The organism is Pseudomonas sp. XS1P51 (assembly GCF_054897845.1).
Genome location: NZ_CM142707.1, coordinates 3,986,726 through 4,043,465 on the forward strand (window position 1 = coordinate 3,986,726; position 56,740 = coordinate 4,043,465).

Annotated in this window: 55 protein-coding genes (1 of these 55 only partly in view); 32 read left to right on the forward strand and 23 right to left on the reverse strand. The window is 58.8% G+C overall.

Features of this window, described 5'->3' with window-relative positions; translation table 11 throughout:
• Positions 1-672 carry the start of a penicillin-binding protein 1B gene (gene mrcB / locus ACYZUD_RS18565; protein ID WP_462019594.1) on the reverse strand. Its footprint begins 1,653 nt before the window's first position, so the window shows 672 of its 2,325 coding nt (coding positions 1-672); the start codon lies at positions 670-672; its stop codon lies off the left edge, out of view.
• 117 nt (positions 673-789) lie between these two features.
• On the opposite strand from mrcB, the gene ACYZUD_RS18570 reads away from it, so the two are divergent.
• The 4 genes from ACYZUD_RS18570 (at position 790) to ACYZUD_RS18585 (ending at position 4,114) form a co-directional block, all read left to right on the forward strand.
• On the forward strand, positions 790-2,346 hold the full coding sequence (locus tag ACYZUD_RS18570; protein WP_462019595.1) for a bifunctional aminoglycoside phosphotransferase/ATP-binding protein: 1,557 nt from the start codon (positions 790-792) through the stop codon (positions 2,344-2,346).
• A gap of 90 nt (positions 2,347-2,436) precedes the next feature.
• Positions 2,437-2,781 carry a pentapeptide repeat-containing protein gene (locus tag ACYZUD_RS18575; RefSeq protein WP_462019596.1) on the forward strand — a complete coding sequence of 115 codons (345 nt, stop codon included), beginning with the start codon at positions 2,437-2,439 and terminating at the stop codon, positions 2,779-2,781.
• A gap of 244 nt (positions 2,782-3,025) precedes the next feature.
• Positions 3,026-3,298: a TfoX/Sxy family protein gene (locus ACYZUD_RS18580; protein ID WP_007971093.1), complete on the forward strand. Its 273-nt coding sequence runs from the start codon at positions 3,026-3,028 to the stop codon at positions 3,296-3,298.
• Positions 3,299-3,313: 15 nt separating this feature from the next.
• Positions 3,314-4,114, forward strand: a complete 801-nt coding sequence (locus ACYZUD_RS18585) for a Crp/Fnr family transcriptional regulator (protein WP_462019597.1) — start codon at positions 3,314-3,316, stop codon at positions 4,112-4,114.
• A gap of 233 nt (positions 4,115-4,347) precedes the next feature.
• Here ACYZUD_RS18585 and ACYZUD_RS18590 read toward each other — a convergent pair whose 3' ends face one another.
• The 4 genes from ACYZUD_RS18590 to ACYZUD_RS18605 are packed head-to-tail and all read right to left on the reverse strand — an operon-like array spanning position 4,348 to position 7,894.
• On the reverse strand, positions 4,348-5,199 hold the full coding sequence (locus ACYZUD_RS18590) for a ChaN family lipoprotein (protein ID WP_462019598.1): 852 nt from the start codon (positions 5,197-5,199) through the stop codon (positions 4,348-4,350).
• A gap of 21 nt (positions 5,200-5,220) precedes the next feature.
• Positions 5,221-5,988 (reverse strand): heme ABC transporter ATP-binding protein, encoded by a 768-nt coding sequence (locus ACYZUD_RS18595; RefSeq protein ID WP_462019599.1) that lies wholly within the window; start codon positions 5,986-5,988, stop codon positions 5,221-5,223.
• Positions 5,988-6,971 (reverse strand): FecCD family ABC transporter permease, encoded by a 984-nt coding sequence (locus ACYZUD_RS18600; protein WP_462025071.1) that lies wholly within the window; start codon positions 6,969-6,971, stop codon positions 5,988-5,990. Before ACYZUD_RS18600 ends, ACYZUD_RS18595 begins: the two co-directional genes overlap by 1 nt.
• Before the next feature lie 50 nt (positions 6,972-7,021).
• Positions 7,022-7,894, reverse strand: coding sequence for a heme/hemin ABC transporter substrate-binding protein (locus ACYZUD_RS18605; protein WP_462019600.1), 873 nt, complete (start codon positions 7,892-7,894; stop codon positions 7,022-7,024).
• A 165-nt stretch (positions 7,895-8,059) separates the two neighbouring features.
• On the opposite strand from ACYZUD_RS18605, the gene ACYZUD_RS18610 reads away from it, so the two are divergent.
• Positions 8,060-8,377, forward strand: coding sequence for a Rieske (2Fe-2S) protein (locus ACYZUD_RS18610; RefSeq protein ID WP_462019601.1), 318 nt, complete (start codon positions 8,060-8,062; stop codon positions 8,375-8,377).
• Here ACYZUD_RS18610 and sfsA read toward each other — a convergent pair.
• Both sfsA and ACYZUD_RS18620 read right to left on the reverse strand, forming a co-directional pair.
• A complete protein-coding gene (gene sfsA / locus ACYZUD_RS18615; protein ID WP_462019602.1) occupies positions 8,374-9,087 on the reverse strand; it encodes a DNA/RNA nuclease SfsA in 714 nt (237 codons plus the stop codon). The genes ACYZUD_RS18610 and sfsA overlap by 4 nt on opposite strands.
• The gene (locus ACYZUD_RS18620) at positions 9,087-10,259 is read right to left on the reverse strand and encodes a pyridoxal phosphate-dependent aminotransferase (RefSeq protein WP_462019603.1); all 1,173 of its coding nucleotides are present in this window, start codon (positions 10,257-10,259) and stop codon (positions 9,087-9,089) included. The genes sfsA and ACYZUD_RS18620 overlap by 1 nt, the downstream gene beginning before the upstream one ends.
• A gap of 333 nt (positions 10,260-10,592) precedes the next feature.
• On the opposite strand from ACYZUD_RS18620, the gene dksA reads away from it, so the two are divergent.
• From dksA to ACYZUD_RS18700, 16 genes are all read left to right on the forward strand, one after another.
• Entirely contained in the window at positions 10,593-11,033 is a 441-nt protein-coding gene (dksA, locus tag ACYZUD_RS18625) for an RNA polymerase-binding protein DksA (protein ID WP_007902025.1), read from the forward strand.
• A 201-nt stretch (positions 11,034-11,234) separates the two neighbouring features.
• The gene (gene gluQRS / locus ACYZUD_RS18630) at positions 11,235-12,122 is read left to right on the forward strand and encodes a tRNA glutamyl-Q(34) synthetase GluQRS (protein WP_462019604.1); all 888 of its coding nucleotides are present in this window, start codon (positions 11,235-11,237) and stop codon (positions 12,120-12,122) included.
• 77 nt (positions 12,123-12,199) lie between these two features.
• A complete protein-coding gene (locus tag ACYZUD_RS18635; protein WP_003176118.1) occupies positions 12,200-12,376 on the forward strand; it encodes a hypothetical protein in 177 nt (58 codons plus the stop codon).
• Positions 12,360-15,314 carry a sensor histidine kinase gene (locus ACYZUD_RS18640; RefSeq protein WP_462019605.1) on the forward strand — a complete coding sequence of 985 codons (2,955 nt, stop codon included), beginning with the start codon at positions 12,360-12,362 and terminating at the stop codon, positions 15,312-15,314. Before ACYZUD_RS18635 ends, ACYZUD_RS18640 begins: the two co-directional genes overlap by 17 nt.
• Before the next feature lie 22 nt (positions 15,315-15,336).
• Complete coding sequence (locus ACYZUD_RS18645) at positions 15,337-16,773, forward strand: sigma-54-dependent transcriptional regulator (protein WP_462019606.1); 1,437 nt, start codon at positions 15,337-15,339, stop codon at positions 16,771-16,773.
• 818 nt (positions 16,774-17,591) lie between these two features.
• The gene (locus ACYZUD_RS18650; protein WP_462019607.1) at positions 17,592-18,995 is read left to right on the forward strand and encodes a polynucleotide adenylyltransferase PcnB; all 1,404 of its coding nucleotides are present in this window, start codon (positions 17,592-17,594) and stop codon (positions 18,993-18,995) included.
• Between the two features lie 2 nt (positions 18,996-18,997).
• On the forward strand, positions 18,998-19,483 hold the full coding sequence (gene folK / locus ACYZUD_RS18655) for a 2-amino-4-hydroxy-6-hydroxymethyldihydropteridine diphosphokinase (RefSeq protein ID WP_462019608.1): 486 nt from the start codon (positions 18,998-19,000) through the stop codon (positions 19,481-19,483).
• Between the two features lie 375 nt (positions 19,484-19,858).
• Positions 19,859-20,659 (forward strand): 3-methyl-2-oxobutanoate hydroxymethyltransferase, encoded by an 801-nt coding sequence (gene panB, locus ACYZUD_RS18660; RefSeq protein ID WP_462019609.1) that lies wholly within the window; start codon positions 19,859-19,861, stop codon positions 20,657-20,659.
• Complete coding sequence (panC, locus tag ACYZUD_RS18665) at positions 20,656-21,516, forward strand: pantoate--beta-alanine ligase (RefSeq protein ID WP_462019610.1); 861 nt, start codon at positions 20,656-20,658, stop codon at positions 21,514-21,516. The genes panB and panC overlap by 4 nt, the downstream gene beginning before the upstream one ends.
• A 129-nt stretch (positions 21,517-21,645) precedes the next feature.
• Positions 21,646-22,026, forward strand: a complete 381-nt coding sequence (gene panD / locus ACYZUD_RS18670; protein ID WP_003228271.1) for an aspartate 1-decarboxylase — start codon at positions 21,646-21,648, stop codon at positions 22,024-22,026.
• Positions 22,027-22,255: 229 nt separating this feature from the next.
• Positions 22,256-23,920, forward strand: a complete 1,665-nt coding sequence (gene pgi, locus ACYZUD_RS18675; RefSeq protein ID WP_462019611.1) for a glucose-6-phosphate isomerase — start codon at positions 22,256-22,258, stop codon at positions 23,918-23,920.
• A 227-nt stretch (positions 23,921-24,147) separates the two neighbouring features.
• Complete coding sequence (gene acs / locus ACYZUD_RS18680) at positions 24,148-26,085, forward strand: acetate--CoA ligase (protein ID WP_462019612.1); 1,938 nt, start codon at positions 24,148-24,150, stop codon at positions 26,083-26,085.
• A 174-nt stretch (positions 26,086-26,259) separates the two neighbouring features.
• Entirely contained in the window at positions 26,260-27,132 is an 873-nt protein-coding gene (locus tag ACYZUD_RS18685) for an oxygenase MpaB family protein (protein WP_462019613.1), read from the forward strand.
• 149 nt (positions 27,133-27,281) lie between these two features.
• Complete coding sequence (locus tag ACYZUD_RS18690) at positions 27,282-28,298, forward strand: class I SAM-dependent rRNA methyltransferase (protein ID WP_462019614.1); 1,017 nt, start codon at positions 27,282-27,284, stop codon at positions 28,296-28,298.
• Positions 28,299-28,391: 93 nt separating this feature from the next.
• Positions 28,392-31,346 (forward strand): DUF748 domain-containing protein, encoded by a 2,955-nt coding sequence (locus ACYZUD_RS18695; RefSeq protein WP_462019615.1) that lies wholly within the window; start codon positions 28,392-28,394, stop codon positions 31,344-31,346.
• The gene (locus ACYZUD_RS18700) at positions 31,346-31,642 is read left to right on the forward strand and encodes a DUF2845 domain-containing protein (protein ID WP_462019616.1); all 297 of its coding nucleotides are present in this window, start codon (positions 31,346-31,348) and stop codon (positions 31,640-31,642) included. Before ACYZUD_RS18695 ends, ACYZUD_RS18700 begins: the two co-directional genes overlap by 1 nt.
• Before the next feature lie 268 nt (positions 31,643-31,910).
• Here ACYZUD_RS18700 and ACYZUD_RS18705 read toward each other — a convergent pair whose 3' ends face one another.
• Complete coding sequence (locus ACYZUD_RS18705) at positions 31,911-32,264, reverse strand: BON domain-containing protein (protein WP_008042835.1); 354 nt, start codon at positions 32,262-32,264, stop codon at positions 31,911-31,913.
• A gap of 312 nt (positions 32,265-32,576) precedes the next feature.
• Positions 32,577-32,996, reverse strand: coding sequence for a pilin (locus ACYZUD_RS18710; RefSeq protein ID WP_462019617.1), 420 nt, complete (start codon positions 32,994-32,996; stop codon positions 32,577-32,579).
• A 226-nt stretch (positions 32,997-33,222) separates the two neighbouring features.
• Between ACYZUD_RS18710 and ACYZUD_RS18715 the strand changes: the two genes are divergently transcribed.
• The 5 genes from ACYZUD_RS18715 to yacG are packed head-to-tail and all read left to right on the forward strand — an operon-like array spanning position 33,223 to position 36,274.
• On the forward strand, positions 33,223-33,363 hold the full coding sequence (locus ACYZUD_RS18715; protein ID WP_462025211.1) for a hypothetical protein: 141 nt from the start codon (positions 33,223-33,225) through the stop codon (positions 33,361-33,363).
• A gap of 2 nt (positions 33,364-33,365) precedes the next feature.
• A complete protein-coding gene (locus ACYZUD_RS18720) occupies positions 33,366-34,583 on the forward strand; it encodes a type II secretion system F family protein (protein WP_462019618.1) in 1,218 nt (405 codons plus the stop codon).
• 1 nt (position 34,584) lies between these two features.
• Positions 34,585-35,457 carry a prepilin peptidase gene (locus ACYZUD_RS18725; protein WP_462019619.1) on the forward strand — a complete coding sequence of 291 codons (873 nt, stop codon included), beginning with the start codon at positions 34,585-34,587 and terminating at the stop codon, positions 35,455-35,457.
• The gene (coaE, locus tag ACYZUD_RS18730; RefSeq protein WP_462019620.1) at positions 35,454-36,077 is read left to right on the forward strand and encodes a dephospho-CoA kinase; all 624 of its coding nucleotides are present in this window, start codon (positions 35,454-35,456) and stop codon (positions 36,075-36,077) included. Before ACYZUD_RS18725 ends, coaE begins: the two co-directional genes overlap by 4 nt.
• Positions 36,074-36,274, forward strand: a complete 201-nt coding sequence (gene yacG / locus ACYZUD_RS18735; RefSeq protein ID WP_253418608.1) for a DNA gyrase inhibitor YacG — start codon at positions 36,074-36,076, stop codon at positions 36,272-36,274. Before coaE ends, yacG begins: the two co-directional genes overlap by 4 nt.
• Before the next feature lie 9 nt (positions 36,275-36,283).
• Here the strand turns inward: yacG and ACYZUD_RS18740 are convergent, their stop codons facing one another.
• Together ACYZUD_RS18740 and ACYZUD_RS18745 are read right to left on the reverse strand one after the other, a co-directional pair.
• On the reverse strand, positions 36,284-36,499 hold the full coding sequence (locus tag ACYZUD_RS18740) for a hypothetical protein (protein WP_017340822.1): 216 nt from the start codon (positions 36,497-36,499) through the stop codon (positions 36,284-36,286).
• A 63-nt stretch (positions 36,500-36,562) separates the two neighbouring features.
• Complete coding sequence (locus ACYZUD_RS18745; protein WP_462019621.1) at positions 36,563-37,252, reverse strand: energy-coupling factor ABC transporter permease; 690 nt, start codon at positions 37,250-37,252, stop codon at positions 36,563-36,565.
• A 543-nt stretch (positions 37,253-37,795) separates the two neighbouring features.
• On the opposite strand from ACYZUD_RS18745, the gene ACYZUD_RS18750 reads away from it, so the two are divergent.
• The gene (locus tag ACYZUD_RS18750) at positions 37,796-38,035 is read left to right on the forward strand and encodes a DUF2790 domain-containing protein (RefSeq protein ID WP_462019622.1); all 240 of its coding nucleotides are present in this window, start codon (positions 37,796-37,798) and stop codon (positions 38,033-38,035) included.
• 6 nt (positions 38,036-38,041) lie between these two features.
• Here the strand turns inward: ACYZUD_RS18750 and ACYZUD_RS18755 are convergent, their stop codons facing one another.
• The 4 genes from ACYZUD_RS18755 to ACYZUD_RS18770 all read right to left on the reverse strand — a co-directional run bounded on the left by ACYZUD_RS18755 (position 38,042) and on the right by ACYZUD_RS18770 (position 42,642).
• Positions 38,042-38,701 (reverse strand): methyl-accepting chemotaxis protein, encoded by a 660-nt coding sequence (locus tag ACYZUD_RS18755; RefSeq protein ID WP_462019623.1) that lies wholly within the window; start codon positions 38,699-38,701, stop codon positions 38,042-38,044.
• Positions 38,686-39,954, reverse strand: a complete 1,269-nt coding sequence (locus tag ACYZUD_RS18760; protein WP_462019624.1) for an OprD family porin — start codon at positions 39,952-39,954, stop codon at positions 38,686-38,688. The genes ACYZUD_RS18755 and ACYZUD_RS18760 overlap by 16 nt, the downstream gene beginning before the upstream one ends.
• Positions 39,955-39,971: 17 nt before the next feature.
• A complete protein-coding gene (locus ACYZUD_RS18765) occupies positions 39,972-41,177 on the reverse strand; it encodes a benzoate/H(+) symporter BenE family transporter (RefSeq protein WP_462019625.1) in 1,206 nt (401 codons plus the stop codon).
• 121 nt (positions 41,178-41,298) lie between these two features.
• Positions 41,299-42,642 carry an aromatic acid/H+ symport family MFS transporter gene (locus ACYZUD_RS18770; protein ID WP_462019626.1) on the reverse strand — a complete coding sequence of 448 codons (1,344 nt, stop codon included), beginning with the start codon at positions 42,640-42,642 and terminating at the stop codon, positions 41,299-41,301.
• 244 nt (positions 42,643-42,886) lie between these two features.
• On the opposite strand from ACYZUD_RS18770, the gene ACYZUD_RS18775 reads away from it, so the two are divergent.
• From ACYZUD_RS18775 to ACYZUD_RS18795, 5 genes are all read left to right on the forward strand, one after another.
• Entirely contained in the window at positions 42,887-43,513 is a 627-nt protein-coding gene (locus ACYZUD_RS18775; protein WP_007970534.1) for a DUF1780 domain-containing protein, read from the forward strand.
• The gene (locus ACYZUD_RS18780; protein WP_462019627.1) at positions 43,510-44,037 is read left to right on the forward strand and encodes an MOSC domain-containing protein; all 528 of its coding nucleotides are present in this window, start codon (positions 43,510-43,512) and stop codon (positions 44,035-44,037) included. The genes ACYZUD_RS18775 and ACYZUD_RS18780 overlap by 4 nt, the downstream gene beginning before the upstream one ends.
• A 68-nt stretch (positions 44,038-44,105) precedes the next feature.
• Positions 44,106-44,279, forward strand: a complete 174-nt coding sequence (locus ACYZUD_RS18785) for a DUF3094 domain-containing protein (protein WP_096820886.1) — start codon at positions 44,106-44,108, stop codon at positions 44,277-44,279.
• Between the two features lie 60 nt (positions 44,280-44,339).
• Positions 44,340-45,638, forward strand: a complete 1,299-nt coding sequence (locus tag ACYZUD_RS18790) for an NAD(P)/FAD-dependent oxidoreductase (RefSeq protein WP_462019628.1) — start codon at positions 44,340-44,342, stop codon at positions 45,636-45,638.
• A 320-nt stretch (positions 45,639-45,958) separates the two neighbouring features.
• Positions 45,959-46,360, forward strand: coding sequence for an HvfA family oxazolone/thioamide-modified RiPP metallophore (locus ACYZUD_RS18795; protein ID WP_462019629.1), 402 nt, complete (start codon positions 45,959-45,961; stop codon positions 46,358-46,360).
• Positions 46,361-46,475: 115 nt separating this feature from the next.
• Here ACYZUD_RS18795 and ACYZUD_RS18800 read toward each other — a convergent pair whose 3' ends face one another.
• The 8 genes from ACYZUD_RS18800 to wecB (ACYZUD_RS18835) form a co-directional block, all read right to left on the reverse strand.
• Positions 46,476-48,473 carry a polysaccharide biosynthesis protein gene (locus ACYZUD_RS18800; protein WP_462019630.1) on the reverse strand — a complete coding sequence of 666 codons (1,998 nt, stop codon included), beginning with the start codon at positions 48,471-48,473 and terminating at the stop codon, positions 46,476-46,478.
• Between the two features lie 51 nt (positions 48,474-48,524).
• Positions 48,525-49,487 carry a UDP-glucose 4-epimerase family protein gene (locus ACYZUD_RS18805; RefSeq protein ID WP_462019631.1) on the reverse strand — a complete coding sequence of 321 codons (963 nt, stop codon included), beginning with the start codon at positions 49,485-49,487 and terminating at the stop codon, positions 48,525-48,527.
• A 7-nt stretch (positions 49,488-49,494) separates the two neighbouring features.
• The gene (gene wecB, locus ACYZUD_RS18810) at positions 49,495-50,622 is read right to left on the reverse strand and encodes a non-hydrolyzing UDP-N-acetylglucosamine 2-epimerase (RefSeq protein WP_462019632.1); all 1,128 of its coding nucleotides are present in this window, start codon (positions 50,620-50,622) and stop codon (positions 49,495-49,497) included.
• Complete coding sequence (locus tag ACYZUD_RS18815) at positions 50,615-51,625, reverse strand: polysaccharide biosynthesis protein (RefSeq protein WP_462019633.1); 1,011 nt, start codon at positions 51,623-51,625, stop codon at positions 50,615-50,617. The genes wecB (ACYZUD_RS18810) and ACYZUD_RS18815 overlap by 8 nt, the downstream gene beginning before the upstream one ends.
• An 18-nt stretch (positions 51,626-51,643) precedes the next feature.
• Positions 51,644-52,501: a dTDP-4-dehydrorhamnose reductase family protein gene (locus ACYZUD_RS18820; RefSeq protein ID WP_462025072.1), complete on the reverse strand. Its 858-nt coding sequence runs from the start codon at positions 52,499-52,501 to the stop codon at positions 51,644-51,646.
• Between the two features lie 283 nt (positions 52,502-52,784).
• Positions 52,785-53,993, reverse strand: a complete 1,209-nt coding sequence (locus tag ACYZUD_RS18825) for a glycosyltransferase family 4 protein (protein ID WP_462019634.1) — start codon at positions 53,991-53,993, stop codon at positions 52,785-52,787.
• A 254-nt stretch (positions 53,994-54,247) separates the two neighbouring features.
• A complete protein-coding gene (locus ACYZUD_RS18830; RefSeq protein ID WP_462019635.1) occupies positions 54,248-55,531 on the reverse strand; it encodes a glycosyltransferase in 1,284 nt (427 codons plus the stop codon).
• Positions 55,532-55,634: 103 nt separating this feature from the next.
• Positions 55,635-56,711 (reverse strand): non-hydrolyzing UDP-N-acetylglucosamine 2-epimerase, encoded by a 1,077-nt coding sequence (gene wecB / locus ACYZUD_RS18835; protein WP_462019636.1) that lies wholly within the window; start codon positions 56,709-56,711, stop codon positions 55,635-55,637.
• Positions 56,712-56,740: the final 29 nt, after the last annotated feature.

Below are 56,740 nucleotides of genomic sequence, written 5' to 3' on the forward strand. Positions count from 1 at the left end.
TGTCAGCGTACTACCGCCCTGGGTCATCTTGCCGCCAGAGGTGTTGACCCAGATGGCTCGGGCTATCGACTTGGGCGACACGCCCCAATGGCTATAGAAGTCCCGGTCTTCCACGGCAACCAGGGTTTCCAGCAGATAAGGCGGGACCTGATCAATTTTGATCAGAATGCGGTCTTCGAGATTTTTGGGGTAAATCCCACCGATCAGGAGCGGCTCCAGCCGCACCACAGAAAGCTTCGAACCGTTGGTCGCGGAAAGCTCCGCCACATAGTCGCCGGAGAATCGCACACGCACGGGTTGGGCGCTCTCCAGTCCTTCATAGAACTGGAAGCCACGGGTATTCAGGTCGACGGTGTTGCCATTGACCGCTGCGGCGCCGGGGCCGTTGCTCACGCTTTCGCGACGATAGCCCAGGGCATCGAGCTCGGTCAGAAAGTCGTCCTTGCTGAGCTTTTGTCCGACGAACAGCTCGAGCGGGCGCGCGTACACCTTGGCCGGGATGGTCCAGCGCTTGCCGGAGAACTTCTCCTGGACCACCGCATCGAGGTAAACCGCGAATCCGGCGAGCACCACGAGGCCCACCAGACTGAGTTTAAGGGCCCAGCCCAGCCAAGGGCTCAGGCCCCTGGAAGGTGGTTTTTTTGGGGTGCGGGGGGATCGAGTACGAGTCATGGCGGCGGATTATACGCACTTTATTCATACTCAACAGGAGCCCTCCGAGGTTTGCGTCAGGCGGACTTGCGGCCATAATGGCGGCCGTGAATTTTCCCAGACTCTGAAGGATCGCTCGTGAGCCAGTCCCTGATCGCCGCCCTGCAAAACCCGGCCCTCTACCCGCACCCCGTCGACGGATTCCAGGTCATCGAGACCCATATTTCCTGGGTCATCCTGACGGGCCCCTTTGCTTATAAAGTGAAGAAACCGGTGAATTTCGGCTTCCTCGACTTCACCAGCCTCGACGCTCGCGAGCATTTCTGCGCTGAAGAGCTGCGACTTAACCAGCGTCTGACCAACGATTTGTATCTGGAAGTGTTGCCGATCACCGGCAGCGCCGAAGCACCGCAATTGGGCGGCGAGGGCCCGGTCGTCGATTTCGCCCTGAAAATGCGTCAATTCCCACAGAGCCAGTTGCTCAGCACGCTGCAGGCCAACGGTGAATTGACCACCGCGCACATCGACGAGATGGCCGCACAAATCGCCCAATTCCACCTCTCCGCGCCGAAAGTACCCGCCGAACACGAAGCCGGCACCCCGGACAGCGTCATGGCGCCGGTACGCCAGAACTTCGAACAGATCCGCCCGTTTCTCAGCGACAAGGTCGACCTGCTGCAACTTGACGCCCTGCAAGCCTGGGCCGAAAGCAGCTTCGAACGCCTCAAGCCGCTGTTTGCCCAGCGCAAGGCCGACGGTTTCATCCGCGAATGCCACGGCGACATTCATTTGGGCAACGCCACCGTGATCGACGGCAAGGTCGTGATCTTCGACTGCATCGAATTCAACGAGCCGTTCCGCTTCACCGACGTTTATGCCGACACCGGCTTCCTGGCGATGGACCTGGAAGACCGTGGCCTGAAGAGTCTGGCACGTCGTTTCATCAGCCAATACCTGGAACTGACCGGCGATTACCAGGGCCTCGAGCTGCTGAACTTCTATAAAGCCTACCGCGCACTGGTGCGCGCCAAGGTCAGCCTGTTCAGCATGCCGGCCGAGGCCGACCCGGTGCAGCGCGCCACTACCCTGCGTCAGTACCGCAACTACGCCAACCTGGCAGAAAGCTACAGCACCATTCCTTCGCGCTTCATGGCCATTACCCATGGCGTTTCCGCCGTCGGCAAGAGCCACGTGGCCATGCGCCTGGTGGAAGCGCTGGGTGCCATTCGCTTGCGCTCCGATGTAGAGCGCAAACGTCTGTTCGGTGAGCAAACCGTACCGAACGACCCGCAAGCCGGCATTTACAGCGCCGACGCCAGCGCCGCGACCTACACCCGCCTGCATGAAATTGCCGCCGTGATCCTGCGTGCCGGCTTCCCGGTGGTGGTCGATGCCACCTACCTCAAGCGCGACCAACGTGACGGTGCGGCGAAAATCGCCGAAGCCACCGGCGCGCCGTTCCTGATCCTTGATTGCAATGCGCCGCAAGCGGTCATCGAGAGTTGGCTGGCGCTGCGTCAGACGGACAAAAAGGACCCGTCCGACGCCAACCTGGCCGTTATCGAAGCCCAGCAAGCCACTCGTGAGGCCCTGACGCCAGCAGAGATTCTCTGCAGCAAACGCGTCCAGACCAATGAAAGCGGGACACTCGACACCGTTGTTGCGCAAATTCGCCAACGCCTGCCGGGTCTGTAAAAAGTATTTCAGCCGTGAAGCCTTCGCCCGCTTCACGGCTGTCAGATAGTGGCACTATACTGGCGTCATAAAACCAACAGGTGATGCGACATGAGCCAGCCGAAACTTCTCGACACCCCGCTTTTTGCTTTGCTGCACAAAGACGACATCACAGGTTTCAACAACGAACGCCCAGCGGTCGGACCTATCGATATGGTCGGTGGCGATTTCCGAGGCCTGGACCTGCGCGAGCTGAATGCTGACGGCGTCGACTTTACCGATGCCTATTTCCGCTCCGCCGACTTGCGAGGCATCGACTTCAGCAATTCAATCCTGGAAGGAGCAAGCCTGGCCCACGCGCAGATTTCCGGCGCCTACTTCCCCCCGGAGCTGAGTGCAGATGAGATTCTGATGTCGATGAATTTCGGTACACGCCTGCGTTATCGCACCCGCTAAAAGCGACCTTTAACTGACCAGTCCGGCGCCCCCGCTTCGCGCTGGACTCCGGGCATTTTTTGTCTGGAAACCTGTTCCCATCCCGCCTCTTCCTACCGCGTTCGCGGACTTTCACGCACCTGCACGAACCTGTCTCTTAGAAGCATTTGCGTCGAAACCGACCAAACAATCACGCTTTTCCTACTGATGGCTACACTCCTGAGAGGCTCGCCCACGCACCGTTCGGCCGTCGCAAGGAGGCTTGATGAATGATGAACTGCAACACCTGAAGAATCTTGGCAAGACGTCGGCGCAGTGGCTGCATGCCGTGGGCATCCACAGCGCCTCGGACTTGCGTCGCCTGGGGGCGGTGGACGCTTATCGGGCCGTGCGCACGCGCGGGTTTCGGGCGTCCAAGGTGTTGTTGTATGCGATCGAAGGTGCCCTGATGGATGTGCATTGGAACGACATTCCCGCCGAGCGCAAGGAAGCCCTCAACAAACAGCTGGAAGCGATCTCCTCACGCCACAAGAATTGAACAGGCACAGCCGCCATGTACTTACTGGGGGAACAACCGGCTTACGCCGACGCACTGATCAACCGACTGCAAAACATACCCGCCCGACTGTTGGAGGGGTTATCGCCTTGCGGACCACCCCTGGAGTTTTCAGATGCAGACGATCTGATGACCTTACTCCCCGGCAATCAACTGTTTGTGCTGGAAAACGGACTGCTGCATGGGTGTGTTGACGAACGCGCACTGTTTTATCTGCATGAGGGCGATCTGGTCGGCTTACGTCAGGATATGGAATTGCCGCGTTATCGCTTGTGCAGCGATAGCCCGCTGACACTGACGGCCTATCTGCGATCCGAAGTTTTCCAGCATATCTATGCCGACCCGGCGCGCTCGGAGCTGTTCCTGCAATACCTGGTCGGCCAAACCACCCTTCTGACCGACGCGGTCGCCCGCCTGAAACAACCGGAGTTTCGCACGACCAATGGCTTTCAGCGCGTGGCCAGGGGCGAAGTGCTGATCCATCAGGGCGATGATGCCGATCACGTGTTCGTGATCATCGAAGGTCACGCCGAAGCCTTTGTTGATGGACATAAAGTCGGCGATGTACCCAGGGACGAGATTTTCGGCGCCATGGCGGTGTTCACCGGAGAGAAACGTAACGCCAGTGTGATCGCCAGCGAACCGAGCACGGTGATGCTGATCCCCAAGGATCAGTTTCTGAGCCTGACTCAAAGCAATCCGAAGATCGCCCACAGCCTGATCGAGAGCATGGCACGACGCATCGATCAGTTGAACAAGCAGCTCACGCAGCTGATTTCGCACAAGCGCACAGCCTGAAGCCCAATGACTACTGGGATTCTCAGCAAACGAATGACGAATTTCAAATAAATGGAGAATCAGCGGTTGACTTGGTAATGAGAATCGCTATGATTATCACAACCGGTCGCGAGACTGGTCGATATTTGAAAAGCCCTTGGTTCGGACTCTCAGATATCTCCTCATCAGGCTAATCACGGTTATTTGACCCGGCTCTTGCCGGGTCTTTTTTTGCCTGTGGAAAAGTCCTTCGTTTACTGGCCGAACTGCTTACGCATCTGCGCGCAGTAATCCGGCGCGGGTATGGCAGGCGTGTACCAGACGTAATCGGCCATGGCCGTCGTGACCTCACTGCCCTGCTGCGCCAGCATCAATACCGTCGGTGCTTCGGGCTCTCCCAGGTCAAGCACATGGATCGGCACGCCGACATCCTTGCGCGCGTGGTAGGCGCCGGCAAACAGCAATGAAGGAGTCGGTGCCGCCAGCAGCCGCTCGGCCATGCGTCGGTCACGTTGCTGCTGGACCGCCAGCATCGCCGGCATCTGCGATTTAGGCAGTAGCCCACAATGAGAGTCGCTGATTTGTTCCAGCAACTCGTCCTTGACTGAAGACGCATTGGAGCGAGAACCGCTTAATGTCGGCGGGTTGGCGTAGAAAGTACGGACTTCACGTGTGTCCAGATTGGCTGCCAGCAGCGGGTACGGCTGGGTCAGGGCGAAACGAACGATCGGGCCGTACAGATTCCACTCCCACCCCTCCTGCCACGCCAATGCGCCGGGCAAATCGGCTGGTGGCGTCGAGGCGCGGCGCACGTCATCGACACGCGATTGTTGATCCGGCGTCAGCATTTCCAGCAGCAGACTGCCTTGGGGTCGACGCTCACCCAGCGACTGCACCAGCCACAATTGCAGATCATGGTGATCGCGATTGTCATGCTGCTCACCCACGATCAGCCGCGAAGGCTTGGCCAATCGAGCCACCAGTTCCTGCGCCGTCAGGGTCTGACCGCTGCGCAAATCCCGAATCTCTCCGACAATCGGTGGCGGCGCCGAAACATGTTGGCAGGCACTCAGCATCAGCACAGCCAAAATCACCATCACGCGCATGACTCACCCCCTATGGAAAACTCAGCGGGCGATGATCAGCGGATGCCCACGCTCCGGGTGCCGTTGCACCAGAACTTCCAACCCGAATACTGCCTTGAGCGGCTCCGGACGCAATACTTGCTCAGGTGTATCAAGCGCCACCGGACGCCCGCCTTCGAGCAGTAGCAGGCGATCACAATAGCGCGCCGCCAGATTCAGATCATGCAGGATCACCAACACCGCTGCACCGCGATCGGCGAACTCGCGCACCGCTTGCAGCGTTGTGTGCTGGTGCAGCGGGTCGAGCATCGAGGTCGGCTCATCGAGCAACAAGGTTTGCCCCGCCTCGCCCGGCCAGAGTTGCGCCAGCACCCGCGCCAGATGCACCCGCTGACGTTCGCCGCCGGACAAGGCCAGATAGCTGCGGCCACTCAAATGCCCGGCATCGGCGGCCTGCAACGCGGCGGCAACGATCTCGTCATCCCGGACCCGGCCGCTTTGGTGAGGCAAGCGGCCCATGCCGACCACTTCTTCGACGCGAAAAGCGAAGTCCAGGGTCGACACCTGCGGCAACACCGCCAGACGCTGCGCTCGCAGCGCACCGGTCCAATGACTCAACTCGTGCTTGTCGAGCCAGACACTGCCGTGATCAGCCTGTAACTCGCCGCACAAGGCACCGAGCAAGGTGCTTTTGCCGGCGCCATTCGGTCCCAGGACACCCAGGACTTCGCCCGGTTTGAGCTCAAGGGTGATGTCGGTCAGAACGATCTTTCGGCCCCGACGGATTTGCAGATTTTGCGTTCGCAACATCAGGCACGCCCTCGGAGCAGTAAATACAGGAAGAACGGCGCACCGATGAACGCCGTGACAATCCCGATGGGCAACTCGGCCGGCGCCAGGGCGAGTCGCGCCACCAGATCGGCAAACAACAGGAGACTGGCGCCCGCCAGCACCGAGGCTGGCAGTAGCACCCGATGATCAGGACCGGCCAGCAGCCGCACCAGATGCGGGACCACGAGACCAACAAACCCGATCAACCCCGCCGCCGCCACGGCGGCACCCACACCCAGCGCCGTACAGAACACCAGTTCGCGCTTGAGCCCTTCGACATCGATACCCAGGTGACCGGCCTCCGACTCCCCGAGCAACAATGCATTCAGGGCCTTCGCCCGACGTGGCAGCCAAAGTGCTACGCCGACACTGATCAACAGCAATGGCCAGAGCCGCGAATAGCTGGCGCCGTTGAGGCTGCCCAGGTTCCAGAACGTCAGGGTGCGCAGCGTCGCGTCATCCGCCAGATAGGTGAACAACCCCACGGCGGAACCGGCCAGCGCAGTCAAGGCAATACCCGCCAACAGCATGGTCGCGACATTCGTCTGCCCATTGCGTCGACCCAGTCGGTACACCAGCGCCGTCACCCCGAGCCCGCCAAGAAATGCGCAGAGCGATAGCAGATAAGGTCCGAAGGACTCCGGCAGACCGCCGAATATCGAGCCACCGACTATCGCAATGGCCGCGCCCAATGCCGCACCGCTGGAAACACCCACCAGCCCCGGATCAGCCAGTGGATTACGAAACAATCCCTGCATCGCCACGCCCGACAGCGCCAATACTCCCCCCACTGCCAGGCCCAACAAGGTTCGCGGCAGACGAATCTGCCCGAGGATCAGCTCGGCTTGCTCCAGCCCATCCGGTGCAATGGGCAGGCCGATCAGGCGCAATGCCGCCCGCAAAGTATCCAGCAACGGCAAGCTCACCGGCCCCAGCGCCAACGACAGCCAGATCGCCAACAAACACAGCAGACTCAGACCGATGAATAACACACGGGGTTTAACCAGGATGGTCATTGGCCGGCCATGCCGGGGAAGAAACCATCAGACAGTTTTTTCAGCGCATCGGGCAACCGTGGCCCGAGACCACCCACCAGCAACGTCGTATCGAGCTCCATGACTCGCTCGTCCTTGGCCGCGCGGGTCGAGGACAGAATCGGGTTTTCCTTGAACAACGCTGCACGCGCGGCATCGCCGGTCAGTGCTCGGTCCGCAAAGACCAGCACGTCAGGATCCAGACTGACCAGTGATTCAACAGAAAAGGGTTTGTAGCCGGTATGCGTTGCCAAATTGTGCCCACCGGCTTTTTGGATCAACCAATCGGCGGCGGTGTCCTTGCCGGCGATCAGCGGCTTGCCGCCAGCATGGCCGAGCAGCAATAGCACGCCTGGGGATTTTTCCTTCAACTGCGCCCGAGTGACCCGGACCTTTTGCTGTTCGAGTTGCTGTTGATAAGTCTGGAGCAGTTGCGCCGCCCGGTCTTCAGCGCCGAGCAACTTGCCCAGATGCGCCAGGTTGCCCTGTAACGTCGGCAGATCCGGCTGAGCCGAAAACAGTTCGACTTGCACGCCGGCACTGCGAATCTGCGAAAGCACTGGCGGTGGCCCCATTTCCTCGGTGCCGACCAGAATCTGCGGGCGTAAGCTTAAAATGCCCTCCGCCGACAGTTGCCGCTGATAACCGATGCTCGGCAAGGCCTTCAGGGATTCGGGATGCTGACTGGTGGTGTCGACGCCGACCAGTTTCGACTCGCCACCCAACGCGCTGACCCATTCGGACAAAGCGCCACCGGCACTGACCCAACGTTGCGGCAACTCGGCCGCTGCGGCCTGGTGGCTGACGAGGAGTCCGACACAAAGCGCAGCAACGCGGGTACTCAGGCGCATAAACAGCTTCCTTTAAGTTTTTCCCAGGTATCGAGATGGCAGGCCAAGTATCCTCGGCATCTGGCACCTGCACCCGACGGGCAAGGCAGCCATTTGATAATTGTTTGCATTTGAACGTCAAGCTCGGACATATCTGGTCATGAGCCGCAGGATTTGAGGATAGACATGAAGTTTCTTTGCACGGGCGCGCAATTGGCTGACGCCAGCAGCCGCGGTTTCGACATCGACGGGCAAAAGCTCTTTGCCGTGCGCCGGGACGGTCAGGTTTACGTCTACATCAATCGCTGCCCGCACCGCGGCGTCGGGCTGGAATGGACGCCCGACCAGTTCCTCGACCCCAGCAACAGCCTGATCCAGTGCGCCACCCACGGCGCACTGTTTCTGATCGAAGATGGCGAGTGCGTCGCCGGCCCTTGCGCCGGGCAATCCCTGACCCGCGTCGCCTGCCGCGAAGACGAACAAGGGATCTGGGTCAGCCTCTAGCCGTGCAACAGAACGTCCAGACGCCGATCGACCACCATCTCTTCATGGGTCAACCGCACCCCATAGGCCAGCACCTCGACCCCGCACGCCACCGCTTCCCGCAAGGCCGATGCGTAGGCCGAATCGATTTCTTCTGCAGGACGCACGGCGTCGATACCGGTGAGGTTCACGCAATACAACTGCACCGCGCGGATCCCGTCCCGGGCCAAATGCGCCAGCTCCCGCAAATGCTTGGCGCCGCGCTGGGTCACCGCATCGGGAAACGCCGCCACAGGTGAGCCGTCGAAGCCCAACGTAACGCTCTTGACCTCCACATAGGCCGGCCCGCTTGGGTAATCGAGGCGAAAATCGATGCGACTGCTCTCCTGACCGTAGGCCACTTCGCGTTTCAACCCGGTGAAACCGCTCAGCTCGGTGATGACACCTGCCCGCAAGGCTTCTTCGATCAAGCCATTGGCCCGGCCGGTATTCACACAAAACAACCGCCCCTGCGGGGTTTCTCCGACTTCCCACGTGCCGGGCAACTTGCGTTTGGGGTCATTGGAACGGCTGAACCAGACCTGCCCGCCCTCGACCTGGCAGTTGAGCATCGAGCCAGTGTTGGGGCAGTGAATGGTCAGCAATTCGCCGTCAACGGTTTCGATATCGGCGAGAAAACGCTTGTAACGACGGATCAGGCGACCTTCTTCGAGGGGAGGATGAAAACGCATCAGCCTTGCCAGCTCCGCAAACCGCGAGCGATCCGCTCAACCGCTTCCTGTAGGCGCGGAAGACTTTGGGTGTAGGCAAACCGCACATGATGGCCGGCCTGATACCGCCCAAAGTCCAGGCCAGGAGTGATCGCCACATGCTCGGTTTCGAGGAAGTGTCGACAGAACGCGAAGGCATCACCGCCGAACTTGCTGATATCGGCGTACAAGTAGAACGCGCCCTCCGGTTCAACAGCGATGCCGAAACCCAACTCTCGAAGCGCTGGCAGCAGGAAATCCCGACGACGACCGAATTCGGCGCGACGCTCTTCGAGAATGGCGAGGGTCGCGGGCTCGAAACAGGCCAACGCCGCATGTTGGGCCATGCTCGGAGCGCTGATGTAGAGGTTCTGGGCGAGTTTTTCCAGCTCACCGACGGCCGCTTCAGGCGCGACCAGCCAACCCAGTCGCCAACCGGTCATTCCGAAATATTTCGAAAAACTATTCAGCACAAAAGCGCTGTCATCGACTTCCAGCACGCTGGCTGCATCGGTGCCGTACGTCAGGCCGTGATAGATCTCGTCCACCACCAGATGGCCGTGGCGCGCCTTGATCGCGGCAGACAGCCCCGCCAGTTCATCGCGGGTCAGGATCGTCCCGGTCGGATTGGCCGGTGACGCCACCAGTGCGCCGACGCTGTCGTGATCCCAGTGACGCTCGACCAGGTCCGGTGTCAGCTGATAACGCACGTCCGGGCCGACCGGCACCAGTTGCGCCGCGCCTTCCACCAGCCGCAGGAAGTGCCGGTTGCAGGGATAACCGGGATCGGCCAGCAGCCAGTGTTTGCCTGGGTCCACCAGCAGCGCGCTGGCCAACAGCAACGCGCCAGAGCCGCCAGGGGTGATGAGGATGCGCTGCGGATCAATGCTCAACCCATAACGCTGCTGATAAAAGCCCGAAATGGCCTCACGCAACTCTGGGATGCCGCGCGCGGCGGTGTAACGGGTCTTCCCCGCCGTCAACGCCGCCTGGCCAGCTCGAATGATCGGCTCGGCGGTGGTGAAGTCCGGCTCACCGATTTCCAGGTGAATCACGTCGTGGCCGGCGGCTTGCAGTTCATTGGCCCGCGCCAGCAGCGCCATGACATGGAAAGGTTCGATCGCGCGACTGCGGGCACTGTAGGGCTGGGCCATTAGCCTTCCTTCAACGGGAAAAAAATCGATTCTACCCAAGCACAGGAACGAGCGAGAACCTAAAGCGGTCAGAGGCGTTATAACCTTGGCCGTAAACGACTCAAGCGTGTGCTCCAGGTTTGACTAAAATCATTAATTGATCAGGCCTCCAACACCACCAGACAAGGCTTTGCAATCATTTGCAAGCCCATTGAGCCACTACCTCGACATCCGGGAGTAGCGCGGTCCGATTTGATCTGGTAAGTTCGCCCGCTTGCAGCCGCAGGGCCGGCAGGTGTCGGTGATGGAGCAATCCTGCGCAGATGGATTACAAGAGTAGAGGCGGTCCATTTCATGCCCACCCAAGCAAAGCAGCAAAACCAGTCGATCAGCGGCTTCGAACCCTACAAAGAAGTTAAGGGCGAGGAATACATGGGCAAACCCATGCGCGCTCACTTCACCAAGATCCTGAATAAGTGGAAACAGGACTTGATGCAGGAAGTCGACCGTACGGTTGATCACATGAAAGACGAAGCGGCCAACTTCCCTGACCCGGCAGACCGTGCCAGCCAGGAAGAAGAATTCAGCCTCGAATTGCGTGCCCGCGACCGCGAGCGCAAGTTGATCAAGAAAATCGACAAGACCTTGCAACTGATCGAAGACGAAGAATATGGCTGGTGCGAGTCCTGCGGCGTCGAAATCGGCGTCAAGCGACTGGAAGCCCGCCCTACCGCCGACATGTGCGTTGACTGCAAGACCCTGGCGGAAATCAAGGAAAAGCAAGTCGGCAAGTAATCTCGACTTGAACGAAAAACGGAGCGTGCGAACGCTCCGTTTTTGTTTCTGAAATTCGCCTCGGCAGCCAACCTGTGGGAGCGAGCCTGCTCGCGAAAGCGGTGTGTCAGGTAACATTAATGTTGGAGCTGATGGCCCCTTCGCGAGCAGGCTCGCTCCCACAAGTGATTTCCGTACGACCGGACAACATAGATCGCCTTTATGACCTTCCCCGCCTACATCGGGCGCTTCGCCCCCACGCCCAGTGGACATTTGCATTTCGGTTCGCTGGTCGCAGCGCTGGCCTCGTACCTCGACGCGCGCTCGGTGGGTGGTCGCTGGCTGATGCGCATGGAAGATCTCGACCCACCACGGGAAGAGGCCGGCGCTCAGACAGCCATTCTCAAGGCGCTGGAAAGCTACGGATTCGAGTGGGACGGCGAAATGGTCCGACAGAGCGACCGACACAATGCCTACGCCGAAGTCCTCAATCGCCTGTTCAATCAAGGTCTGGCTTACGCCTGCACGTGCTCGCGCAAACAATTGGAGCCGTATCACGGCATCTATCCGGGACTGTGCCGCAACGCGGGTCATGGCACGGAAGACGCCGCGATTCGCCTGCGCGTGCCCGAACTGGAATACCACTTCATCGACCGGGTGCAAGGCGAGTTCCACCAACACCTGGGCCGGGAGGTCGGCGATTTCGTGATCCGCCGCCGCGACGGGCTCTACGCCTATCAGTTAGCCGTGGTGCTCGATGATGCATGGCAGGGCATCACCGATATCGTCCGTGGCGCCGACCTGCTCGACTCCACGCCGCGTCAACTCTATCTGCAAGAGCTGCTGGGCTTCGCGCAACCGCGCTATCTGCATATCCCGCTGATTACCCAGCCCGACGGCAACAAACTCGGCAAATCCTATCGCTCACCGCCGTTGACCGAAGATCAGGCGACGCCTTTGTTGCTGCGTGCCTTGCGCGCACTGGGGCAGAATCCCGGCGCCGAACTGGCTTACGCCACGCCACGGGAAGTGCTGAACTGGGGCATCGCCCACTGGGATGCGTTGCTGATCCCGCGCACACTCACGCTACCCGAAGCGCAACTACAGTGATCACACTTGCAGTAGCGCGCCCATCCGTTACCATCGCCGCACGTTTTCGGGCACGCGCATAAAAAAGAGAGGCCGGGATGTACATCTATCGCTTGGTCCTGCTCCTGGTAGTGGGGATTTATCTGTTCTCCCCGGCCATCATGGATTGGTGGATCGACGCCACTGGCGCCTGGTATCGCCCGTATCTGCTCTGGCTGATCCTGATCGTCGTGACCTTCATCCTGCAGAGCCAAAAAGATGCCGATGAGCTTTAGCCTGACCCAGATGATCCTGATCAGCGCCGCATACCTGGCGGTGCTGTTCGGCGTCGCCTGGGTCAGCGAACGGGGCATGATCCCGCGCGCGATCATTCGCCACCCGCTGACCTACACCCTGTCGCTGGGGGTTTATGCCAGTGCCTGGGCGTTTTACGGCACGGTGGGCCTGGCCTATCAGTACGGCTACGGTTTTCTATCCAGCTACCTCGGGGTCTCCGGGGCGTTTCTGCTGGCGCCGGTGTTGCTGTATCCGATCCTGAAGATCACCCGCACCTATCAGCTGTCGTCGCTGGCCGATTTGTTTGCCTTCCGCTTTCGCAGCACCTGGGCCGGCGCACTGACGACGATCTTCATGCTGATCGGCGTGCTGCCGTTGCTGGCCTTGCAGATTCAAGCAGTGGCCGACTCCATCAGCATCCTCACCCGCGAACCGGTGCAGCATCGCGTAGCCCTGAGCTTCTGTGCACTGATTACGCTGTTCACGATTTTCTTTGGCTCGCGCCACATCGCCACCCGCGAGAAACACGAAGGCCTGGTGTTCGCGATTGCCTTCGAGTCGGTGATCAAATTGATCGCAATCGGCGGCGTCGGTTTGTATGCGCTGTATGGCGTGTTCGACGGTCCGCAACAGCTGGAACTGTGGCTGCTGCAAAACCAGACCGCCCTCGCCGCCCTGCACACACCTTTGCAGGAAGGGCCGTGGCGCACGCTGCTGTTGGTGTTCTTCGCCTCGGCAATCGTGATGCCGCACATGTACCACATGACCTTTACCGAAAACCTCAACCCGCGCTCGCTGGTCAGCGCAAGCTGGGGTTTGCCGCTGTTTCTGCTGCTGATGAGCCTGGCAGTGCCGCTGATTCTCTGGGCCGGACTGAAACTCGGCGCCACGACCAACCCGGAATACTTCACGCTGGGCATCGGCATTGCCGCCAACAGCAAGGCCCTGGCACTGCTGGCCTATGTGGGCGGATTGTCGGCCGCCAGCGGGCTGATCATCGTCACAACCCTGGCCCTGTCCGGGATGGCCCTGAACCACTTGGTGCTGCCGCTTTATCAGCCGCCAGCAGAAGGCAACATCTACCGTTGGTTGAAGTGGACCCGCCGGGCGCTGATCGTCGCGATCATCATGGCCGGTTACGGTTTCTACCTGCTGCTGGGCGCGGAGCAGGACCTGGCCAACCTCGGTATCGTCGCCTTCGTCGCCACGCTGCAATTCCTGCCGGGCGTGCTGTCGGTTCTGTACTGGCCGACCGCCAACCGTCGCGGCTTCATTGCCGGCTTGCTCGCAGGGATTCTGGTGTGGCTGGTGACCATGCTGCTGCCACTGGTGGGCAATCTGCAGGGCTTCTACATTCCGCTGCTGAACATGATTTACGTGCTGGACGACACCAGTTGGCACATGGCGGCAATCGCCTCGCTGGCCGCCAACGTGCTGATGTTCACGCTGATCTCGCTGTTCACCAACGCCAGCCCCGAAGAAGCCAGTGCCGCCGAGGCCTGCGCCGTGGACAATGTACGTCGCCCGCAACGCCGCGAACTGCACGCCGCCTCGCCCCAGGAATTCGCCACGCAACTGGCCAAACCGTTGGGTGCCAAGGCTGCACAGAAGGAAGTCGAGCAAGCGTTGCGTGACCTTTATCTGCCATTCGACGAGCGCCGGCCTTACGCCTTGCGCCGTTTGCGTGACCGTATCGAAGCCAACCTGTCCGGCCTGATGGGGCCGAGCGTGGCTCAGGACATGGTCGAGACGTTCCTGCCTTATAAGGCCGGCGGCGAGAACTACGTCACCGAAGACATCCACTTCATCGAAAGTCGCCTTGAGGATTACCACTCGCGCCTGACCGGCCTTGCCGCCGAGCTCGATGCCCTGCGCCGCTATCACCGCCAGACCCTGCAGGAACTGCCGATGGGCGTCTGCTCGCTGGCCAAGGATCAGGAAATCCTCATGTGGAACAAAGCCATGGAGGAGCTGACCGGGATTGCCGCGCAGCGCGTGGTCGGTTCGCGCCTGAGCACCATTGCCGATCCGTGGAAAGAATTGCTGCAAGGCTTCATCAACCTGCCGGACGAGCATTTGCACAAACAGCACTTGGCCCTCGACGGTCAGACGCGCTGGCTGAACCTGCACAAAGCGGCGATCGACGAACCCCTCGCGCCGGGCAACAGTGGCCTGGTGCTGCTGGTGGAAGACTTGACCGAAACCCAGATGCTCGAAGACAAACTGGTGCACTCCGAGCGTCTGGCCAGCATTGGCCGACTGGCCGCCGGCGTTGCCCATGAAATCGGCAACCCGATCACTGGCATTGCGTGTCTGGCGCAGAACCTGCGCGAAGAGCGCGAAGAAGACAGCGAACTGAAGGAAATCAGCGGGCAGATCCTGGAGCAGACCAAGCGCGTGTCACGCATCGTTCAGTCGCTGATGAGCTTCGCCCACGCCGGCAGTCATCAACACAACGACGAGCCCGTCTGTCTGGCGGAAGTGGCCCAGGATGCCATCGGCCTGCTGGCCCTGAACCGACGCAATTTCGAAGTGCAGTTCTATAATCTGTGCGACCCCGATCATTGGGTTGAAGGCGATCCGCAGCGCCTCGCCCAGGTGTTGATCAACCTGCTCTCAAACGCCCGTGACGCCTCGCCTCCCGGCAGTGCGGTACGGGTCAAAAGCGAAGCCGGCGAACACACGGTCGATCTGATCGTGGAAGACGAAGGCAGTGGTATCCCGTCGAGCATCATGGACCGATTGTTCGAACCTTTCTTCACCACCAAGGATCCTGGCGAAGGCACCGGTCTGGGCCTTGCACTGGTCTATTCCATCGTTGAAGAGCATTATGGACAAATCACCATCGACAGCCCGGCTGATGTACAAAGCCAACGCGGCACCCGTATCCGGGTGACCTTGCCGCGTCATGTCGAAGCGACGTCCGCTGTGAACTGAGACCGTCGAGAGTATCGAATCAATGCCGCACATTTTGATCGTCGAAGACGAAACAATTATCCGCTCCGCCTTGCGCCGACTGCTGGAACGTAACCAGTACCAGGTCAGCGAAGCCGGTTCAGTGCAGGAAGCACAAGAACGCTTCACTATTCCCACGTTCGACCTGATCGTCAGTGACCTGCGCCTGCCTGGCGCGCCAGGCACCGAGTTGATCAAGCTCGGCCAGGGCACTCCGGTGCTGATCATGACCAGCTACGCCAGCCTGCGCTCAGCGGTCGACTCAATGAAGATGGGCGCGGTGGACTACATCGCCAAGCCTTTCGATCACGACGAAATGCTCCAGGCCGTCGCGCGAATCCTGCGTGACCGGCAATCGGCGCAAGCCAGCGGTGAACCTGCCGTCGGCAAAGCCGCCAATGGCGCGGCGAAACCGGGTGTCGACAACAGCAACGGCGAAATCGGCATCATCGGCTCGTGCCCACCGATGCAGGATCTGTACAGCAAGATCCGCAAAGTCGCGCCGACCGACTCCAATGTCCTGATCCAGGGTGAATCCGGCACCGGTAAAGAACTGGTGGCGCGCGCCCTGCACAACCTCTCCAAACGCGCCAAGGCACCGATGATTTCGGTGAACTGCGCGGCCATTCCGGAAAGCCTGATCGAGTCCGAACTGTTCGGCCACGAAAAGGGCGCGTTCACGGGTGCCAGCGCCGGTCGTGCCGGTCTGGTAGAAGCCGCCGACGGCGGCACCTTGTTCCTCGACGAAATCGGCGAACTGCCACTGGAAGCCCAGGCGCGCCTGCTGCGTGTATTGCAGGAAGGTGAAATCCGTCGGGTGGGCTCGGTGCAGTCGCAGAAAGTCGATGTACGCCTGATTGCCGCGACTCACCGGGACCTCAAGAGCCTGGCGAAAATCGGCCAGTTCCGTGAAGACTTGTACTATCGCCTCCACGTGATCGCCCTGAAATTGCCGGCCCTGCGCGAGCGTGGTGCCGACGTCAACGAAATCGCCAATGCCTTCCTGGCGCGACAGAGCGCGCGGGTCAACCGCACCGACCTGAAGTTCGCCCCGGATGCCGAGCAGGCGATTCGTCATTACTCCTGGCCGGGCAACGTTCGTGAACTGGAAAACGCTGTCGAGCGCGCGGTTATTCTGTGTGAGAGCCCGGAGATTTCCGCCGAACTGCTGGGTATCGACATCGAACTGAGCGACCTGGGAGAAGACGACTTCATCGGCCTGGCGCCGCAACAGGGCAACAACGCCAGCAACACCAGCCACGAACCGACCGAGGACCTGTCACTGGAAGACTACTTCCAGCACTTCGTGCTTGAGCATCAGGACCACATGACCGAAACCGAGCTGGCGCGCAAACTCGGGGTCAGTCGCAAATGCCTGTGGGAACGTCGTCAGCGCCTTGGTATCCCGCGGCGTAAAACCGGGGTGGCCAGCGAGAGCTGAACGTCACCTGTACGGTGTGCGGGTAACACGTGACTTTGTGAAAAAACTGTTACCCCAGCTTTTTCACGTAACAGAAGCCGGGGCTTATGGTAACGAAGCCCCGGTTTTTTTGGGCCTCAAAAAACCTGATAAGGCAACGTAACCCCTTGTTTTGCTGGGCCTCACAAAAGTTGGCACGCACCCTGCTATATGTTTGGTACAAGAACAATAACAAGCAATGCACAAGACAATAAAAATAAGACGAATCGACTCACGCACAATAAAAACAAGACGGCGAGAGGCGCAGCTAACTGATTCTTTTGGAGAGGCGTTGTATTTGGGGCGTGCCCCACGACCAGGCCGAGAACAATAAAAAACTGTCCTAAGACAGTGCCTGAACTGGTTGGATCGCAAGATCACTGCAACACAGCGACCAAAGCAATCCGTTTGCTCTTGGCTCCCGATTGGGAGGGTCATGAAGGAAAATCTTCATGGCGAGGGCACTCAACAAAAACAAGAAGCCCGAATCAAAAATAAAAATAGAGCACGCAACTACTTTCTTGGGGAGCTTCGGCTCCCCTTGTAGTTTCTGCAATTTGGAAATCCTTCCAAGCCCCTGTAGGAGCGAGCTTGCTCGCGAAAACCCCGAGGGCAGCGCTGAGTATCTGGTTTACGCGTTATCGTTCACGACCATCGCGAGCAAGCTCGCTCCTACAAGCGGCGGCTTACAGCTCATATCTGCTGTGTCCTACACCATCCCCCGACTAAATGCTAGAATCCCCGCCCATCATGCGGTCATTCTTCGTTATGGCCGAACATTCCTTCAAACAGTGCATCCCATGCTGAAGAAGCTGTTCCAGTCATTCCGTTCTCCCAAGCGTCATACGCAACACATCCGCAGCACGCCTGAAGTGCTTAACAGCGGCCAACATTCGCTGCAGAAGGCGCAATTCAGCCGCTACGCGGTGAACATCGTCGAACGCCTGCAGAACGCCGGTTACCAGGCTTACCTGGTCGGTGGCTGTGTGCGTGACATGTTGCTCGGCATCACACCGAAAGATTTTGACGTCGCCACCAGTGCCACCCCTGAACAGGTGCGCGCCGAATTCCGCAACGCGCGGATCATCGGTCGTCGCTTCAAGCTGGTGCATATCCACTTTGGTCGCGAAATCATCGAAGTCGCGACCTTCCGCGCCAATCATCCGCAAAACGACGAGGAAGAAGACAGCAACCAGTCTTCCCGCAACGAGAGCGGGCGTATCTTGCGCGACAACGTCTACGGCACGCTGGAAGAAGACGCGCAACGTCGCGACTTCACCATCAACGCCCTGTATTACGATCCGGTCAGCGAACGCATCCTCGACTACGCCAACGGCGTACACGACATCCGCAATCACCTGATCCGCCTGATCGGCGATCCGAAACAACGCTACCAGGAAGACCCGGTACGCATGCTGCGGGCCGTGCGTTTCGCCGCCAAGCTGGATTTCGGCATCGAAAAACACAGCGCGGTACCGATCCGCGACCTGGCGCCGATGCTGCGCGAGATCCCGTCGGCCCGCCTGTTCGAAGAAGTGCTCAAGCTGTTCCTCTCCGGCCATGCCGCGGACACCTTCGAGATGCTGGTCGACCTGCAACTGTTCGACCCGCTGTTCCCGGCCAGTGCCGAAGCGCTGGAATACAACCCGACGTATACCCACACGCTGATCAGTGAAGCCTTGATCAACACCGACCTGCGGATCAAACAGAACAAACCGGTGACCCCGGCGTTCCTGTTTGCGGCCCTGCTCTGGCCTGCCCTGCCGGCGCGCGTGCTGCGCCTGCAAGAACGTGGCATGCCGCCGATTCCGGCGATGCAGGAAGCGGCTCACGAGCTGATTGCCGAACAGTGCCAGCGCATTGCGATTCCGAAACGCTTCACCATGCCGATCCGCGAGATCTGGGACATGCAGGAGCGCCTGCCACGGCGCAGCGGCAAGCGCGCCGACCTGTTGCTGGACAACCCGCGGTTCCGCGCCGGCTACGACTTCCTGCTGCTGCGTGAAAGCGCCGGCGAGCAGACCGATGGCCTGGGCGAATGGTGGACGGACTATCAGGACGCCAACGAAAGCGAACGTCGCGACATGATCCGCGACCTCAGCGGCAAGGACGAAGGCGCCAGCGGTGCACCACGCAAACGTCGCCGCAGCGGCGGTGCCAAGCGCAAACGCGCAGCCGGCGCTCCGAGCGCCACGGGCGAGTAATCATGGAACGCATCTACATCGGCATGGGCAGCAATCTGGCTGACCCCGCCGAACAATTGCGCAGCGCCGTCGAGGTGCTCGCGCAGTTGCCGCAGACCGAACTGGTCGGGGTTTCAGCGTTTTATCAGAGCGACTCGCTGCTACCCGGCCAACCGCGTTACACCAACGCGGTCGCCGCCCTCGACAGCACCCTCGCTCCGCTGGAGCTGCTTGATGCGCTGCAAGCCATCGAGAACGGACAGGGCCGCAAACGTCTTGAACGTTGGGGGCCACGCACGCTGGACCTCGACATCGTGCTGTTCGGTGATCGGCTGATCGACGAGCCCCGTCTCAAAGTGCCTCACTACCATATGCAGGAACGGGCGTTCGTTCTGTATCCGCTGGCCGAACTGGCGCCTGCGGATTTGCGTTTGGCCGATGGCCGCACATTGACCGAGCTGCTCGCGGTTTGCCCGTTCGTCGGGCTGGAACGCCTCCCCCCGAATTGACAGAAATCCCCTGTGGGAGTGAGCCTGCTCGCGAAAGCGGTTTCACATTCACCATCATCGTTGAATGTCAGACCGTCTTCGCGAGCAGGCTCGCTCCCACAATGGTCTGTGTCGTCTCAAAGATCCGCGCAACGAAAATCTGCTGAATCGCATCAGTTACCCCGGTAACACCCCACACGTAACAATGCGGTAACACACGCAATTGACTTCCCGAGTTCTCCTCACGACTATAGGCGTCCCGCTGCCGCCAACACGGCGTTGAAGGGCGCAATCCAGGCCTTAAAAGCACGACAACAGACCGTGCGCCTGTATTTAACGAAGAATCACGCGCGTTACTCGCAGTAGTTTCCACAGCGCCTGAATGAGGAACTTTTCATGCCAGCCATCACCCTGACCACCCTGCAAGGTCTCAAGCAAAAAGGTGAAAAAATCACCATGCTGACCTGCTATGACGCGACCTTCGCCCACGCCTGTAATGAGGCGGGTGTCGAAGTGCTGTTGGTGGGCGACTCCCTCGGCATGGTTTTGCAAGGTCACGACAGCACCCTGCCGGTGACCACTGCTGAAATGGCTTACCACGTCGCGGCCGTCAAACGCGGCAACACCGATGCGTTGATCCTCGCCGACCTGCCCTTCATGGCCTACGCCACCACCGAACAAGCCATGATCAACAGCGCTCTGTTGATGCAGGCCGGTGCGCACATGGTCAAGGTCGAAGGCGCACTGTGGCTGGCGGACTCGATCCGTCTGCTGGCCGAACGTGGCATCCCGGTGTGCGCCCACATGGGCCTGACACCGCAATCGGTGAACATCCTTGGCGGCTACAAAGTCCAGGGCCGTAACGAAAACCAGGCGCGGCAGATGCGCGCCGACGCCATCGCCCTCGAACAGGCCGGTGCCGCCATGTTGTTGCTCGAATGCGTTCCGAGCGAACTGGCCCAGGAAATTACCCAGGCTGTGGGTATCCCGGTGATCGGTATCGGCGCTGGCAGCGGCACCGATGGCCAGGTATTGGTTCTGCACGACATGCTGGGCCTGTCGATCACCGGCCGCGTGCCGAAGTTCGTGAAGAACTTCATGGCCGGGCAACAAAACATTCAAGCGGCACTCGGCGCTTACGTCAGCGAAGTCAAAGCAGCCACTTTCCCCGGCATCGAACACGGATTCTCTGCATGAACACCGTAAAAACCGTACGCGAACTGCGGGCCGCCGTAGCCCGCGCCCGCAGTGAAGGCAAGCGTATCGCCTTCGTGCCGACCATGGGCAACCTGCACAGCGGTCATATCGCACTGATTACCAAAGCCAGCCAACGGGCGGATTTCGTGGTCGCGAGCATTTTCGTCAATCCGCTGCAGTTCGGCGCCGGCGAAGACCTCGACAAGTACCCGCGCACCCTGGCGGCGGACCAGGAGAAACTGCTCCAGGCCGGATGCCACTTGCTGTTCGCCCCCACCGTTGAAGAAATGTACCCCGACGGCATGGCCGGCCAGACTCGCGTCAGCGTGCCGCAACTCTCCGAAGGCCTGTGCGGCGCCAGCCGTCCCGGGCATTTCGAAGGGGTGGCGACGGTCGTCAGCAAGCTGTTCAACATGGTCCAGCCGGATCTGGCGATCTTCGGCCAGAAAGACTTCCAGCAGCTGGCGGTGATTCGCGCGCTGGTGCATGACTTGAACATGCCGATCCAGATCATCGGCGAGCCGACGGTGCGTGCGGCCGATGGCCTGGCGCTGTCGTCGCGCAATGGTTTCCTCAGCGAAGAACAGCGGGCTGTTGCGCCGGTTGTGTATCGCGGCTTGAGCCAGATTGCCGACGCGATCAAACAGGGTGACCGGGATTACCCGGCGTTGATTGGTGCGCAGATCAAGCAGCTTGAAGCGGCTGGCTTGCGCCCTGATTATCTGGAAATCCGCCATGCGCTGACCTTGCGTCCAGCGACGGCGGAAGATCGGGATCTGGTGATTCTGGTAGCAGCTTTCCTGGGCTCGACGCGGTTGATCGACAACCTGCACCTGGATCTCGACGCACCGGCTTAAACAGCACGATCAAAAACCAAACAGCAAATCAAAAAATCCAACGGCAAGATCAAAAGATCGCAGCCTGCGGCAGCTCCTACGCGCCTGTGGGCGCTGCCCGCCGTTCGATTTCGACCTGGGAACACACTCATGCACGCCATCATGCTCAAGGCCAAGCTGCATCGCGCCGAAGTCACCCACGCTGTACTCGATTACGAAGGTTCCTGCGCCATCGACGGTGAATGGCTGGACCTGTCGGGCATCCGTGAGTACGAACAGATCCAGATCTACAACGTCGACAACGGCGAACGCTTCACCACCTACGCGATTCGTGGCGAAGAAGGTTCGCGCATGATTTCGGTCAACGGCGCCGCCGCGCACAAGGCCAAGGTCGGTGATCGCGTGATCATCTGCGCTTACGCTCACTACAGCGAAGCCGAGCTGCTCAACTTCAAACCGCGCATGCTCTACATGGCGCCGGGCAACGAACTGAGCCACACCAGCAACGCCATTCCGGTCCAGGTCGCCTGATCGAACCGTAGTCTGTCTCGCTTCCGTTTGTCGGACCGTTCCCAACTTCGATGTTAAAAAAGTACCGGAAACAGGTCAGACAAAGTCAAGACAGATCACTGCGCGGGGTTTACTGTATTCGCCCTGCGCCATGAATTCGTGTCGACGCAGTTGACCGGACGCCCACCCGCAGCGCTCCGGGATTTTTAGTGTTCAAAAGGCCGTTCAAGTAAAAAGGAAACCCGCAGCGATGGCGTACTACCGCACTCCTCACGACGTGACCGCTCTGCCCGCCTGGCAAGCGTTGAATGACCACCGCCAAGCCATGCAGGATTTCAGCATGCGCGAAGCCTTTAATGCCGACCCGCAGCGCTTTACTCAATTCACCCTCAGCAGCTGCGGCCTGTTTCTCGATTATTCGAAGAACCTGATCAACGCCGAGACCCGCAATCTGCTGGTGGGCCTGGCCAACGAAGTCGACCTCAAGGGCGCGATCAAATCGCTGTTCGAAGGCGAAATCGTCAATTCCTCCGAAGGCCGTCCTGCCCTGCACACCGCGCTGCGCCGCCCGTTCGGCGACAAGCTGTCGGTCAATGGCGTCAACGTGATGCCCGAAGTGCACAAAGTGCTGAACCAGATCACCGACCTCGTGGGCCGCATCCATGATGGTCTGTGGCGCGGTTACACCGAGAAGCCGATCACCGACGTGGTGAACATCGGTATCGGCGGCTCGTTCCTCGGCCCTGAGCTGGTCTCCGAAGCACTGTTGTCCTACGCCCAGAAAGGCGTGCGCTGCCATTACCTGGCGAACATCGACGGCAGTGAGTTCCATGAGCTGACCATGAAGCTGCGCGCCGAGACCACGCTGTTCATCGTCTCGTCGAAATCCTTCAACACCCTCGAAACCCTGAAGAACGCCCAGGCCGCTCGCGCCTGGTACCTGGCTCAGGGCGGTTCGGAAGCCGAGCTGTATCGTCACTTCATCGCGGTCTCGAGCAACAACGCCGCAGCCGTGGCATTCGGTATCCGCGAAGAAAACATCTTCCCGATGTGGGACTGGGTCGGCGGCCGTTACTCGCTGTGGTCGGCCATCGGTCTGCCGATTGCCCTGGCCATCGGCATGTCGAACTTCAAGGAACTGCTGTCCGGTGCCTACACCATGGACCAGCACTTCCAGAGCGCGCCCTTCGAACAGAACATGCCGGTGCTGCTGGCCTTGCTCGGTGTCTGGTACGGCAACTTCTGGGGTGCGCAGAGCCACGCGATCCTGCCGTACGATCACTACCTGCGCAACATCACCAAACACTTGCAACAGCTGGACATGGAATCCAACGGCAAGAGCGTGCGCCAGGACGGCACCCCGGTGTCCACCGACACCGGTCCGGTGATCTGGGGCGGCGTGGGTTGCAACGGTCAGCACGCGTATCACCAGTTGCTGCACCAGGGCACCCAGTTGATCCCGGCCGACTTCATCGTGCCGATCGTCAGCTTCAACCCGGTGTCCGACCACCACCAGTGGCTGTACGCCAACTGCCTGTCGCAAAGCCAGGCATTGATGCTCGGCAAGACCCACGCCGAGGCCGAAACCGAGTTGCGTGACAAAGGCATCAGTGAAGAAGAAGTGCAGAAACTCGCGCCGCACAAGGTGATCCCGGGCAACCGTCCGAGCAACACATTGGTGGTCGAGCGCATCAGCCCGCGGCGTCTTGGCGCGCTGGTGGCGCTGTACGAACACAAAGTCTTCGTGCAAAGCGTGGTCTGGGGCATCAACGCCTTCGACCAGTGGGGCGTGGAGCTGGGCAAGGAACTGGGCAAAGGCGTCTACAACCGCCTGGTCGGCAGCGAAGAGTCCCCGGCTGACGATGCATCCACCCAAGGCCTGATCAACTACTTCCGCGGTCGTCACCGCGGGTGATAGGCTGAAGGGGCGGTTTACCCGCCCCTTTTAACTTGCAGCATCGACAGTTCTACGGCACCGGGCTTACTGCAAAATCGGTGGCGTGCGCTATCACTGTAGGAGCTGCCGAAGGCTGCGATCTTTTGATCTTCTAAAAATCAAGATCAAAAGATCGCAGCCTTCGGCAGCTCCTACGAGGGTCGCGCAGCTCCCCTCTTGTCGCAAAACAAGAATAAGGAACCGTCATGTTCGATATCAGCACGTTCCCCAAAGCCGATGCCGTCCGCCGGGCTGCAAATTTGAGTCAAGACGACTATCAGCGCCTGTACCGCCAATCCATCGAGCACCCCAGCACCTTCTGGGCCGAACAGGCCACCCGCTTTCTCGACTGGAGTACGCCGTGGGATACGGTCCAGCGCTATAACCTGAAGACCGGCGAAGCCAGCTGGTTTGCCGGCGGAAAGTTGAACGTCAGTTACAACTGCATCGACCGCCACCTGGAAAAGCGCGGCGATCAAATCGCGATCATCTGGGAAGGCGACGACCCTGCCGAGTCCGCGCAAATCACCTACAAAAAACTTCATCACCACGTCTGCCGCCTGGCCAATGTGCTCAAAAGCCGTGGCGTGAAAAAAGGCGACCGCGTGTGCATCTACATGCCGATGATCCCCGAAGCCGCTTACGCGATGCTCGCCTGCACGCGGATCGGAGCCGTGCATTCGGTGGTGTTTGGTGGTTTCTCCCCGGACTCTGTACGCGACCGGATTCTCGACGCCGACTGCCGCACCGTGATCACCGCCGACGAAGGCGTACGCGGTGGCAAATTCGTGCCGCTCAAGCAGAAAGTCGACGAGGCGCTGAAAAGTTGCCCGAACGTCAGCACCGTCATTGTGGTCGAGCGCACCCAAGGCGAAGTGAACTGGGTCGAAGGCCGTGACCTCTGGTATCACCAGGCGTTGCGCGATGTCAGCGATGATTGCCCGCCTGAGCCGATGGACGCCGAAGACCCGCTGTTCATCCTCTACACCTCCGGCAGTACCGGCAAACCCAAAGGCGTGCTGCACACCACCGGCGGCTATCTGCTGCAAGCGGCGATGACATTCAAGTACGTGCTCGACTACCGCGACAACGAGGTTTTCTGGTGCACCGCCGACGTCGGCTGGGTCACCGGCCACAGCTACATCGTCTACGGTCCGCTGGCCAACGGCGCGACCACGCTGATCTTCGAAGGCGTGCCAAGCTACCCGAGCAGCTCGCGCTTCTGGCAGGTGATCGACAAGCATCACGTGAACATCTTCTACACCGCACCGACCGCCTTGCGCTCGCTGATGCGCGAAGGCCCCGAACCGTTGAAGGAAACCTCCCGCGCGAGCCTCAGATTACTCGGCAGTGTTGGTGAGCCAATCAACCCGGAAGCGTGGGAATGGTACTTCAACGTCGTAGGCGAGCAGCGTTGCCCGATCGTCGATACCTGGTGGCAGACCGAAACCGGCGGCATCATGCTCAGCCCTTTGGTCAGCGCCCAACGAATCAAACCCGGCTGCGCCACCCAACCGATGTTCGGCGTGCAACCGGTGCTGCTGGATGAGGTAGGCAAGGAAATCAAAGGCGCCGGCAGTGGCGTCCTGGCCATCAAATCCAGCTGGCCGGCGCAGATCCGCAGTGTCTACGGCGACCCGCAACGGATGGTCGACACTTACTTCAAACCTTACCCCGGCTATTACTTCACCGGCGACGGTGCGCGCCGCGACGAAGATGGCGACTACTGGATCACCGGGCGTATCGACGATGTGATCAACGTCTCCGGGCACCGCATCGGCACCGCCGAAGTGGAAAGTGCCCTGGTGTTGCACGACAGCATCGCTGAAGCCGCAGTGGTCGGTTACCCCCACGACGTCAAGGGCCAGGGCATCTACGCCTTCGTCACCCCCATGAACGGTACCGAGGCCAATGAAGAACTGAAGAAAGAACTGCTGGCGCACGTCAGCAAGGAAATCGGCAGTTTCGCCAAGCCGGACTTGATCCAGTGGGCACCGGCCTTGCCGAAAACCCGTTCAGGCAAGATCATGCGGCGGATTTTGCGCAAGATCGCCTGCAATGAACTGGATAGCCTGGGCGACACTTCGACCCTGGCTGATCCAAGCGTGGCTCAGGAGTTGGTCGATAAACGTCTGAATCAATAACGTGTGCGCGGCCTTGGCCTATTACCCTGTAGGAGCGAGCTTGCTCGCGATGGATTCAAGCGCGCCGCGTTTATTCAGAAAATACGCTTTATCGTTAGCGTTCATCGCGAGCAAGCTCGCTCCTACAGGGTGATTGGGCCAAGGCCGCGCCCTTTTTTTCGCCACTGAGTCGCCATGGAATTCATCCGCACCCGCATCGAAACCCAGATCATGAGCCTGACCGGTCTGTCCCTGGGCAAGCTCGACCTGGAAAACCCCAAGGGCGATCCCGGCCTGTTCGGCCCCGATTCGGTGAGCTGGCAAGTCCATGCCGATTTCAGCAGCATGCTGATAGGCGGTATCAGCGCCCTGATGCTGCAAGCCCTGCATCCACTGGAACTGGCCGGAGTCTGGGACCATTCAAATTTCCGCGAGGACATGATCGGTCGGTTGCGCCGCACCGGGCAGTTCATTTCCGGGACCACCTTCGGTTCGCGTAAGGACGCCGACTGGCTGATCGAGAAAGTCCGCACCATCCACCTGCAAGTGACCGGCACTGCGCCGGATGGCCGGTCCTACGCCGCCAGTGATCCCGACCTGTTGACCTGGGTGCATGTGGCCGAGGTCAGCAACTTCCTCGCCGCGCACCTGCGTTACCGCAATCCGCACCTGTCCCTGGCCGATCAGGACCGCTACTACGGCGAAATCGCCTTGGTCGCTGAACGCCTTGGCGCCCGTAACGTACCCCGTTCACGGCAGGAAATTGCCGATTACCTTGAACGAATCCGCCCGCAACTGCTGTGCGACGAGCGCAGTCGCGAGGTGTTGCGCCTGCTGTTGAACGCCCCGGCCCCCAGCCGTTTGGCCAAGCCTTTCGGCGGCTTGATGATGCAGGCCGGAATCGACCTGCTGCCGGACTGGGCCAGTGACATGCTGGGTGTCAGCCAGAGCCCGCTGCAACGCAAGCTGATCCGCGCCAGCGTCAATCGCAGTGCACCGATGCTGCGTTGGGCGGTGCGTAATGGCTCGGTGCATCGGGCCAAACGGCGGATGGGTTTGTTGACCTGAAAAAAAGCTTAAAAGCTTCGCGAGCAGGCTCGCTCCCACAAAATCACCGCGCTACCTGTGGGAGCGAGCCTGCTCGCGATAGCAGCAACTCGGTCTGGCGCCAAGCTGTTAAACTCCCGCGCCAAATTCCCTCCTGCAAGGCGCCCAGCATGTCTTCCTTGAATCAGGCGCTGCGCGCCGCCCTCGATCATCGCCAGGACCTGCTTGCGGAGCTGCATCAGCAAGGCACCGATTGCTATCGCCTGTTTCATGGCAGCCAAGAAGGCGCCGGTGGCTTGACCATCGACCGCTACGGCCCGCAACTGTTGGTGCAGAGCTTTCACCAGTCGCTGGAACGGGATGCGCTGCTGCAACTGCACGACACCATCAATCAACACCTGGGCCTCGACACCCTGCTGGTCTACAACGACCGCTCCCGTGGCAACTCACGCATCGACCGTGAAGACACCGTCTACCGCGCCGACGAAGCCGCGCTGCAAGACCTGATCGGTCACGAATGGGGCCTCAATTACCGGGTTCGCGGTCGCCACGCAGGCCAGGATCCGTTGCTGTTCCTGGACCTGCGCAACACGCGCGGCTGGATCAAGGAACACAGCCAAAACAAAAGCGTGCTGAACCTGTTTGCCTACACCTGTGGCGTCGGTCTCAGCGCTGCGGCCGGGGGTGCGCGTGAGGTCTGCAATCTGGATTTCGCCGAAGGCAACCTGGCGGTCGGCCATGAGAACGGCCTGCTCAATCCGCAATTGCCGACCATGGAGTTCATCCAGTCCGATTACTTCCCGGCGATCCGCCAACTGGCCGGCCTGCCGATCAGCCAGCGTCGCGGGCAAAAGCTGCCGAGCTACCAGCGTCTGGAACAGCGTCAGTACGACCTGGTGCTGCTCGACCCGCCGGCCTGGGCCAAGAGCGCTTTCGGCACCGTCGACCTGCTGCGCGACTACCAGAGCCTGCTCAAACCCGCGCTGCTGACCACCGCCGACGGTGGCGTGCTGATCTGCTGCAACAACCTGGCAAAGGTCAGCATGGACGAGTGGCGCGAACAGGTTCTACGTTGTGCAGAGAAAGCCGGACGACCGGTGCGTGAGTGGACAGTGATGAAACCGGGCGGCGATTTCCCGTCCATGGATCAGCAGCCGCCACTGAAAACCCTGATCCTGCAGCTCTGAAAATCAACGGAAAAATCAGATAAATCCTATAAGGCGTGATTACTTCGGAACCGGAAACGCGTGCCATACTCCAACGCACTCCGATTCAGACAGATGAAGCCGCACATGCCCAAAGGATTGATTCGCGCTATCGGCGCTTTGTTGACTGCTCTGGCCCTCTACAGCCTGCTGGGGTTTCTGATTTTGCCGGGTATCGCGTTGCGGGTGGCCAATCAGCAATTGGCCAACTACGCCACGACGCCCGCCACCCTTACGCGAATAGAGCTCAACCCCTTCAGCCTTGAAGTGACGCTGTGGGGCCTGATCATCGGCGAGCCGGGCAAGGAGCAGGTCGGCTTCGAGCGACTGTATGCCAACCTGCAGATCGACAGCCTCTGGACCAAAGCGCTGCACCTGTCCGATATCGAACTGGACAAACCCAAGACCGAAATCCTCTTCGGCAAGGACGGCAAACTCAACCTGCTCGGCCTGTTCAAACTGCCGGCGAGCGAGCCGACGCCGGCCAACCCGGACGCCAAACCGTTCCCCCTGCGGGTCGAGCGCATCAAACTGGCCGACGGCTATGTGCACTTCCAGGACGCACGCCCCAGCGAGCCGATCGAATTTCTCTACGACAAACTCGATTTCGAACTGAAAAACCTCAGCACCCTGCCCGAAGACAGTGCCGACATGACGCTGGTGGCCATCGGCCCGGCAGGTGGACAGATCGACTGGACCGGCAATTTCAGCCTGATCCCGATCGCCTCAGAAGGTAAGCTGAAAGTCACCGACGGCAAGATGAAAGCCTTTTGGCCCTATGTGCGTGACGCTGTGCCACTGGACCTCGAAGACGGCGTCGTCAACCTCAGCACCGATTACAAGCTCAACCTGTCCAAGGAAACCGAACTGCTGCTGAGCAATGTCGCGGTCAGCATCGCACCGTTCGCCATCAAGGCCCCGGACGGTCGGCCGTTGGCGAAACTCGAGCGACTGGACATCAGCGAAACCACCGTGGACCTGGCGAAACAGCAGGTGGTAGTCGGCAAGATCCGTAGCCAGAAACTCGAAACATGGGCCGCCCTCGAAGCCGATGGGCAACTCGATTGGCAGAAACTGTTCGCCAGCCAACCGTCCAAAGAGACCGTCAAAGCCAACGCCGAACCGGTCAGTACCCCAGCCGCCGCCGACTCACCGAAACCCGAACCCGCGCCACCGAGCAAACCCTGGCAGGTACTGCTCAAAGACGTGCAATTGCGTGATTACCAGGTGCATCTGGCTGACCGCAAGGCGCAACCCGCCGTGGCGGTTGACGTCGGCCCGCTGAATCTGGACCTGCAGAATTTCGACAGCCTCAATGGCTCGCCCTTCAGTCTCAAGCTCGACACCGGCGTGGGCAAGCAAGGCAAGCTCACTGCCGACGGCGAGGTCAATCTGGCCCCGGTCAGCGCCAAACTGAAGGTGCAAACCAAGGACATCGACCTGCGGGTCGCCCAGTCCTACATCAACCCGTTCATTCGCCTGGAACTGCGCAGCGGCATGCTCGGCAGTGATCTGGCAGTCAATCTGAAAAGCACTGAGCCACTGGCCTTCAGCGTCACAGGCAAAGCTCAGGTCGACCAGTTGCATACCCTCGACACCCTGAAAACCCGCGACTTCCTCAAGTGGCAGCAGCTGGTGCTCGAAGGCCTGAACTATCAGCACGGCGACAGCCTGTCGATCGATAAGGTCAACCTGTTCCAGCCCTACGCGCGCTTCATGATCAACGATGACCGCACCACCAACATCGATGATCTGCTGATCCCGCAGCCGGCCGACTCTGGCGCCAAGACTGCCGCCGCAAAACCGGCAGCCGGCAAGGACAAGCCGCTGGGCATCCACATCGGTGGCATCGCCATCAATGACGGCTCGGCCAACTTTGCCGACTTCAGTCTCACCCCGAACTTCGCGACCGCCGTTCAACAGCTCAACGGGCAGATCGGCACCATCGACAGCCGTCAGGCGAAACCCGCGACCGTGGACATCAAAGGCAAAGTCGACCGCTATGCACCGGTGACCATCAAGGGCTCGGTCAACCCGTTCGACCCGATGGCCAGCCTCGATATCGCCACCAGTTTCAAACGGGTGGAACTGACCACGCTGACGCCCTACTCCGGCAAGTTCGCCGGTTACCGCATCCGCAAGGGCCGGCTCAATCTCGACCTGCATTACCTGATCACCAAGGGCCAGCTCAAGGCCGAAAACAAAGTGGTGGTCGAACAACTGCAACTGGGTGAAAAAGTCGACAGCCCGGACGCCGTGAGCCTGCCGCTGAAACTGGCGATTGCCTTGCTCAAGGACGTCGACGGCAAGATTTCCATCGAGCTGCCGGTAACGGGCGACCTGAACAACCCGCAGTTCAGCATCATGCCGATTGTCTGGCAGACTCTGCGCAACCTGATCGTCAAAGCCGCCGCCGCGCCGTTCAAAATGATTGGCGGGCTGGTCAGTGGTGGCGGTTCGGAAGATTTGGGCACCGTATCGTTTGCACCGGGCTCAAGTGAACTGAGCAAAGACGCCGAGGGTTCGCTGGTCAAGTTGTCCCAGGCCCTCAAGGAACGTCCGGCCCTGCGCCTGGAAATCGAAGGCACCGCCGCTGCAAGCAGCGATGGCCCACTGATCGCCGAGCAGCGCCTGGAACGGGAATACCAGTACAACTACTACAAAATGCTCCAGCGTCGCGGCGACAAGGTGCCGGCTCAAGCCTCGCTGCTGCAAGTACCGGACGGCGAGAAAGGTGCGCTCCTGGAAGGGATTTACCGCACGCGCCTGAAGACTCAGCCACCGGCCGAATGGAAAGACCTGGGCAAGGAAGAACGCACCGCGAAAATGCGCGAAGGCGTGATCAAGTTCTGGAGTTCCAGCGACGTGCTGTTGCGTCAGCTGGGCCAGGATCGCGCCAGCAGCATCAAGGATTACCTGGTCGACAAGGGTCAATTGGCCGATGACCGCGTGTACTTTGTCGACGCCAGCCTCGGCGAAGCTGAAGGCGACGGTCGGGTGATTACGCCGCTGCATCTGGACGCCGAGTGATGATCAGACGATCGCTGATGAGCCTGGTACTGGCAATGGCTGCCAGTCAGGCCTCGGCGGCGGATACCCTGCGCTGCGGCAGTCAATTGATCAGCGTCGGCGACCGTTCCAGCGAGGTGCTGCAGAAATGCGGTGAACCGGTCAGCCGCGATGTGTTGGGCTACAAGCGCAGCGTCGACCGACGGGAAGAGTTTCAGGTCGAGGAATGGACCTACGGGCCCAACGGCGGGATGTACCAGTACCTGCGGTTTGAAGGTAATCGCTTGAAGCAGATCACCAGCAAGCGCGGTAACTGAACCCACCACACACCCATGTGGGAGCGAGCCTGCTCGCGATTGCTGACTGACATTCGATACATACGTTGAATGAAAGACCGCTTTCGCGAGCAGGCTCGCTCCCACAGTTGTTTTGCGCAGCCCACAATAGAACAGGCCCCGGACACGAATGTCCGGGGCCTGTAATGGCCACATCCTTGTGGCCTTCGCATGAACTCTCAAGTTGCGGCAGACGTATGACTCGGCTCGTCTACCGCGCCTTCTCCCGGTCCAGGCGAGAAGTCTTGCCTTACTCGGCTTTCAGGCCGTCAGCGGAGACCGCCTGGACGCCTTTGATTTTCTTGGCGATGGCCACGGCGGTGGCTTTCTGAGCGTCAGTCACCGCAACGGTGGACGACAGGGACACGACGCCTTTGTTGGTTTCGACTTTGATATCGGTACCAGGAATGCCTTTTTCGGTCACCAGGTCAGCTTTGACTTTGGTGGTGATCCAGGTGTCGGAAGTAGCTTCCTTGGCCTTGGTCACTTCACCAGCGGCCAGCACCATTGGCGCCTGGGTAGCCTGGGTTTGAGCAAATGCTACGTTGGCCATGGTCAGGGTCAGCGCGGTAGCAGTAGCGGCAGCAATAGCGAACTTCTTCATACGAGTAACTCCTGTTTTTCTAGAAAGTCTGCTGCGTGTCTTGTCAGCAGGGTTACCAGAGATATTGCGAACGCTGTGCCAACTTTGAGACAGACAATAAATCTTTATAAAACAACAACTTATTTAATCACCTGATTTTCGGAATCATGCAAAATGCATGACTGCGAAATTATCGACATGCAAGTTGCGGGTTTTGCCGCAGGCCTAAGGCCATGAATTGTCGGAGGTTTTCTCAATCCCAGGATTTACCTGGACGGCGAACAAAAAAATACCCCGCCCCATGAAAGGCGAGGTATTGAGCGTGGCGATGAATCAAGCGGCCGGGGCGACGCCGGCGCAGCCTTTAGGCGCGTATTCCTGTTCGACGGTGGTGACGCATGTCCAGCCAGTCAACGAACGCAAAAGGGTAATGGTTTTATTCAACACCGGACCCGGAGCATTCAGAATGGTGCAGCCGATAGTGCCGGTACCGTCAGCCGCTTTACCCGTGGCTGTCGTGGTGCAGTTAGAGGTTGTTGCCGTGCCGCCGATCGTCGCCAGAGCCGGATCGGTCCCCTGGTTCATAAGATCCTCGAACGGAACCTTCAAGGCGGAAATCTCCGCCAGACCGGCCGTCACCTTGGCCCGCGCCTGATACTTCGAGTAAGCCGGCAAGGCAAATGTCGCCAGAATCCCGATGATCGCCACCACGATCAGCAGTTCGATCAGGGTAAAACCTTTTTGAGTGTTCATAGACAGGCTCCATGCATGAGTCGGAATCTCATGATCTGAACTAGCCGCAGCACAGCCCGTGCCAAGCCCTTTCTAGCCCTGTTGCCGGGGTTCGCAAACTACGCAACGCCCTTTCCTACCCCCAGAATCCGCACTATCTGACACTTTTTGTCACCTGGGTCACCCTGGTTTGGTTCCACCGTTTGACTAGGCTATAAGTCATGAACTGTCTGCGTCCGGTACCCCAATGAATGACATCGCCCCTAGCGGCCTGGCCAAGCACGAGGAACGCATCGGCTTATTCACGATCTATGAACCGGTCGGTTGCGATCAGTGCAATGGCGGCATCACCCGTCTTGAAGAAATCAACCGGGTCACGAAGGACTGAACATGGCGGTCAAAGCAGCAAAAATCAGCGTGTATACCTGGGAAGGCACGGACAGGAAAGGCACGAAAATGACCGGCGAACTGAGCGGTCAAAACCCGGCGTTGATCAAGGCTCAGTTGCGCAAACAAGGCATCAACCCCGGCAAGGTGCGCAAGAAGTCTGCCTCGATCTTCGACATGGGCAAGCGCATCAAGGCCCAGGACATTGCCCTGTTTACCCGGCAAATGGCGACCATGATGAAAGCCGGCGTGCCGTTGTTGCCGTCGTTCGACATCATCGGCGAAGGCTTTGATAACCCGGCCATGCGCAAGCTGGTGGATGAGGTGAAACAGGAAGTCGCGGCGGGCAACAGCTTCGCTGCGTCCTTGCGCAAAAAGCCCCAGTATTTTGATGAGCTCTACTGCAACCTGGTGGATGCCGGCGAGCAGGCCGGCGCCCTGGACACCCTGTTGGAACGGGTGGCGACCTACAAGGAAAAGAGCGAAAGCCTCAAGGCCAAAATCAGGAAAGCCATGACGTACCCGCTGTGCGTGGTGTTCGTCGCGATCATTGTGACCGGGATTCTGCTGGTCAAGGTGGTGCCGCAGTTCGAGTCGGTATTTAGAGGGTTTGGTGCCGAACTGCCGGCGTTCACGGTGATGGTCATCGGCCTGTCGGAGTTCATGCAGGACTGGTGGTGGATGATGCTCGGCGTGTTGATCGCGGCGATCTTCGGCCTGCGCCATGCCTTCAGAACCTCGCAAGGCTTTCGGGACCGGACGGACACCTGGCTGCTGAAACTGCCGTTGATTGGCACATTGATGTACAAGTCTGCCGTGGCCCGCTACGCCCGCACGCTGTCGACCACCTTCGCGGCGGGTGTCCCACTGGTGGAAGCGCTGGATTCGGTGGCCGGCGCAACCGGCAACATCGTGTTCAAGCGAGCGGTGCTGCGCATCAAGCAGGACGTTTCGACGGGGATGCAACTGAACTTCTCCATGCGCACTTCCGGCGTCTTTCCGAACATGGCGATCCAGATGACCGCCATTGGCGAAGAGTCCGGTGCACTGGATGACATGCTCGACAAAGTCGCGAGTTTCTACGAGGACGAGGTCGACAACATGGTCGATAACCTCACCAGCCTGATGGAGCCGTTCATCATGGTGGTGCTGGGTGTTATTGTCGGTGGCCTGGTGGTTGCGATGTACCTGCCCATCTTCCAACTCGGCACAGCGATCTGACATGCCCTTGAACGAAATCCTGACTGTCTACCCGCTGACCTTCGTCGCTATTGCAGGGGTGGTCGGCCTGCTGGTCGGCAGCTTTCTCAATGTGCTGATCTGGCGCCTGCCGAAAATGCTCGAGCGTGAGTGGCGAGTGCAGGCCCATGAGATTCTGGGCCTGCCCACCGAAACACCGCTTGCGACCTACAACCTGCTACTGCCTCACTCCCAATGCCCGCACTGTGGCCACCGGATCCGGGCCTGGGAAAACATCCCCGTGCTCAGTTATGTCTTTCTGCGTGGACGATGCTCAAGCTGCACGACACCGATCAGCAAACGCTACCCGTTGACCGAACTGGCCTGCGGCCTGGTGTCGGCGTTCATCGCGTGGCACTTCGGTTTCGGTTGGCCTGCGTGCATGACGCTGGTCCTGACCTGGGGCCTGTTGGCCATGAGCCTGATCGACGCCGAGCATCAACTGTTGCCGGATGTGCTGGTACTGCCATTGATGTGGCTGGGGCTGATCGTCAACAGTTTCAGCCTGTTCGTGCCGCTGCATGAAGCGCTGTGGGGGGCGATTGCCGGCTACCTGTTGCTGTGGTCGGTGTTCTGGCTGTTCAAGCTGATCACCGGCAAGGACGGCATGGGCCACGGTGACTTCAAGTTACTGGCGATGTTCGGCGCCTGGGGCGGCTGGCAGATTTTGCCACTGACTATCCTGGTGTCATCCTTGGTGGGCGCGGTTATCGGCGTGATTATGCTGCGTGTGCGCAACGCGAAAACCTCGACGCCGATCCCCTTCGGTCCCTATCTGGCGATTGCCGGCTGGATTGCCTTGCTCTGGGGTGGTCAAATAACCGACTTCTATTGGCAGTTTGTCGGTTTGAAATGAATACCCCTGTGGAAAAACCCTGGATTCTCGGCCTGACCGGCGGCATCGGCAGCGGCAAAAGCGCGGCTGCCCAGCACTTCATCGACCTGGGCGTGCACGTGGTGGACGCCGATCACGCGGCGCGTTGGGTGGTGGAGCCGGGTCGCCCGGCGCTGGCGAAGATTGCCGAGCACTTCGGGCCCGGCGTGCTGCAAGCGGACGGGCAACTGGATCGCGCGGCATTGCGCAAATTGATCTTCGAAGTGCCGGAGGAACGGCGCTGGCTCGAAGCGCTGCTGCATCCGCTGATCGCCGAGGAAATCTCCGATCATCTGGGCAAGGCACAATCACCTTACGCGATTCTGGTTTCGCCGCTGCTGATCGAGTCCGGGCAGTACGCCTTGACCCAACGGGTCCTGGTGATCGATGCCCCCGAACAGCTACAGATCGAACGCACCCTGCAACGTGACCAGACCAGCGAACAACAGGTCCAGGCGATCCTCAAGGCCCAGTCCAGCCGACAGGATCGCGTGAGCCATGCCGACGATGTGGTGGTCAACGACCGCGACCTCGCCTGGCTGCACAGCGAGGTCGAACGCCTGCATCACTTTTACCTTACTTTGCGTGGAGGCCAGTCATGAGCCAAACCCCAACCGTCGATTGCCCAACCTGCGGCGCCCCTGTCGAATGGAGCCCCGAAAGCAAATTCCGGCCGTTCTGTTCAGACCGTTGCAAACTGATCGACCTGGGCGCCTGGGCGTCGGAAGAACACAAGATTCCGGTAAGCCCGGACGCCGAGGACGAACTGTTCAGCGAAGACTTCGATCCGCGTCACTGATGCCGCTCATCAGGGCCGCATGAAGCCGTAGTCCTGACCGTCATCGAGGTTCTCGGCGAGAAACTGCAACTCGTCGGCCAGATCCTCGATACTGCGCACAGCCTTGCTCTGCTGCACCACCGCACTGAGCAAGGCGCGCAGGCTCAGTCCCGGATCAAATCCCACCTCTTGCGCCGCATCCAGACTGTGGCGTAATTCCTGCCTTGCCCATTCGTAGACACTCATTTCGATGCTCCTGAAGGTTTTCCGGAGCATGGATTCGTCAACGCTTTTTGGATTTGATGTGGATCAAGATTTGGGATCGTCGTCTTTCCAGGGCGCCGAAAGGTAGCGTGTGCGATTGAAGGTCTCCAGCCATTCAGGGCAGAACACCACCAGCGCGCTGATTACCATGCCGTTGATAAACGCCTCCGGAAAAATGATCAGCCACAGGTAACCGACAAAATCTTCGAGCCAGTACGGCATGGCGAAACGTTCGTCGAACCACAGCAACCACAGCGCCAGCAGCAGACACAGCAACGCCGACAGCGCCGCCGCAAAGAAACCGGAAACGAAGATATACACAAAGGGATTACGCGGCTGCGCCCGCTCCACCAGGATCGCGCAGCACTCGGTGACCAGCACCGGCAAAAGTATCAACAACGCGCCGTTCACCCCGACAGCGGCCAAGTCCTGACGCCCGAGCAACACCAGCCCTGTTTGCGCCACCAGCCCGCCGACAATCGCCAACGGCCAATCCAGCAGCAAGGTCACGGCCGTCATGCCGATGAAGTGGTAGGACACGCCGGTATCGAAATCCCGTCGCACCAGCCAGAGCATGAACAGCGCAAACACCGTGCCGAACAGCAGATGCTGGCGGCGGCGGTCGCTGAACAGTTCGACCCACGGTGCTCGCGCGATGGCCCAGATCAGTATCGGCACATAGATCAGCCACCCCACCGTGAGGGTTTCGGGTGACAGTAATTCGGCACCGATCATGGCGGGGCGCACTCCTTTGTCTTTGCCGAAAGAGGATTGGGTCTCAGTCTACACCGGGCTTTGAATGCGCTTCGATTTTGCTCTTCGGCCTCTGGGAAAGGGGCAGACAGATCAAGATCAAAAACAAGATCAACAGCCAGAGCCAATAGTGGCGTTGTACCTGTGGGAGCGAGCCTGCTCGCGAAAAACGTCCGGACACCGCGTTCATTCAGACAGCGCGCGTTATCGTTGACGTCCTTCGCGAGCAGGCTCGCTCCCACAGGGGAATGCGTACGCTTTGAGTGATAGGCCAGCCGGCAGGCCCACGAAGCAGGACCGGAGCGAGGGCATGCCGAGCCTAAGCGAGGCACCGAACGAAAGGGGCAAGAGCCCTTTGGTTACTTTGGGGCTTTTTGTATAGACCGAAGAAACGGATAGGTACGCAATCAAAACACCGCAAGCGATTGTTACATTTCCTGCAAAGCTGAATCAGTCCCAGCCCCCTTTATCGACCACAGCCAAAGACTAAACTTCAAGCATCAAAACCAACACCGAGCCCACAAAATGAAAACCCTGATCAGCCTTATTCTGACCGTCGCAGCCACCTCAGCCATGGCCGCCGGCAGCGAGCCCGCCACCCCGTACGACCCGTCGCAACCGCTGGACATCGCCAAGGTGGTTTCAGTGACCGACACCGCAACCGCATGCGACGTCGTACCCGCGACCATGGTGTACATCGATCATCAGGGCCAGACCCACCGCGTGACGTATCAAGTGATGGGCAACTGCACAAGCAACCTGTAACACGACTCACACAATCATCCGCTTCGCCTGCAACGCCAAATCATGCAGGCCGGCCAGCCGCGCCATGATCCGCTCGACCACCTCGACCCTGGCCACCGCACCACTTTGCAATTCACCCATCGAATGCAAAGCCACGCCGGCCTTTTCCAGCCCCAGGCGTGTTGAACCGGACAACTGCTGAAGCCCCTGTCGCGCTTGCTCGGCCGACTGTTCCAGCCCCGTGGCGATTTGCCGGATCTGCGCACTGGAGTCCGCCGCCTGACGCGAGAGATTGCGCACCTCATCGGCCACCACCGCAAACCCTCGGCCATGGCTGCCCGCCCTCGCCGCCTCGATCGCCGCGTTCAACGCCAGCAGGTTGGTCTGACGGGAAATGTCCTGAATGCTGCCGACAATCGCGCCGATGCGCATCGACTGACTGCCGAGCTCGTCGAACACTTGATCCAGACGCTGCATGTAGAGATTCAGATCCTCCAGCACACTGGCCGAAGACTGCATGCTCAGCGCACTCGCCTTGACCCGTTCGCCGGCCGTGCGCGCCAGTTGATTGGCAAAGCGCATGTCCTCCTCGGTTTGCAGCACAGACTCGGTCAATTGCTCCAGCTTGACCTGCAAGCCGATTTTGTACGGTGACTGTTCTTTTTCAGGGTTCATAGCAGCGTCCATGTGTAGCTGAGGATCAGGCGATTTTCGTCGATGTCACTGCGGTAGTTGGAACGCGCCATCACGTTGCGCACGCGAATCCCCAGGCCTTTCAGGCTGCCGCTCTGCAGCACATAGCCAAGATCAAGATCGCGCTCGCGGTCCTTGCCCTCGAACCCTTGGCCGGTGTCGACGTTGTTGCCGGAGATGTAGCGCACGGTGCTGGTCAGCCCCGGCACGCCGAGCGCCGCGAAATCGTAGTCGTAACGCGCCTGCCAGGAACGCTCATCGGTGTAGGCGAACTCGTAGGTCGGCACCTCGTTGCCCAGCGGGGTGATGTTGGCAAAGACCCGCGGGAAGGCGCTGTCGCCGAACATGCCCTGATAACCGACATAAAACGTGTGACCGCCGCGCTTGGCCGACAGCAAGGAGAAGAACGCCTGGTTGTCGATATTGCCCAGCAGTTTTTTGCCGTCTTCGCGTGAATCGTAATAACCAAGGTTGGCGCCCAAGGTCCAGTCACCCAACGGCTCGCTGTGCTTGAGGCCGAGAAACCGCTGGTTGTAAATGTCTTCCAGTTGCCCGAACCAGGCGCTGACCGAACTGCGTTTATCGTTGAAGGCGTAATCGGCACCGGCGAAGTTGAAGCCGTCACTGCTGACCTGACGCTGCGGTACATGGCCGAGCATGGCTTGCATCTTTTCGTCGCCAGCCTCGTTGCGCAGGCTGGTCGTATTCAAGTGGCCACCTTGCAAGGTCAGGCCATTGATCTCGTTCGAGCTGATGCTTGCGCCTTGATAGCTGGGCGGCAGCAAACGGATATCGCTGAAGGCCAGCACCGGCAAATTGGGTTGCAACTCACCCACCTTCAGCTCGGTTTTGGAGTAGCGCACCTTCAGCGCAGCTTCGAGACGGCTGTAATCATTCGCCGCGCGCCCATCATCCTTTACGGGCAAAAGACCGGTGTTGACCCGGTCCGGACTGCTGTCGAGTTTGAGGCCGAGCAGGCCGATCACATCCACGCCAAATCCGACGGGGCCTTGGGTGTATCCGGATTTGACGTTGAGGATGAAGCCCTGTGCCCACTCTTCAGCCTTCGATTGCTTGTTCGCCCCGACGATGTCGGAAAAGTCCCGGCTGAAGTAGTAATTGCGCGCTTGCAAGGTGGCCGTGGTGTCTTCGATGAAGCCGCCCTCGGCGGCCATCACCCCACCGGAAAAACCCGAGACGACAGCCATGGACAACACTGAACCGGTTGTTGGAAGAATCTGTTTCATCGTTTTTTCTCTTATTTTTATTGATCGACAGGTTGAAGTGCTTCAGCCGCAGCGCTTTCGCGACGGGCGTTTAACAACAGGTGGGTGACCATGCCGAAAATCAGCCCCCAAAATGCAGCGGACAAACCAAACAACGACATGCCCGACGCGGTAGTGAGAAAGGTCACCAACGCGGCTTCACGATCGCTCGGCACGGCCATTGCGCCGGCCAACGACCCGGCAATTGCAGCGAACAGCGCCAGCCCGGCCAGGGCCGCGATCAGTTCCTTGGGGAACGCTGAAAACAACGAAACCAGCGTGGCACCGAAGATCCCCAGCACCAGGTAACACAGCCCGCCCACCACCCCGGCCACGTAGCGTTTGCCGGAATCCTCATGCGCCTCGCGGCCAGTGCAAATGGCTGCGGTAATCGCCGCCAGATTCAGCCCATGGCAACCGAACGGTGCCAACAGCGCCGTGCCCAACGCACTGCTGGCGATGATCGGCCCGGCCGGTGTTGCGAAGCCGCTGGCGCGCAGCACCGCCATGCCGGGAACAAACTGGCCGGTCAGCGCCACCATCACCAGCGGCAAGGCGATATTGAGGGTCGCGCTCAGGCTGAACGCAGGCGTGATCCACACCGGCGTGGCCAGACCGATCACCAACGCCTCGCCGTGTAAATCACCGGCGAGAAAAGCCATCGAGCAGCCCACCAGCAGCACCATCAACACCGCATAACGCGGCATCACCCGCTTGCAGATCAGGTACGTGGCAAACATCGCCAGCACCAACAACGGCTTGCCCTGCAACGAGACGAACAGCCCGGTGCCGAAGCTGAACAGAATCCCCGCCAGCATCGCCGCCGCAATCGCCGCCGGCAGTTTGCCGATGATCCGGTCGAACGCCCCCGACACCCCGACCAGAAAGATAATCACGCTGCTGACCAGATAGGCGCCCACCGCCTCCGGCATGGAGATCCCCGGCAGCAGCGCCACCAGCAACGCCGAGCCCGGTGCCGACCACGCGATGATCACCGGCACGCGGTAACGCAGGCTCAAACCGATGCCGAGCACTGCGCTGCCGATGGAAATTGCCCAGACCCAGGACGACAGCACTTCCCGCGACAGGTGTGCGGCCTCGGCGGCCTGAAAAATAATCACCAACGGACCTGCGTAGGAAATCACCGTGGCGATAAATCCGGCGACGGCCGCAGACAGGGAAAAGTCCTGGAAAAACGCTTTCATGAAACCTCGCCGCAAGACTCGTCAGGCGATCCGTGGCGCAGGCCCGGCCGCTCTTGTTCGGGAAAAAGGTGTGGTCCCGACCAGGCGACACGGCATTACGCCGCGTCGTCCGCCGCCAGGTTCAAGCGCTGGTCGGCGCCAGCGTCCGGGCAACACCTTTGGCGCTGCGCCGACTGCTGATGGCGAACACGGTCATGGCGATGGCAGCCACCGCACCGGGCAAGGCAAACGCCATGAAGTTCAGTTGCAGCGGCAGGCTGATCCCCAGCAAGGCACCGCCCAGCAGCGGGCCGACGATGGCGCCGTTGCGCCCGATGCCCGACGCCCAGCCCAGACCGGTGGAGCGAATGGTCATGGAGTAGAACTGCGCGGCGCAGGCGTACAACAGAATCTGCGAGCCGATGGTGGTAGCGCCGGCGATGGCGATCAGCAGGTACAACAGCGGCATCGGGCTGTTGAAACCCAGCAAGGTGATCGACACGGCAGCCATGGCGAAGAACACCGCCAACACGCGCGGCAGGTTGAGCTTGTCACCCAGGACGCCGCCACCGACCGCACCGAAAATGGCACCGAAGTTGAGCACCAGCAGGAACGACAAGCTCGACCCCAGGCTGTAACCAGCGTTGGCCATCAGTTTCGGCAACCAGGAACTCAAGGCGTAGACCATCAGCAGGCAGCAGAAAAACGCCAGCCACAGCATCAGTGTGCGCAGCGCACGCCCCTCGCGAAACAGCTGTAACACGGGGGTGCCGGTGCCCTTCACTTCGCTCATGTGCAGTTGATCGCTGGTTTGCGCGACGTACGCCGGGTCAACCCGTTGGAGGATGTTGCGCGCCTCTTCATTGCGTCCCTGGCGCAGCATGAAACCCACCGACTCGGGCAGGAAGTACATGATCAACGGCAACAACACCAGCGGCAGCACCGCGACGTAAAACACCGACTGCCAACCGAAGCTCGGGATCAGCACGATGCCAAGTCCCGCCGAGAGCATGCCGCCCACCGAATAACCGCTGAACATGATGGCGACCAGCGTGCTGCGGATTTTTTTTGGCGCGTACTCGTTCATCAGCGCCACGACGTTGGGCATCACCCCGCCAATACCCAGACCGGCAATGAACCGGCACAGGCCGAACTCGGTGGGGTTACGGGCAAAACCATTGAGCACGGTAAAACCGCTGAAGAGCATCACGCAGATCGTGATGGCTTTTTTGCGGCCGATCTTGTCCGACAGCGGACCGAAAAACAGCGCGCCGAACATCATCCCGAACAGTGCATAACTGCCCAGCGCGCCGGCTTGCAGGGGACTGAGCCCCCACTCTTTCATCAGCATCGGCAGCACCACGCCGTAGATCACCAGATCGTAACCGTCGAAAATGATGATCAGGGCACACCAGAACAGCACCATCCAATGGAAGCGGTTGAATCGTGCGTTGTCGATAACCTCATGTACGTCAATCTTGCGCATGGCATTTATCTCTTGTTGTTGTTTTTTTAAGAGCGTCGGTAAAGCGGCTAACGTCCCGTAAAGCCGAGGGTAACGATGCCAGGCACGGGGCAATAGCCGCTTTGCGCAGATCGCTATCCGTTTTGTGCAATGCCCTGAACCGGGCGCTGAATGAGGATTGTTGCGGGATTGACGCGACAGTCTTTTGCTCTTCTCCGACAAACTGTCTTCTTTGCGATCGCATTTGAACGCTAAGCTTGGGCCTATGGATGATTCAGATTATTTACGCCTGCTGACCATTGCGGCCGAGCAAGCCAACGCGTTCCTCTCCAATGCCCGCAAATGGGAGCGTGAGCGTTGGGTGTGCCAGCGCCTGCTGCAAGGCCTGAACATTCCCTATCGGGCGGACGAGTTCGCCCCCGCCGGAGAGCCGCCGGACGTGCTGTTTCGTGACGCCAGTTTCGAGGTGTTCTTCGTGCTCGACGAAGGCCGGCGCCTCAACGATGAATGGCGCGACGAGTTGCAACGCCGGCGCAGCGCCTTTTCCCTGAGCCAACTGGTGCGCCGCGAGGCCAAGCCCCGGCGCATTCCGGCCAATGAATTCCTGCTGAGGCTGGCACCGACCTTGCGCAAAAAAGCGCACAACTACAAAGAGCGCGGCATGGACCTTGGCGAGCTGGACATCATTGCGTTCGCCAGCCTCAAGCGCGAAGTGCTCGACCTCAACAGCCATTTCCCGCCGCCAACCGAATACCTGCGCCAGGGTTGGCGTTCGTTGTCGCTGGTCGGTCCGACGTTCGCCCGTGTGCTGTTCGCCCATCCGGATGCACCGGATTTCCTGCGCAGTAACCTGGGTCGCAGCATCGTCTTCGATGTCGGGATCAGCCTGTGAGTCCGTTGCAGGAGCTGATTACCGAAGTGCCGCAACAAGGCCGGGTCCGCTGGATCGGCGTGCGGCCGGAATCACGTTCACAGATGATCGAACTCGATGCGGTGGAGGCGCGGCTTGAAGCCGGCCTGACCGGTGATCACGCGCGTCCCGGTGCACGCAATGCACGGCAGGTGACGCTGATTCAGTGGGAACATCTGGCGGTGATCAATTCGCTGATGGACCGGCCAGAAGATAATCCTGTATTACCTGATGATTTGCGGCGCAACCTCGTTATCAGCGGTATCAATCTGTTCAGCCTCAAGGGTCGCCGCTTCAAAATCGGCCAGGCGATTTTCGAAACCACCGGCTGGTGCCAACCCTGCGCCCGCCTCGAAAACAACCTCGGCCCCGGGACCTTTCAGGCCGTTCGCGGGCATGGCGGAATCACCGCCCGAGTGTTACAAAGTGGAATCATTCGCCTGGACGACACGGTGAGCGTCGAGCCGATTCCTGCCAGCGGCTATGCTCCGTTCAACGCGGGCTAACGTGTTACACAGCAGCTCGCTTGTAGCTTCTACACATTCAGCAACGTCTACCCCTGACGAGGCCCGATATGACCAGCCGCCTGAACCCCGACGACCAGAAGCATGTCGAAGAGTACCTGCAACTGTCCCAGCACCGAGTCGAGCGCCGGCCTTTCCGGCCGTGGATGCTCCTGGTGGTGGTGTTGGCAGTGACCATTGGTCTGGGCCTGTTGAGCCGATTTATCAGTTACCTGACGCTATGAGCTGCCTCGCGCTCGCTCGGGTAATTGCACCGATTTCTTTTAGCCTTGCGAGATATCCCCATGACTCATCGTATTGTCATCGTTGGCGGCGGCGCCGGCGGTCTGGAGTTGGCTACCCGTCTGGGTAAGACTCTGGGCAAGCGCGGCACGGCCCGTGTGATGCTGGTCGACGCGAACCTGACCCACATCTGGAAACCGCTGTTGCACGAAGTGGCGGCCGGTTCCCTGAACTCTTCCGAAGACGAACTCAACTATGTTGCCCAGGCGAAATGGAACCACTTCGAGTTCCAGCTGGGGCGCATGAGCGGGCTTGATCGCGCACAGAAGAAAATCCAGCTGGCCGCCACCTACGACGAAGCCGGCGTGGAACTGGTGCCGGCCCGTGAAGTGGGTTACGACTCGCTGGTGATCGCTGTCGGCAGCACCACCAACGATTTCGGCACTCAGGGCGCGGCGCAGCATTGCCTGTTCCTCGACACCCGCAAACAGGCCGAGCGCTTCCATCAGCAGTTGCTCAACCACTACCTGCGCGCCCATGCGGGGCAGACCGACAAGGTTGAGCAGATCAGCGTCGCCATCGTCGGCGCCGGTGCTACCGGGGTCGAACTGGCCGCCGAGCTGCACAACGCCGCCCATGAACTGGCGGCTTACGGCCTGGACCGGATCAAACCGGAAAACATGCACATCACCCTGATCGAAGCCGGGCCACGGGTGCTGCCGGCCCTGCCGGAGCGTATCGGCGGGCCTGTGCATAAAACCCTGGAGAAACTCGGGGTCAACGTGATGACCAATGCGGCTGTCAGTGAAGTGACCGCCGACAGCCTGATCACCGCCGATGGCCAAGTGATCAACGCCAGCCTGAAAGTCTGGGCGGCCGGGATTCGTGCTCCGGGTTTTCTCAAGGACATCGATGGCCTGGAAACCAACCGCATCAATCAACTGCACGTGCTGCCGACCCTGCAAACCACCCGCGACGAGAACATTTTCGCCTTTGGTGACTGCGCGGCCTGCCCGCAGCCGGGCACTGATCGCAATGTGCCGCCGCGCGCGCAAGCTGCGCATCAACAGGCGTCGTTGCTGGCCAAATCGTTGAAGCTGCGGATCGAAGGCAAGCCTCTGCCGACGTACAAATACACGGACTACGGCTCGCTGATTTCGCTGTCGCGTTTTTCGGCTGTGGGTAACTTGATGGGCAACCTGACCGGCAGCGTGATGCTCGAGGGTTGGCTGGCGCGGATGTTTTATGTGTCGCTATACCGGATGCACCAGATGGCACTGTATGGCGCGTTCCGCACGGCGATGTTGATGTTGGGCAGCAAGATCGGGCGCGGGACGGAGCCGCGGCTGAAGCTGCACTGATACCCATCGACTGTAGGAGCGAGCCTGCTCGCGATAGTGGTCTGACATTCAGTACATCTGCTGGATGTTAATCCCTCATCGCGAGCAGGCTCGCTCCCACATTTGTTCTCCACCAACCTGCAGATCTGTGTCTCACTGTATCTCTCACCCCGATTCCGTCCCTTCCCTTACAAACTCCCCCCTTGCGCGACACAGTAGCGATACACCACGCCCGCTAAATGACCACACCCGAGCAAGGCACCCCGCCTGCACAGGTTATCGCCGCACTTACGTGGCGTCCTTTATCGAACGGTTGTGTCGTGCAACCCAGGAGATGTGAAATGTCCCGTACCCCTACTCCCAGCCAGAACACCATTGGCCTGCTCGGCGCCGTTCTGGCCGGTGGCATGATGTTGTCCGGCTCTGTATTTGCTTCGCAGCCGCTGACCCAGGGCTACCTGCTGGCCTCGGCCGAACAGGTCGTGAAAACCCCTGAAGGCAAATGTGGCGAAGGCAAGTGCGGCGATGAATCGATGGCTCGCACCGACACCGATGGCGACGGCAAGGTATCCCGTGCGGAATTCCTGAAAGTGGCGCCCAAGGCCGACTTCGACAAGATCGACACCAACCATGACGGCCAGATCGATGAACAAGAGGCTTTTGATAACGTGAAAGCCAACTACGAAGCCAATGGCAAAAAAATGCCAAAAGGCTTGTTCGAGCACCTGAAAGACAACAGCTAATCCCCAATAAAAAAGCCCCGCTTCTCGATCGAGAAGCGGGGCTTTTTTCATCCGGCGGACTTACACCTGAAAGCGCTGCACCATGCCCTGCAAGGCATTGGAGCGTGCGTATCAATCAAACGCCGTCGGAATTCCCCGACACCTGACGGTGCTGATGAATCAGATCGACAATCTGGCACTCGGGTGCGTAGCCGTTGACCGTATCGCACAACAGCGCGCGAACCTGCACATAGTCATCCTTCGCGACAGCCTTCAACAGCGTCGAAATCGCCAGCTTGAAGTCCTCCCACGGTAGGTGCTCCTCGTTGGCGCTCATGATCATCGAGTGTTCGGTCGGGGACACGTTGTCACCGATCAACAACTCCTCATAGAGCTTTTCGCCACGGCGCAGCCCGGTGAACTCGATCGCAATGTCCCCGTTGGGGCGCTCTTGACTACGCAGGGAAAGGCCGGACAGGTGAACCATCTTTTCCGCCAGGTCGGCGATCTTCACCGGGAGCCCCATGTCGAGCACGAACACGTCACCACCCTGGCCCATGGAGCCCGCCTGAATTACCAGTTGTGCGGCCTCGGGAATGGTCATGAAATAGCGGGTCATGTTCGGGTGGGTCACCGTAATCGGCCCGCCACTCTTGATTTGCTCGCGAAACAGCGGGATCACCGAACCGGACGAGCCCAGCACATTGCCGAAACGCACCATGGTGAACCGGGTCGTGTTGGCGCAAGGTGCCGTGAAGTGCTCACCCAGCAGCAGAGGATGGGACTCACGGCTGAGAGCCTGGAGTGTCATCTCGGCCAGCCGCTTGGTGCAGCCCATGACATTGGTCGGCCGTACCGCCTTGTCGGTGGAGATCAGCACGAAGTGCTCAACGCCCGCCTGCACGGCCGCCTGCGCGGTCTGCAAAGTCCCAAGGACATTATTCAGCACGCCTTCGGCAACGTTATGTTCGACGATCGGCACATGTTTATAGGCCGCGGCGTGATAGACCGTGTTCACGCTCCAGGTACGCATCACATCCAGCAGACGTTCACTATTGCGAATCGAACCGAGGATCGGCACCAGTTCCAGGTTCAGGCCCTCACTGTGGATCAACCTCTCCAACTCGGTCTGGATGCTGTAGAGATTGAATTCACTGTGTTCGAACAGGATCAGCGCCGTTGGCTTACTGGTGAGAATTTGCCGGCACAACTCCGAACCGATGGAGCCGCCGGCGCCCGTCACCATAACGACCTGGCCGCGGATACAGCGCTCGAAAAGCGCTTGCTGCGCCGCGACAGCGTCTCGCCCGAGCAGGTCGATGATATCGACTTCCTGCAGATCACTGACACTGACCCGGCCACTGGCCAAGTCCATGAAACCCGGGATCGTTCGCACATGCACCGGATAAGACTCAAGCGCTACCAGGATCTCACGGCGCCTGGCGCGCGACGCCGATGGAATGGCCAGCAAAACTTCTGTTGCGCCGGTATCCTCGATCAACTGTTCAATATCCGCAAACGGGTAAACCTTGAGCCCGGCGATCACCCGGTTCGCAACGCCCGCGTCATCATCGATAAAGGCGACCGGACGCATCGCCTTGCCCATGCGCAGTGCTGCCGCCAACTGGTTACCTGCCGCCCCGCCACCATAGATGGCGACCTTGGGAGCGTCATCGTCCTGGCGCAGGAAAGGGACATGCTGCCCGGCGAGAAACCAGTCGCCGAGAAAATACTGGCGCATGAACAAACGCAGGCCCCCGATCATCAACAAACTCAACCACCAGTAATTGATGATCAGCGAACGTGGTACCAGTACGTCAGGGCGGTACAAGTAGACGTAGACCGTCAACAGCAGCGCCGACAAGGTCACGGCCTTGAAGATACTGAGCAGGGCGTCATTGCCGAAATAACGCATCACCGCGCGATATAAGCCGAGGTGGATAAAGATGGGGATTGCGATGACCGGTGCGGCCGCGAACAACCAGGCATAAGCCCCGAAAGGATCCACCGGTCGGTCGATCCCCAGACGCACGACAAACGCCAGCCAGAGCGCAAGCCAGACCAGCACGATGTCAACCAGCAACTGCAAGACGCGCTTGTAGCTACGCGGCAGACTCAATAAACGCTCACGCATTACACGATTTCCCTTCGCTCGACTTTCTGCTTGCAATCCACCCGCTCCCTCTCACACTAGCTGCTCCAGAAAGTCTTTTGCGGTCTTTACCAACGCCCCATCCACGCCGATCGCCGGGGTCCATTCGAGCAACGCTTTGGTTTTCTCGATATCGACCTGCAGCGACCCACAGAGACGCTGGGACAGGGCCTTTTTCCCCAACAATTGCGCGGTGCGGCTCAACAACCACATCGGCACTGGCAACAAGTGCGCCGGCCGGCCCAAAGCCCGGGCCATACGTCGCAGCAGCTCGCTGGTGGACAGGTCCTCATCGTCACTCACCAGGAAAACCTGGTTGGCAGCGGCGGGATGTTGAATGCAGGTCGTAATCAGGTCGACCAGATTGTCCAATGCCACCAGACTGCGCTTGTTGGTAATGGCCCCCAGCGGCAATGGCACGCCTCTATTAAGCCAACCCATCATGCTGCGAAAATTGGCCTTCACCCCAGGGCCATAGACCAGTACCGGACGAATGATCACCACGTCCATCCCGGTTTTCGCCGCCAGGGCCTGCAATGCCTGCTCGGCCTCCAGCTTGGAGACGCCATAGGGATCCAGCGGAGCGGGTTGATCATCTGCCGTATAAGGGCGGCCGGGCAGCGTGCCTTCACCGTTGACCTTGATCGAACTCAGATAGATGAACCGCCGAACCCCGGACTGCGCTGCTTGCTCCGCCAGGCGTAACGTCCCCTGCACATTCGCCCGACGAAAAGCGGCCAGAGGATCGGCCTCGCTCTCGTTCATGACATGCACGCGGGCAGCACAGTGGATCACCACCTCGACGCCCTCAAGCGGCACCTGCCAGTCGGTGTCCGGCTCGAGTCCGGGCACCTGACACGCCTGCAGGCGAGGCGACGGCTGCAGCGGTACCTGTCGATAGACCGAACGCACTGCATACCGAGGGTCATCCAGCAGATGAGCCTGAACCGCAGCCCCGACAAAGCCGCTGGCCCCCGTCAAAAGGACTCGCATCATAGTGAGCTCAAGCCTTGTTCCACACCGTGCGATTGATGTAGTCGGTGTAACTCAGGACCACGCGAACCACCTGCAGCGAAACCGGCCCACCTTGATAGTCCGGCACCAGTGGCACCTTGCGCTGCTCGCGAGAATGCTGGCTGGTGACCACACGCACCGCATCCATCACGGAACCTCGCTTCAGGCCGCTCATGATCAGCGTGCCTTCGTCCATCCCCTCGGGACGCTCATGGGCATTGCGCAGGGTGACGGCAGGCAGGTTCAGCAATGACGCTTCTTCGGTGACAGTGCCGCTGTCGGAAAGCACGCAGAACGCCGACATCTGCAGCTTGATGTAGTCCAGCAGACCGAAAGGTTTGACGAAGCGGATCAACGGATGATCGAGCGATTCCCCCAAGGCTTCCAGGCGCTTGCGCGTACGAGGGTGAGTCGAAACGATCAGTGGAAAACCATAGTGATCGGCCAGGGCCCGCAGGGTGTCCAGCAAATCGCGCAGGTTGTCCGGCGTATCGACGTTTTCCTCGCGGTGGGCACTGACGATAAAGAACTTGTCCTGCTCCAGACCACTGCGTTCCAGTACATCGGACTGCTCGATCTTGGGCATGTAGTAGTCGAGGACTTCCTGCATGTGCGAGCCGGTCTTGATGATCGTTTCAGGGCGAATACCCTCGGCGATCAGATAACGGCGAGCATGTTCGGTCAGCACCATGTTGATGTCACTGAGGTGATCCAACACCTTGCGATTCAGTTCTTCAGGCACCCGCTGATCGAAGCAGCGGTTACCCGCTTCCATATGGAACACCGGGATCTTGCGACGCTTGGCGGCAATCACCGCAAGGCAGGTATTGGTGTCGCCATACAGCAGCAACGCATCAGGCTTTTCCAGCTCGAAGATTTCATCCGACTTGGCGATGACTTCGGCGATGGTCTTGGCGGCCGTATCGCCGGCAGCACCGAGGAAATGATCCGGCTTGCGGATCTCCAGGTCATCGAAGAACACCTGATTGAGTTCGTAATCGTAGTTCTGCCCGGAGTGCACCAGGACATGATCGACCTGGCGATCCAGTTCAGCGATGACCCGGCTCATCTTGATCAGCTCGGGACGTGTGCCGACCAGCGTCATGACCTTAAGCATCAAGTTGCTCCTTGATGTAATCGAGTTTCAGCAACAGCTCCTTGATACCCGGTACATCCAGGCGCTCGGTATTGTGCGAGGTGTAGTCGTCGAACTCGGATATACGCTCCTCGCCCTCGACGAAGTACTTGTTGTAGTTCAGGTCACGGTTATCAGCCGGAACCCGGTAGTAACGCCCCATGTCCTCGGCCTTGGCCATTTCCTCGCGGGAAACCAGCGACTCGTAGAGTTTCTCGCCGTGGCGAGTACCGATTACCTTAACTTCGTTGCTCTTGCCGAACAGTTGCTTGAGCGCTTCGGCCAGGTCGCCGACTGTCGAGGCCGGGGCTTTCTGGACGAACAAATCGCCTTGCTGGCCGTGCTCGAAAGCATGCAGAACCAGATCAACCGAATCTTCAAGCGACATGAGGAAGCGGGTCATTTCCGGGTCGGTCACCGTCAACGCGCCACCCGTGCGAAGTTGGTCAACGAACAACGGAATCACCGAGCCGCGCGAGGCCATGACGTTGCCATAACGGGTCGCACAAATGACCGGGCCATTGGCCGGGATCATGCGCGACTTGGCTACCATCAACTTCTCGGCCATCGCCTTGGAGATGCCCATGGCGTTGATCGGATAGACCGCTTTGTCAGTGCTCAAGACCACAACCCGCTGCACACCGGTGGCGATGGCGGCATTCAGCACGTTCTCGGTGCCCAGCACGTTGGTGCGCACCGCTTCCATCGGATAGAACTCGCAGGACGGAACCTGCTTCAGCGCCGCGGCATGAAAGATGTAATCCACACCGACCATCGCCTGGGACAGACTGTCGTAATCGCGAACATCGCCGATGTAGAACTTGACCTTGTCATTGGCCAAGGCGATACGCATGTCTTCCTGCTTCTTCTCATCACGGCTGAAGATGCGAATCTCGCGCACAGCGGTATTGAGAAAACGCTTGAGGACCGTATGGCCGAAAGAACCGGTGCCACCGGTGATCATCAATACCTTGTCGTCGAACATGTAAACCTTCCGAATTTGTTAGCGAGTGGCGTGCATCAGCTCGATGAGCCGGGACCAGGTTGGGGCTTTGTATCCAGTCGCCTGAGTGAAACGTTCGCTGTTGAGCGAGCGATCGATCACTAATGCAGCGTCTGGGCGGATCTCGATGGACTTGCCATATTGGCTGGCAATCAGGGTCAACAGATCCAGCTTGGCAATCGGCTCTGCGGCGACATGATACAGGCCATTGAGCTCCGGGTGAGGCAGGACGAAGTCTTTCATGACCCGAGCCAGCTCAGCGGTGGGCAACCCGGAGAAAATAGCCTGGGAAAAACCTCGCACACTGCCCTCCTGCGCCAGAAACCAGTCCACCAGCGAGTGATTGGAATTCAACTCGTGACCGATGATCGAGGTTCTCAGGGTGATCGCATTGGGTAGATCGTGCAGTTCGCCGATGTACTTGGACTTGCCGTACAGATCCTCGGCATCCGAAACATCGCTTTCCAGATAGCCGCCTTTACGTCCGGAGAAGACGCAATCGGTGCTGATATGGATCAGACGCGCGCCACTCAAGGTGCAGAGCCGTGCGAGTCGATGCGGCAACATGGCGTTGATCGGCAGCGCTGTCAGCGGATCCTTGGCGTCGGCCAGTTGCTTGATCAGCCCGACGCAGTTGATGACGACGTCTGGACCTACCTTAGCCAAAACCGCCACAAGCGCGTCCTGGTCCAGCACATCGACCCCCGTCAAAACTCGCTTGCAATCGGATGCAGGAAAATGCTTGAGCGTCGCGGAAGTACGCAAAGTCCCCCACACCTCATGCTGAGAATCTTGGCTGAATGCTTTGAATACAGCGCTACCAAGCATTCCGGTAATACCCAACACTAATATCTTCATTATGCCAATCAGATCCAAACCTTGAATTAATCCAGCTCACTGCGTGCTGGGGCCACCGTTTTGATTTGACAGAATCGCTCACCAATGTATTAGCACAAAAAACTGACGCCCCCAGAAAAAACAACTCCAGAGGGTCATATTGTCCGGCAGCAGACGAAAATTAGCACTCATCTCAAAATAATCAGCAAACGAAAGTAGCTAAACGCCCATCGCTATTACACACCCGACAAAAGATACGAAAGTCGGTCCCACACCTGAGCGCTGGCGGACTGAAGTACAAGAATCAGCCCTGCAGCAACTCAACCAGACGACGGGTTTGCCGCCCCATTTCAAAATGCTGATCAAAATAGTTACGACCGGAGCGCCCCATTACCTCTCTCTCGACGTCACTGAGCCCTTGCATCTTGCGAATGGTGGAAACCAGCGGAAGTACCTGCTCTGCAGGAGAGGATAGGCCCGCACCAGCCTCCTGAACGATTCGAGCCCCCTCACCGTTCAAGCACGCAATGATAGGCCTTCCAGCAGCCAGGTAAGACTGGATCTTGCTTGGAATGGTCTGGGAGAAAATGCTCTCATCATTAAGGGAAACCAATAACGCTGAGGAGCGCGCGAAAATTTCCGGCATTGCTTCAACAGGAAAGCGGCCAGGTAGAATCAGGTTTTCCAGTCCGTGTACCTGCTTCTGCTCCTTGAGCCACTCCAATCGGCTACCACTGCCAACCAGCACCAGATAAACATTGTCATCACGGAGCTCTATTGCAGCCTGCAGAAGCGTGCCCAGCGCCTGGGCAGTCCCGAGATTGCCGGCAAAAACGACACAGAAATTACGCTCCAGAATCACAGACAAATCATGAGGAATCGGCACCGCGACCTTGGGTGCTTGGACGTCTACAGAGTTGGGGTAGTAGACAATTTTACTCCGGGATGCGTAGTTGGCGACAGGTTCAATAAAAGCATGAGACTGAACCAACAGTTGATCGCAGCAGGCATAAATCCCCCTGACCATCCAGCCAACTATCCTTAGCAAATACCGATTCTTTATAAACCCTGTTGCGGAAAGACTCTCAGGCCAAAGATCCTGTACCCACAAGGCAAGAGGCGCCTTTTTCAGCCACTTGAGCGCAATCGCAGGAATAGCCTGGGTGATAGGGGACGGGGCAAAAATCAGGATGGCGTCGAACTTTTTCTTTCGCAGCAACCAAGGAAAAAAGAACAAACCACTAAAAACAAATGAAAGATAGTTAAGAGCCATGTTTTTTGCGCCGCCGTCACCTCGCGGCCATAAAGGTACTCTAACAACATCAACTTCCCCAATGTAACGCTCACGCTGACACCCCCAAGCGCGATACCCCGGAAATATCTTCCCATCCGGATAATTTGGTTTACCTGTAGCAACTACGACCTCATGCCCTTGAACTACAAGTGTTCGCACTACATCACTGATAATGAAATTTTCAGGACTAAAGTATTGGGAAAAAATTAATAGCTTCAAAAAATTCACATTCTATTGATTGAAATGAGTGCCTGGGTTTTAGAGCTCTACCTCAGAAATACGCTCACATTTTGACAGTGACTGTTATCCCCTGCAAGGTGTAGGCCTGACCATCCCCAACCATGACAAGAGGTGACGACGCTACATGGTGGTGCTAGCCACACTGTCAAAGCGGTGCATGAACTGCCTTTCCACACACCACTTATGCCGCCCCACCACATCCTGTGAATAGGCGTAGGACTTTTTCTACATGACTACTCGCCTTTGTCAAACGAGCGGATCAGGCCGGCATACTGAAGAGCTTGAGCCTGACGAGATAATCCTTGAGAAAATTCCGAGAAAACGTCTTCTTTACGAATGTAAAAATCTGAACGGTTTAGAACATCCAGAAAAATCTCTTCTGTATCCCCGACAACATTCCCCTCACTTGCGCGACGCAATAGAGAGCCCGCCAAGGTCTCAGCTGATATATCAGCTAAAACGGGCCGCCCGGCTCCTATATACTCGAACAATTTTGTCGTCAATATACCTTGCGCACTTAAAGATGCCTTCGATGACGTTTCAGCAAATAGAAGATAATCCGACTCGACCATTAACTGCAGAGAACTCAGGTAAGGCACCCCTAAATTAAAACAAAAAGCCGACAAAATAGATGGATAACCCCTAGTTATCGCCTCTCTCACAAGATCTGAACCACCATAATATTCAACACTAATACTTTCGAAACGCGACGGGTTTTCTTCCTTCAAACGAACCAGAGCTCTCATGAAGTTATACGGTATCCTCCCAGGATAGACGAAACCCATGTAACGAATCCTGACTTTTTCTGGCGATTGCTCTACAGCTCTTGAGCGAGCGACCTCAAGGACTTGGTGATCGTAACCATTCATGATTACCGACACCTCAGGCTTCATCGCCTTATAGTAAGACGCCATCGGCTCCGAAATTGTAACTATGTGATCAGCACTTCGAACCAACCACTGATCAACGCGACGTTCCAGCCATTTGGCGAAAGTACCTCCTGGCATTCCATGACACTCACTGAATTGATCTCTATAATCCAAAACACAAGGAATATTAAATCTCTTCTTGCAAAAAACCGCGGCCAATAGCATGGACCATGGCGGAGAGGATCCTATAACAACATCTGCAGTAGACAGCGCCTGGCGAGCACGCTTGTCGAGCACTGGGCTCAAAAATGAAAAAGCGAAAAGTAGCCTTGGATCTGGTATCTGACCAAAATACCTCTGAACACGATTTTTTAATCGCCGATGCCAAGAAGGTTCTACCACATGCATAGACTCAAAGGAGGCACTGACCTCAATCGACTGGGAGCGCCGACCGAAGGCATTGAGCTCTATAACATTGACACCGCTTGGAAGAGCCTCTGTAAACTTACCATCTGCAGAAGTTTTTTTTGTAGTAATTACCGTAACGGCATGGCCTGCTGCAGCCAAATACTTTGAGATAGCCTCAATTCGCTTCGCACCAGCACTGTTAACCGGTGGAAAATAATGCACAATAAAAACTATTTCCATCTACGGCAGCCATTTCCAAATAGAAACTAGAGGTTTTTTTCGACTCCGCCACTCTAACGAAGCCCCTGAAACCTTGTCAATGACACAACAGGCCGCGGCATCTTTACTTGCCCTGACTCTGAGCCAGCAACCCCTCGACAATCTTAACTGCACAGCGCCCATCGCCATAGATAGACAGATCGAAGCTGAGTTCTCTAACCGTCCTTATCGCCTTTTCAATCAAATCCGGGTTTGCACCTGTAAGCGTATTAAAACCACCCTCAACCAGTTCAACCCACTCGGTTTCGTCTCTCAACGTTACGCAAGATTTCCCATGAAAATAGGCCTCTTTTTGAACTCCACCGGAGTCGGTGGCTATTAACTTGCAGTTCGCCTCTAACCAATTCATTTCAAGGTAGCCTACCGGCTCCACCACATGTATATTCTTCGGGATCTTAATATCTAACTGCCCAAGCTTATTACGAGTACGCGGATGCAATGGTAAAATTATTGAACTGTCAGACCTCTCTAGACCATCAATAATACCCTGCATACGCTCAGCAGAGTCGGTGTTCTCGGCTCGATGCACAGTACAAAGGACAAAGCCATTAATCGTGAGGGAGAGATCATCAAACCAACTTGGTTTACGTGCATGCCCACTATAATAATGAGTAGCATCACACATCACATCACCGACAACACAGATTTTACTTTGAGATATCCCTTCCCCCTGCAAATTCTGAAGCGCTGCTACCGTCGGCACAAACAACTTGGTCGACAGATGATCTGTCAGGACCCGATTGATCTCTTCCGGCATGCGTCTATTGAATGATCGAAGCCCTGCCTCAACATGAGCAACGGGTATATGTAGCTTTGCAGCCGCCAAAGCCCCTGCCAATGTGCTATCAGTATCACCATATACCAGGACCCAGTCAGGCTTGACCTTCAACATCAAACCTTCAAGCTTTTCAAGCATCCGCCCAGTATTTTCACCATGGCTACCGCCACCAACACCGAGATTGTAATCAGGGCGAGGAATATTCAGCTCTTCAAAGAAAATGTCCGACATATTGGCATCATAATGTTGGCCTGTATGTACTAGAATCTCAGTTATCTGCGACGGATACTCAGCAAAAGCCCGGGATACTACAGCAGCCTTGATAAACTGTGGGCGCGCGCCAACAACCGATAATACTTTCACACCACTCCCCTCCTAACAGCTAGAAACCA

Bases quoted from the DNA above. Each gene is read 5' to 3' on its own strand.
- ACYZUD_RS18700 (WP_462019616.1), top strand. From the start codon at position 31,346: ATGATCAGACGATCGCTGATGAGCCTGGTACTGGCAATGGCTGCCAGT.
- ACYZUD_RS18575 (WP_462019596.1), top strand. From the start codon at position 2,437: ATGAGCCAGCCGAAACTTCTCGACACCCCGCTTTTTGCTTTGCTGCAC.
- ACYZUD_RS18795 (WP_462019629.1), top strand. From the start codon at position 45,959: ATGTCCCGTACCCCTACTCCCAGCCAGAACACCATTGGCCTGCTCGGC.
- panD (WP_003228271.1), top strand. From the start codon at position 21,646: ATGCACGCCATCATGCTCAAGGCCAAGCTGCATCGCGCCGAAGTCACC.
- ACYZUD_RS18745 (WP_462019621.1), bottom strand. From the start codon at position 37,252: ATGATCGGTGCCGAATTACTGTCACCCGAAACCCTCACGGTGGGGTGG.
- ACYZUD_RS18790 (WP_462019628.1), top strand. From the start codon at position 44,340: ATGACTCATCGTATTGTCATCGTTGGCGGCGGCGCCGGCGGTCTGGAG.
- ACYZUD_RS18815 (WP_462019633.1), bottom strand. From the start codon at position 51,625: ATGTTCGACGACAAGGTATTGATGATCACCGGTGGCACCGGTTCTTTC.
- ACYZUD_RS18785 (WP_096820886.1), top strand. From the start codon at position 44,106: ATGACCAGCCGCCTGAACCCCGACGACCAGAAGCATGTCGAAGAGTAC.
- ACYZUD_RS18805 (WP_462019631.1), bottom strand. From the start codon at position 49,487: ATGATGCGAGTCCTTTTGACGGGGGCCAGCGGCTTTGTCGGGGCTGCG.
- ACYZUD_RS18755 (WP_462019623.1), bottom strand. From the start codon at position 38,701: ATGGACGCTGCTATGAACCCTGAAAAAGAACAGTCACCGTACAAAATC.
- ACYZUD_RS18775 (WP_007970534.1), top strand. From the start codon at position 42,887: ATGGATGATTCAGATTATTTACGCCTGCTGACCATTGCGGCCGAGCAA.
- yacG (WP_253418608.1), top strand. From the start codon at position 36,074: ATGAGCCAAACCCCAACCGTCGATTGCCCAACCTGCGGCGCCCCTGTC.
- ACYZUD_RS18725 (WP_462019619.1), top strand. From the start codon at position 34,585: ATGCCCTTGAACGAAATCCTGACTGTCTACCCGCTGACCTTCGTCGCT.
- ACYZUD_RS18650 (WP_462019607.1), top strand. From the start codon at position 17,592: ATGCTGAAGAAGCTGTTCCAGTCATTCCGTTCTCCCAAGCGTCATACG.
- pgi (WP_462019611.1), top strand. From the start codon at position 22,256: ATGGCGTACTACCGCACTCCTCACGACGTGACCGCTCTGCCCGCCTGG.
- ACYZUD_RS18610 (WP_462019601.1), top strand. From the start codon at position 8,060: ATGAAGTTTCTTTGCACGGGCGCGCAATTGGCTGACGCCAGCAGCCGC.
- panB (WP_462019609.1), top strand. From the start codon at position 19,859: ATGCCAGCCATCACCCTGACCACCCTGCAAGGTCTCAAGCAAAAAGGT.
- ACYZUD_RS18685 (WP_462019613.1), top strand. From the start codon at position 26,260: ATGGAATTCATCCGCACCCGCATCGAAACCCAGATCATGAGCCTGACC.
- ACYZUD_RS18580 (WP_007971093.1), top strand. From the start codon at position 3,026: ATGAATGATGAACTGCAACACCTGAAGAATCTTGGCAAGACGTCGGCG.
- dksA (WP_007902025.1), top strand. From the start codon at position 10,593: ATGCCCACCCAAGCAAAGCAGCAAAACCAGTCGATCAGCGGCTTCGAA.
- ACYZUD_RS18710 (WP_462019617.1), bottom strand. From the start codon at position 32,996: ATGAACACTCAAAAAGGTTTTACCCTGATCGAACTGCTGATCGTGGTG.
- ACYZUD_RS18595 (WP_462019599.1), bottom strand. From the start codon at position 5,988: ATGTTGCGAACGCAAAATCTGCAAATCCGTCGGGGCCGAAAGATCGTT.
- ACYZUD_RS18695 (WP_462019615.1), top strand. From the start codon at position 28,392: ATGAAGCCGCACATGCCCAAAGGATTGATTCGCGCTATCGGCGCTTTG.
- gluQRS (WP_462019604.1), top strand. From the start codon at position 11,235: ATGACCTTCCCCGCCTACATCGGGCGCTTCGCCCCCACGCCCAGTGGA.
- ACYZUD_RS18760 (WP_462019624.1), bottom strand. From the start codon at position 39,954: ATGAAACAGATTCTTCCAACAACCGGTTCAGTGTTGTCCATGGCTGTC.
- ACYZUD_RS18720 (WP_462019618.1), top strand. From the start codon at position 33,366: ATGGCGGTCAAAGCAGCAAAAATCAGCGTGTATACCTGGGAAGGCACG.
- coaE (WP_462019620.1), top strand. From the start codon at position 35,454: ATGAATACCCCTGTGGAAAAACCCTGGATTCTCGGCCTGACCGGCGGC.
- ACYZUD_RS18605 (WP_462019600.1), bottom strand. From the start codon at position 7,894: ATGCGCCTGAGTACCCGCGTTGCTGCGCTTTGTGTCGGACTCCTCGTC.
- ACYZUD_RS18750 (WP_462019622.1), top strand. From the start codon at position 37,796: ATGAAAACCCTGATCAGCCTTATTCTGACCGTCGCAGCCACCTCAGCC.
- ACYZUD_RS18590 (WP_462019598.1), bottom strand. From the start codon at position 5,199: ATGCGCGTGATGGTGATTTTGGCTGTGCTGATGCTGAGTGCCTGCCAA.
- ACYZUD_RS18635 (WP_003176118.1), top strand. From the start codon at position 12,200: ATGTACATCTATCGCTTGGTCCTGCTCCTGGTAGTGGGGATTTATCTG.
- ACYZUD_RS18640 (WP_462019605.1), top strand. From the start codon at position 12,360: ATGCCGATGAGCTTTAGCCTGACCCAGATGATCCTGATCAGCGCCGCA.
- ACYZUD_RS18800 (WP_462019630.1), bottom strand. From the start codon at position 48,473: ATGCGTGAGCGTTTATTGAGTCTGCCGCGTAGCTACAAGCGCGTCTTG.
- sfsA (WP_462019602.1), bottom strand. From the start codon at position 9,087: ATGCGTTTTCATCCTCCCCTCGAAGAAGGTCGCCTGATCCGTCGTTAC.
- ACYZUD_RS18620 (WP_462019603.1), bottom strand. From the start codon at position 10,259: ATGGCCCAGCCCTACAGTGCCCGCAGTCGCGCGATCGAACCTTTCCAT.
- ACYZUD_RS18770 (WP_462019626.1), bottom strand. From the start codon at position 42,642: ATGCGCAAGATTGACGTACATGAGGTTATCGACAACGCACGATTCAAC.
- ACYZUD_RS18830 (WP_462019635.1), bottom strand. From the start codon at position 55,531: ATGGAAATAGTTTTTATTGTGCATTATTTTCCACCGGTTAACAGTGCT.
- panC (WP_462019610.1), top strand. From the start codon at position 20,656: ATGAACACCGTAAAAACCGTACGCGAACTGCGGGCCGCCGTAGCCCGC.
- ACYZUD_RS18705 (WP_008042835.1), bottom strand. From the start codon at position 32,264: ATGAAGAAGTTCGCTATTGCTGCCGCTACTGCTACCGCGCTGACCCTG.
- ACYZUD_RS18585 (WP_462019597.1), top strand. From the start codon at position 3,314: ATGTACTTACTGGGGGAACAACCGGCTTACGCCGACGCACTGATCAAC.
- ACYZUD_RS18645 (WP_462019606.1), top strand. From the start codon at position 15,337: ATGCCGCACATTTTGATCGTCGAAGACGAAACAATTATCCGCTCCGCC.
- ACYZUD_RS18765 (WP_462019625.1), bottom strand. From the start codon at position 41,177: ATGAAAGCGTTTTTCCAGGACTTTTCCCTGTCTGCGGCCGTCGCCGGA.
- wecB (WP_462019632.1), bottom strand. From the start codon at position 50,622: ATGCTTAAGGTCATGACGCTGGTCGGCACACGTCCCGAGCTGATCAAG.
- folK (WP_462019608.1), top strand. From the start codon at position 18,998: ATGGAACGCATCTACATCGGCATGGGCAGCAATCTGGCTGACCCCGCC.
- acs (WP_462019612.1), top strand. From the start codon at position 24,148: ATGTTCGATATCAGCACGTTCCCCAAAGCCGATGCCGTCCGCCGGGCT.
- ACYZUD_RS18715 (WP_462025211.1), top strand. From the start codon at position 33,223: ATGAATGACATCGCCCCTAGCGGCCTGGCCAAGCACGAGGAACGCATC.
- ACYZUD_RS18690 (WP_462019614.1), top strand. From the start codon at position 27,282: ATGTCTTCCTTGAATCAGGCGCTGCGCGCCGCCCTCGATCATCGCCAG.
- ACYZUD_RS18820 (WP_462025072.1), bottom strand. From the start codon at position 52,501: ATGAAGATATTAGTGTTGGGTATTACCGGAATGCTTGGTAGCGCTGTA.
- ACYZUD_RS18740 (WP_017340822.1), bottom strand. From the start codon at position 36,499: ATGAGTGTCTACGAATGGGCAAGGCAGGAATTACGCCACAGTCTGGAT.